Annotated in this window: 54 protein-coding genes and 2 tRNA genes (2 of these 56 cut by a window edge); 27 read left to right on the top strand and 29 right to left on the bottom strand. The window is 61.9% G+C overall.

Features of this window, described 5'->3' with window-relative positions; translation table 11 throughout:
• Positions 1-223, top strand: the end of a protein-coding gene (locus PAF12_RS06050) for a cell wall metabolism sensor histidine kinase WalK (RefSeq protein ID WP_271109190.1). Its footprint begins 872 nt before the window's first position; 223 of the gene's 1,095 nt are visible here — the last part of the coding sequence; the start codon falls outside the window, past its left edge; the stop codon is at positions 221-223.
• 54 nt (positions 224-277) lie between these two features.
• Positions 278-1,405: a flavodoxin-dependent (E)-4-hydroxy-3-methylbut-2-enyl-diphosphate synthase gene (ispG, locus tag PAF12_RS06045; RefSeq protein WP_271109188.1), complete on the top strand. Its 1,128-nt coding sequence runs from the start codon at positions 278-280 to the stop codon at positions 1,403-1,405.
• Between the two features lie 21 nt (positions 1,406-1,426).
• On the opposite strand, the gene PAF12_RS06040 is transcribed toward ispG, so the two are convergent.
• Positions 1,427-2,176, bottom strand: coding sequence for a DsbA family protein (locus tag PAF12_RS06040; protein ID WP_271109187.1), 750 nt, complete (start codon positions 2,174-2,176; stop codon positions 1,427-1,429).
• A 132-nt stretch (positions 2,177-2,308) separates the two neighbouring features.
• Here PAF12_RS06040 and PAF12_RS06035 point away from each other — a divergent pair, with 132 nt between their 5' ends.
• From PAF12_RS06035 to PAF12_RS06015, 5 genes are all read left to right on the top strand, one after another.
• Entirely contained in the window at positions 2,309-3,445 is a 1,137-nt protein-coding gene (locus PAF12_RS06035) for a pyridoxal phosphate-dependent aminotransferase (protein ID WP_271109186.1), read from the top strand.
• A complete protein-coding gene (locus PAF12_RS06030) occupies positions 3,445-4,632 on the top strand; it encodes an N-acetylmuramoyl-L-alanine amidase (RefSeq protein WP_271109184.1) in 1,188 nt (395 codons plus the stop codon). Before PAF12_RS06035 ends, PAF12_RS06030 begins: the two co-directional genes overlap by 1 nt.
• Positions 4,633-4,757: 125 nt before the next feature.
• A complete protein-coding gene (locus PAF12_RS06025) occupies positions 4,758-7,346 on the top strand; it encodes a penicillin-binding protein 1A (protein WP_271109183.1) in 2,589 nt (862 codons plus the stop codon).
• 98 nt (positions 7,347-7,444) lie between these two features.
• Positions 7,445-8,572: a peptide chain release factor 2 gene (prfB, locus tag PAF12_RS06020; RefSeq protein ID WP_271109181.1), complete on the top strand. Its 1,128-nt coding sequence runs from the start codon at positions 7,445-7,447 to the stop codon at positions 8,570-8,572.
• Between the two features lie 497 nt (positions 8,573-9,069).
• Entirely contained in the window at positions 9,070-10,647 is a 1,578-nt protein-coding gene (locus tag PAF12_RS06015) for a hypothetical protein (protein ID WP_271109179.1), read from the top strand.
• Positions 10,648-11,062: 415 nt separating this feature from the next.
• On the opposite strand, the gene PAF12_RS06010 is transcribed toward PAF12_RS06015, so the two are convergent.
• The 5 genes from PAF12_RS06010 to PAF12_RS05990 form a co-directional block, all read right to left on the bottom strand.
• Positions 11,063-12,103 carry an oligopeptide/dipeptide ABC transporter ATP-binding protein gene (locus PAF12_RS06010; RefSeq protein ID WP_271109178.1) on the bottom strand — a complete coding sequence of 347 codons (1,041 nt, stop codon included), beginning with the start codon at positions 12,101-12,103 and terminating at the stop codon, positions 11,063-11,065.
• Positions 12,093-13,214 (bottom strand): oligopeptide/dipeptide ABC transporter ATP-binding protein, encoded by a 1,122-nt coding sequence (locus PAF12_RS06005; RefSeq protein WP_271109177.1) that lies wholly within the window; start codon positions 13,212-13,214, stop codon positions 12,093-12,095. The genes PAF12_RS06010 and PAF12_RS06005 overlap by 11 nt, the downstream gene beginning before the upstream one ends.
• Before the next feature lies 1 nt (position 13,215).
• The gene (locus tag PAF12_RS06000; RefSeq protein WP_271109176.1) at positions 13,216-14,139 is read right to left on the bottom strand and encodes an ABC transporter permease subunit; all 924 of its coding nucleotides are present in this window, start codon (positions 14,137-14,139) and stop codon (positions 13,216-13,218) included.
• Positions 14,140-14,149: 10 nt separating this feature from the next.
• Positions 14,150-15,073, bottom strand: coding sequence for an oligopeptide ABC transporter permease OppB (gene oppB / locus PAF12_RS05995; protein WP_271109175.1), 924 nt, complete (start codon positions 15,071-15,073; stop codon positions 14,150-14,152).
• Between the two features lie 98 nt (positions 15,074-15,171).
• Complete coding sequence (locus PAF12_RS05990) at positions 15,172-16,776, bottom strand: peptide ABC transporter substrate-binding protein (RefSeq protein WP_271109173.1); 1,605 nt, start codon at positions 16,774-16,776, stop codon at positions 15,172-15,174.
• Positions 16,777-17,020: 244 nt separating this feature from the next.
• Between PAF12_RS05990 and PAF12_RS05985 the strand changes: the two genes are divergently transcribed.
• From PAF12_RS05985 to PAF12_RS05975, 3 genes are all read left to right on the top strand, one after another.
• On the top strand, positions 17,021-17,680 hold the full coding sequence (locus PAF12_RS05985) for a TRAP transporter small permease subunit (RefSeq protein ID WP_271109171.1): 660 nt from the start codon (positions 17,021-17,023) through the stop codon (positions 17,678-17,680).
• On the top strand, positions 17,677-19,755 hold the full coding sequence (locus PAF12_RS05980) for a TRAP transporter large permease subunit (RefSeq protein ID WP_271109169.1): 2,079 nt from the start codon (positions 17,677-17,679) through the stop codon (positions 19,753-19,755). The genes PAF12_RS05985 and PAF12_RS05980 overlap by 4 nt, the downstream gene beginning before the upstream one ends.
• A 146-nt stretch (positions 19,756-19,901) precedes the next feature.
• Positions 19,902-20,387, top strand: coding sequence for a nuclear transport factor 2 family protein (locus PAF12_RS05975; protein WP_271109167.1), 486 nt, complete (start codon positions 19,902-19,904; stop codon positions 20,385-20,387).
• On the opposite strand, the gene PAF12_RS05970 is transcribed toward PAF12_RS05975, so the two are convergent.
• From PAF12_RS05970 to PAF12_RS05960, 3 genes are all read right to left on the bottom strand, one after another.
• Positions 20,384-20,734 carry a hypothetical protein gene (locus PAF12_RS05970; RefSeq protein WP_271109166.1) on the bottom strand — a complete coding sequence of 117 codons (351 nt, stop codon included), beginning with the start codon at positions 20,732-20,734 and terminating at the stop codon, positions 20,384-20,386. The genes PAF12_RS05975 and PAF12_RS05970 overlap by 4 nt on opposite strands.
• A gap of 24 nt (positions 20,735-20,758) precedes the next feature.
• Positions 20,759-20,842, bottom strand: a tRNA-Leu gene (locus PAF12_RS05965).
• A 68-nt stretch (positions 20,843-20,910) separates the two neighbouring features.
• Positions 20,911-21,501, bottom strand: coding sequence for a flavodoxin family protein (locus PAF12_RS05960; RefSeq protein WP_271109164.1), 591 nt, complete (start codon positions 21,499-21,501; stop codon positions 20,911-20,913).
• A 103-nt stretch (positions 21,502-21,604) separates the two neighbouring features.
• On the opposite strand from PAF12_RS05960, the gene PAF12_RS05955 reads away from it, so the two are divergent.
• Complete coding sequence (locus PAF12_RS05955; protein WP_271109162.1) at positions 21,605-21,964, top strand: helix-turn-helix domain-containing protein; 360 nt, start codon at positions 21,605-21,607, stop codon at positions 21,962-21,964.
• A gap of 9 nt (positions 21,965-21,973) precedes the next feature.
• Here PAF12_RS05955 and lipA read toward each other — a convergent pair whose 3' ends face one another.
• Positions 21,974-22,942 (bottom strand): lipoyl synthase, encoded by a 969-nt coding sequence (gene lipA / locus PAF12_RS05950; protein WP_271109160.1) that lies wholly within the window; start codon positions 22,940-22,942, stop codon positions 21,974-21,976.
• Positions 22,943-23,046: 104 nt separating this feature from the next.
• Entirely contained in the window at positions 23,047-24,159 is a 1,113-nt protein-coding gene (locus tag PAF12_RS05945) for a DUF6456 domain-containing protein (RefSeq protein ID WP_271109159.1), read from the bottom strand.
• Between the two features lie 218 nt (positions 24,160-24,377).
• On the opposite strand from PAF12_RS05945, the gene PAF12_RS05940 reads away from it, so the two are divergent.
• Entirely contained in the window at positions 24,378-24,752 is a 375-nt protein-coding gene (locus PAF12_RS05940) for a DUF6477 family protein (RefSeq protein WP_271109156.1), read from the top strand.
• On the opposite strand, the gene PAF12_RS05935 is transcribed toward PAF12_RS05940, so the two are convergent.
• Positions 24,712-26,310, bottom strand: a complete 1,599-nt coding sequence (locus tag PAF12_RS05935; protein WP_271109155.1) for a helicase HerA-like domain-containing protein — start codon at positions 26,308-26,310, stop codon at positions 24,712-24,714. The genes PAF12_RS05940 and PAF12_RS05935 overlap by 41 nt on opposite strands.
• A 407-nt stretch (positions 26,311-26,717) precedes the next feature.
• Between PAF12_RS05935 and PAF12_RS05930 the strand changes: the two genes are divergently transcribed.
• Positions 26,718-27,743: an invasion associated locus B family protein gene (locus PAF12_RS05930; RefSeq protein ID WP_271109154.1), complete on the top strand. Its 1,026-nt coding sequence runs from the start codon at positions 26,718-26,720 to the stop codon at positions 27,741-27,743.
• Positions 27,744-27,809: 66 nt separating this feature from the next.
• Here the strand turns inward: PAF12_RS05930 and PAF12_RS05925 are convergent, their stop codons facing one another.
• Positions 27,810-28,709 carry a lysophospholipid acyltransferase family protein gene (locus tag PAF12_RS05925; protein WP_271109153.1) on the bottom strand — a complete coding sequence of 300 codons (900 nt, stop codon included), beginning with the start codon at positions 28,707-28,709 and terminating at the stop codon, positions 27,810-27,812.
• Between the two features lie 59 nt (positions 28,710-28,768).
• The gene (gene pepN / locus PAF12_RS05920) at positions 28,769-31,333 is read right to left on the bottom strand and encodes an aminopeptidase N (RefSeq protein WP_271109151.1); all 2,565 of its coding nucleotides are present in this window, start codon (positions 31,331-31,333) and stop codon (positions 28,769-28,771) included.
• Between the two features lie 148 nt (positions 31,334-31,481).
• Here pepN and PAF12_RS05915 point away from each other — a divergent pair, with 148 nt between their 5' ends.
• The 3 genes from PAF12_RS05915 to PAF12_RS05905 all read left to right on the top strand — a co-directional run bounded on the left by PAF12_RS05915 (position 31,482) and on the right by PAF12_RS05905 (position 35,613).
• Positions 31,482-32,327: a hypothetical protein gene (locus PAF12_RS05915; protein ID WP_271109149.1), complete on the top strand. Its 846-nt coding sequence runs from the start codon at positions 31,482-31,484 to the stop codon at positions 32,325-32,327.
• A gap of 204 nt (positions 32,328-32,531) precedes the next feature.
• On the top strand, positions 32,532-34,106 hold the full coding sequence (locus PAF12_RS05910) for a Re/Si-specific NAD(P)(+) transhydrogenase subunit alpha (protein WP_271109147.1): 1,575 nt from the start codon (positions 32,532-32,534) through the stop codon (positions 34,104-34,106).
• 13 nt (positions 34,107-34,119) lie between these two features.
• Entirely contained in the window at positions 34,120-35,613 is a 1,494-nt protein-coding gene (locus tag PAF12_RS05905; protein ID WP_271109145.1) for an NAD(P)(+) transhydrogenase (Re/Si-specific) subunit beta, read from the top strand.
• Between the two features lie 72 nt (positions 35,614-35,685).
• Here PAF12_RS05905 and PAF12_RS05900 read toward each other — a convergent pair whose 3' ends face one another.
• Entirely contained in the window at positions 35,686-36,063 is a 378-nt protein-coding gene (locus tag PAF12_RS05900) for a hypothetical protein (protein ID WP_271109143.1), read from the bottom strand.
• 41 nt (positions 36,064-36,104) lie between these two features.
• Between PAF12_RS05900 and PAF12_RS05895 the strand changes: the two genes are divergently transcribed.
• The 4 genes from PAF12_RS05895 (at position 36,105) to PAF12_RS05880 (ending at position 38,758) form a co-directional block, all read left to right on the top strand.
• A complete protein-coding gene (locus PAF12_RS05895) occupies positions 36,105-36,509 on the top strand; it encodes a MerR family transcriptional regulator (RefSeq protein WP_271109141.1) in 405 nt (134 codons plus the stop codon).
• Positions 36,460-36,861, top strand: coding sequence for a carboxymuconolactone decarboxylase family protein (locus tag PAF12_RS05890; protein ID WP_271109140.1), 402 nt, complete (start codon positions 36,460-36,462; stop codon positions 36,859-36,861). Before PAF12_RS05895 ends, PAF12_RS05890 begins: the two co-directional genes overlap by 50 nt.
• 134 nt (positions 36,862-36,995) lie before the next feature.
• Positions 36,996-38,279 (top strand): DUF3422 family protein, encoded by a 1,284-nt coding sequence (locus PAF12_RS05885; protein ID WP_271109138.1) that lies wholly within the window; start codon positions 36,996-36,998, stop codon positions 38,277-38,279.
• A gap of 134 nt (positions 38,280-38,413) precedes the next feature.
• On the top strand, positions 38,414-38,758 hold the full coding sequence (locus PAF12_RS05880) for an arsenate reductase family protein (protein ID WP_271109137.1): 345 nt from the start codon (positions 38,414-38,416) through the stop codon (positions 38,756-38,758).
• A gap of 3 nt (positions 38,759-38,761) precedes the next feature.
• Here the strand turns inward: PAF12_RS05880 and PAF12_RS05875 are convergent, their stop codons facing one another.
• Positions 38,762-39,316, bottom strand: coding sequence for a thioredoxin family protein (locus PAF12_RS05875; RefSeq protein ID WP_271109135.1), 555 nt, complete (start codon positions 39,314-39,316; stop codon positions 38,762-38,764).
• A 242-nt stretch (positions 39,317-39,558) separates the two neighbouring features.
• Between PAF12_RS05875 and PAF12_RS05870 the strand changes: the two genes are divergently transcribed.
• The 6 genes from PAF12_RS05870 (at position 39,559) to PAF12_RS05845 (ending at position 45,316) form a co-directional block, all read left to right on the top strand.
• Entirely contained in the window at positions 39,559-41,145 is a 1,587-nt protein-coding gene (locus PAF12_RS05870) for a hypothetical protein (RefSeq protein WP_271109133.1), read from the top strand.
• On the top strand, positions 41,112-41,354 hold the full coding sequence (locus tag PAF12_RS05865; protein WP_271109131.1) for a BolA/IbaG family iron-sulfur metabolism protein: 243 nt from the start codon (positions 41,112-41,114) through the stop codon (positions 41,352-41,354). The genes PAF12_RS05870 and PAF12_RS05865 overlap by 34 nt, the downstream gene beginning before the upstream one ends.
• A gap of 10 nt (positions 41,355-41,364) precedes the next feature.
• Positions 41,365-41,727 (top strand): Grx4 family monothiol glutaredoxin, encoded by a 363-nt coding sequence (grxD, locus tag PAF12_RS05860; protein WP_271109130.1) that lies wholly within the window; start codon positions 41,365-41,367, stop codon positions 41,725-41,727.
• Between the two features lie 126 nt (positions 41,728-41,853).
• Positions 41,854-42,804, top strand: a complete 951-nt coding sequence (locus PAF12_RS05855; protein ID WP_271109128.1) for a TAXI family TRAP transporter solute-binding subunit — start codon at positions 41,854-41,856, stop codon at positions 42,802-42,804.
• Between the two features lie 62 nt (positions 42,805-42,866).
• Complete coding sequence (locus PAF12_RS05850; protein ID WP_271109126.1) at positions 42,867-44,957, top strand: TRAP transporter permease; 2,091 nt, start codon at positions 42,867-42,869, stop codon at positions 44,955-44,957.
• Positions 44,954-45,316, top strand: coding sequence for a DUF1850 domain-containing protein (locus tag PAF12_RS05845; RefSeq protein ID WP_271109123.1), 363 nt, complete (start codon positions 44,954-44,956; stop codon positions 45,314-45,316). Before PAF12_RS05850 ends, PAF12_RS05845 begins: the two co-directional genes overlap by 4 nt.
• A 40-nt stretch (positions 45,317-45,356) precedes the next feature.
• Here PAF12_RS05845 and PAF12_RS05840 read toward each other — a convergent pair whose 3' ends face one another.
• From PAF12_RS05840 to PAF12_RS05830, 3 genes are all read right to left on the bottom strand, one after another.
• Positions 45,357-46,058: a phage holin family protein gene (locus tag PAF12_RS05840; RefSeq protein ID WP_271109122.1), complete on the bottom strand. Its 702-nt coding sequence runs from the start codon at positions 46,056-46,058 to the stop codon at positions 45,357-45,359.
• 4 nt (positions 46,059-46,062) lie between these two features.
• On the bottom strand, positions 46,063-46,458 hold the full coding sequence (locus PAF12_RS05835) for a YqjD family protein (protein ID WP_271109121.1): 396 nt from the start codon (positions 46,456-46,458) through the stop codon (positions 46,063-46,065).
• 115 nt (positions 46,459-46,573) lie between these two features.
• Positions 46,574-46,650 (bottom strand) — tRNA-His (locus PAF12_RS05830).
• Between the two features lie 96 nt (positions 46,651-46,746).
• Between PAF12_RS05830 and PAF12_RS05825 the strand changes: the two genes are divergently transcribed.
• A complete protein-coding gene (locus tag PAF12_RS05825) occupies positions 46,747-46,965 on the top strand; it encodes a DUF6324 family protein (protein ID WP_271109120.1) in 219 nt (72 codons plus the stop codon).
• A gap of 3 nt (positions 46,966-46,968) precedes the next feature.
• On the opposite strand, the gene PAF12_RS05820 is transcribed toward PAF12_RS05825, so the two are convergent.
• The 10 genes from PAF12_RS05820 to cysS form a co-directional block, all read right to left on the bottom strand.
• Positions 46,969-47,433, bottom strand: a complete 465-nt coding sequence (locus PAF12_RS05820) for an MmcB family DNA repair protein (RefSeq protein WP_271109119.1) — start codon at positions 47,431-47,433, stop codon at positions 46,969-46,971.
• A gap of 351 nt (positions 47,434-47,784) precedes the next feature.
• Positions 47,785-48,711 (bottom strand): YdiY family protein, encoded by a 927-nt coding sequence (locus tag PAF12_RS05815; RefSeq protein ID WP_271109118.1) that lies wholly within the window; start codon positions 48,709-48,711, stop codon positions 47,785-47,787.
• Positions 48,712-49,093: 382 nt separating this feature from the next.
• On the bottom strand, positions 49,094-49,417 hold the full coding sequence (locus PAF12_RS05810; protein WP_271109117.1) for a hypothetical protein: 324 nt from the start codon (positions 49,415-49,417) through the stop codon (positions 49,094-49,096).
• Between the two features lie 117 nt (positions 49,418-49,534).
• Positions 49,535-50,014, bottom strand: a complete 480-nt coding sequence (gene nusB, locus PAF12_RS05805) for a transcription antitermination factor NusB (protein WP_271109114.1) — start codon at positions 50,012-50,014, stop codon at positions 49,535-49,537.
• Positions 50,011-50,562 carry a 6,7-dimethyl-8-ribityllumazine synthase gene (locus PAF12_RS05800; protein WP_271109113.1) on the bottom strand — a complete coding sequence of 184 codons (552 nt, stop codon included), beginning with the start codon at positions 50,560-50,562 and terminating at the stop codon, positions 50,011-50,013. Before PAF12_RS05800 ends, nusB begins: the two co-directional genes overlap by 4 nt.
• A gap of 2 nt (positions 50,563-50,564) precedes the next feature.
• Positions 50,565-51,680 (bottom strand): 3,4-dihydroxy-2-butanone-4-phosphate synthase, encoded by a 1,116-nt coding sequence (gene ribB / locus PAF12_RS05795; protein WP_271109111.1) that lies wholly within the window; start codon positions 51,678-51,680, stop codon positions 50,565-50,567.
• 184 nt (positions 51,681-51,864) lie between these two features.
• Positions 51,865-52,911, bottom strand: coding sequence for a chemotaxis-specific protein-glutamate methyltransferase CheB (gene cheB, locus PAF12_RS05790; RefSeq protein ID WP_271109109.1), 1,047 nt, complete (start codon positions 52,909-52,911; stop codon positions 51,865-51,867).
• A 108-nt stretch (positions 52,912-53,019) separates the two neighbouring features.
• Positions 53,020-53,769: a squalene/phytoene synthase family protein gene (locus tag PAF12_RS05785; RefSeq protein WP_271109108.1), complete on the bottom strand. Its 750-nt coding sequence runs from the start codon at positions 53,767-53,769 to the stop codon at positions 53,020-53,022.
• The gene (gene cimA, locus PAF12_RS05780) at positions 53,766-55,382 is read right to left on the bottom strand and encodes a citramalate synthase (protein WP_271109106.1); all 1,617 of its coding nucleotides are present in this window, start codon (positions 55,380-55,382) and stop codon (positions 53,766-53,768) included. Before cimA ends, PAF12_RS05785 begins: the two co-directional genes overlap by 4 nt.
• A protein-coding gene (gene cysS, locus PAF12_RS05775) for a cysteine--tRNA ligase (protein WP_271109104.1) crosses the window boundary here: on the bottom strand, positions 55,382-55,996 show its end. Its footprint extends 768 nt past the window's final position; the window shows 615 of its 1,383 coding nt (coding positions 769-1,383); the start codon falls outside the window, past its right edge; the stop codon is at positions 55,382-55,384. The genes cimA and cysS overlap by 1 nt, the downstream gene beginning before the upstream one ends.

Here is a 55,996-nt window from a genome sequence, read left to right as displayed (position 1 = left end):
CGACCGGGGCGAAGGTATCGACGAGATGCATCTGCCAAGGCTGACGGAACGGTTTTACCGCGTCGATAATCACCGTTCGCGCCAGCAGGGCGGCACCGGGCTGGGCCTTGCCATCGTCAAGCATATCATCGGGCGGCACCGTGGCCGTCTGCGGATCGAATCGGTAAAAGGGCAGGGATCGCGTTTCACCGTCATCCTGCCCGCAAAGCGTGATCGCCGCTGACCTTGCCCGAGGCGCGGCAAACCACTATCTGAGGCGCAGGCAAAGGGGGCCCCGATGAGCCATAATCCGATCCGGCCGTGGCGCGATATCGAACGGCGCAAATCCCGCAAGATCATGGTCGGCAACGTGCCGGTCGGGGGCGATGCGCCGATCAGCGTCCAGACCATGACCAACACCGACGGTCATGACGTCAAGGCGACACTCGATCAGGTGATCCGCGCCGCCGATGCCGGTGCCGACATCGTGCGGATTTCGGCCCCCGATCAGGAAACCACCAAGGCGCTGAAGGAAATCTGCCGCGAAAGCCCTGTCCCGATCGTGGCCGACATCCATTTCCACTACAAGCGCGCGCTTGAAGCGGCGGATGCCGGGGTGGCCTGTCTGCGGATCAATCCCGGCAATATCGGCAGTTCCGACCGTGTGGCGGAGGTGGTGCGGGCGGCAAGGGATCACGGCTGCTCCATCCGCATCGGCGTGAATGCGGGCAGTCTGGAAAAACACCTGCTGGAGAAATATGGCGAGCCATGCCCCGACGCCATGGTCGAAAGCGGTATGGATCACATCAAGATCCTTCAGGACCACGATTTCCACGAATTCAAGATCAGCGTGAAGGCCTCGGACGTGTTCCTCGCCGCCGCTGCCTATCAGCAACTGGCCGAACTGACCGACGCCCCGATCCATCTCGGCATCACCGAGGCGGGCGGTCTGCGCGGCGGCACGGTGAAATCGGCCATCGGTCTGGGCAATCTGCTCTGGTCCGGGATCGGGGATACGATCCGCGTCAGCCTCTCCGCCGATCCGGTGGAGGAGGTGAAGGTCGGTTTCGAATTGCTGAAATCACTGGGCTTGCGGACGCGCGGCGTGCAGATCATCTCCTGCCCGTCCTGCGCGCGTCAGGGCTTCGACGTGATCAAAACGGTCGAGGCGCTTGAGGAACGTCTGGAACATATCAAGACGCCGATGAGCCTGTCGATTATCGGCTGCGTGGTGAACGGTCCGGGCGAGGCGCTGATGACCGATATCGGTTTCACCGGCGGCGGTGCCGGTTCCGGCATGGTCTATATGGCCGGGCGGCAGGACCATAAGATGAACAACGATCAGATGATCGACCACATCGTCGAACTGGTCGAAGAACGCGCCGAGAAGATCGAGGCCGCAAAGACCGCCGAAGCGGCGGAATAACCGCCGCCCCGTCTTCCGGTCTTATCCTTCTGCGGCGGCTTTCTCACGCACGTCGCGGATCGCAGGCGGCAGGCCGGTACGCGGCATCCCGCGCAGCAGCGTGTCGCCCAGGATAAAGCTCGGTGTACCGCCAATGCCGAGCGTCTGCGCCAGTTCGGCATTTTTGCGGATCACCTCGCTGACCTCGTCGGAATTCATCGCTTCCATGATGGCGTCGGCGTCAAACCCCATCTCCTCGGCGGTGCTGCGCAGCCAGTCGGGCGTGACATTGCCGCGCATGGTGTAGAAATTATCATGCACCTGCTTATAGGCATCGTCGCCCTCGATCTGCTTGGCCGCGATGGCGAAGCGCGAGGCAAGCTCGCTTTCGGGGCCGAGAATCGGAAAATCTTTCAGGATCAGCCTTATATTTCCGTCGCTTGCCAGCGTTTCCTCGACATGCGGGAAGGCCTGACGGCAGACGCCGCAGCGGAAGTCGATGAACTCGACCAGCGTCACATCGCCGTCAGGATTGCCGCCGACCCAGCTATAGCCGTCATTGAAGATCTCGTCGCTATACTGCGCGATCAGCGCCGCGTCATTGGTGGCTTCCTCGGCCATGCGGCGCTCTTCCAGGGCACCCATGGCGTCGATCAGCACTTCGGGATTTTCCATCAGATATTCGCGAACGGCCTCGCCAAAGGCCGCTTTTTCGCCGTCATTCATCGCCGCGAGATCGAGGGCGGCGGCGGGGCTTGCGCTCAGCAGCAATGCGGCCAGCAGCTTTTTCATCGGGAGGCTCCTTTCAGAATTTGGCAAGACACTGGACCCAATCGCGCGATATGACAAGCAAATCCTCCGTGATCTTCTTGACCCGTGACCCGGACGGCGGGCATAGACCGGGGAAAACCAACCGAGGCAAAGATGCGGCAGTCAGAACGGGGTCAGGTCGATCCGTTTATCGTCATGGATGTGATGGAGCAGGCCCGCCGGGCAGAGGCAGCGGGGCGCTCGATCATCCATATGGAGGTCGGCCAGCCCTCGACCGGCGCGCCACAGGCGGCACGTACGGGGCTGCAATCGCGGCTCGGCGAACCGCTGGGTTACACGGTCGCGCTTGGTCTGCCGGAGTTGCGGGCCGGGATCGCCGCCCTCTATCGCCGCTGGTATAACGTGGACCTGAACCCGGATCGCGTGGTGGTGACCTGCGGATCGTCGGGGGCGTTCATGCTCGCCTTCTCGGCGCTGTTCGATGCCGGTGACAAGGTCGCATTGGGGGAGCCGGGCTATCCCAGCTATCGCCAGATCATGCGCGCCATGTCGCTTGAACCCGTCGGCATCCAGACCGCGCCGGAAAACCGCTATCAACCGCGCGCTGACGAAATCCCGGCAGGTGTCCAAGGGCTGATGCTGGCCTCCCCCGGCAATCCCTCCGGCACGATGCTCGGGCTGGAAGATTACCGGGCGCTTTTGTCGCGGGCGGGAGAGTTGGGTATCTCCGTCATCTCCGACGAGATTTATCACGGTCTCAGCTATGGCGGGCGCTGCCATACGGCGCTGGAGGTCAGTGAAGACGTTTATGTAATCAACTCCTTTTCGAAATATTTCTCGATGACCGGCTGGCGGATCGGCTGGATGATCGTCCCTGAGGATCATATCCGCACGGTGGAGCGTATCGCGCAGAACATGTTCATCTGCCCGCCACATGCCAGTCAGGTCGCGGCGCTCGGTGCGCTTGATGCGACAGCGGAATGCGACGCAAATCTGGCGGTCTATGCCGAAAACCGCCGTTTGCTGCTGGAGGCGCTGCCCAAAATGGGTTTCGACCGCATCGCACCGCCGGACGGGGCGTTTTATATCTATGCCGACATCTCCGATCTGACCGATGACAGCCTCGCCTTCGCGGCGGAGATACTGGAGAAAGCCGGGGTCGCGGTCACGCCGGGGCTGGATTTCGACCCGGTCCGGGGGGCGACGACGCTGCGCTTTTCCTATGCCCGCAGCACGGCGGATATTACCGAGGCCATCACCCGGCTGTCGCGCTTCATGGACGCGCGCTGATGCGGCTTCTGGCGCTTCTGCTCTGGCTGCTGCTGCCGCTGGCGGCGTTTGCACAAGGCCCGGTGGTCCGGCTGGATGTCCCGTCCTCCTCCGTTGTGGCGGATGGCGACGATCTGGCGCTCAGCCTCAGCCTGTCGACCGCGACGCCGTACCGGCTGCATCTGCTGGACGCGCCGAAACGGCTGGTGATCGATGTGCAGGGGCTGAACCTTGCCGATACCGACCTGACCGGCCTGCCGGGTGCCGCGCTGCTGGACGGTGTCCGGGGCGGGGCGTTCCGGCGCGGCTGGTCTCGGCTGGTCTTCGATCTGCGCGGTCCCTATGCGATCACGGAGGCAGTGCAACGCGGCGACGGTGCCCGCGCCATGCTGATGCTGCGCCTGACGCCGGTCGCAGCAGAGGATTATGCAGGCGCCACCAATGCCATGTCAGCGCTTTGGGACCTGCCGCAACCCACCATCCCTGTGGTCGATGAAAATCGCCTGGCACCGCTGCGCGTGGCCATAGATCCGGGACATGGCGGGGCCGATTCCGGGGCCGTGGTCGCGGGGCTTAGCGAGGCAGACCTGATGCTGGAATTTTCGCGCGAGCTGACCGAAAAACTGATCCGGGGCGGGTTCGAGGTGGTCCTGACCCGCCGCAAGGATGTGTTCGTCGGGCTGGAATCGCGCATGACGGAGGCACGGGCGTCGAATGCCGACATCCTGATCTCGCTTCACGCAGATGCGCTGCCGGAGGGGCAGGCGACCGGGGCCACCATCTTCACCTGGAACCCGCAGGCCGATGACCGCGCCTCGCGACAGCTTGCCGCGCGCCACGACCGCGCCGATCTTGTGGCAGGCGTCGATCTGCACGGCACCGACGATCAGATCGCGGATACGCTGATGGATATGGCCCGCTCCGACACGCAGCCGCGCTCCGAGGGGTTGGCGAAGCAGCTTTCCGCGCAATTTTCTCAGGCCGGGCTGGCGCTGCATTCGCGCCCGGTGAAAGGCGCGGCCTTCAGCGTTCTGAAATCGCCGGATATTCCCTCGGTCCTTCTCGAACTTGGGTTTCTGACCGATCCCGGCGACCGCGCCAACCTGACCGATCCGGCCTGGCGGGCAAGGATGGCCGGGGCCATAACCGAAGCCGTGACCGGCTGGGCCAGGGACGATGCGGTACGCGCCGCACTTCGCCGCCACTGAAGCGCCGCCGCTTATGAAAAAATGCACCATTTGCAAGACCGCAGGCGGCATTCTCACCCAAGCTTGTTTTGACGCCGCGCGCCGCCGCGTCTAAGAAGCGACGTAAATTTCCAAGAGGCAGGTCTGTGGTCAGATTCATTCTCTCTTTCTTCGGCTCGATCTTCGCGCTTCTGGTAACCGGGCTGATCTTCGGCATCCTGATGCTCGGCGGGGTGTTCTGGACCTTTTCGCGCGATCTTCCCAGCCATGAGCAGCTCAGCCAGTATTCGCCCAAGACCATCAGCCGGGTCTATTCCGGCGAGGGTCAGCTGATTGACGAGTTCGCGCAGGAAAGACGGATATTTGTGCCGGGTGAAGAAATTCCCGATCTGGTGAAACAGGCTTTCGTTTCCGCCGAGGACAAGAATTTCTACGAACATAGCGGCTATGATCCGCGCGGCATCATGGCCGCTGCCCGTGACGCCGTGGTTTCGCGCGGTCAGAATGTACGCGGCGCCTCGACCATCACCCAGCAGGTGATGAAGAACTTCCTGCTGTCATCGGACCGCAGTGTCGAACGCAAGGTGAAGGAGCTGATTCTGGCCACCCGGCTGGAGGAATCGCTGACCAAGGATCAGATCCTTGAGCTTTATCTGAACGAGATTTTCCTCGGTCAGAACAGCTACGGCGTGGCCGCTGCCGCCCAGACCTATTTCAACAAGACCCTGTCGGAGCTTGAACCGCACGAGGCCGCGACGCTCGCAGCCATGCCGCAGGCTCCGGGCCGCTACCATCCGGTGCGCGAGAAAGAGCGGGTGACAGAGCGGCGCAATTACGTCCTGCGCGAAATGTGGCAGAACGGCTATATCGACGAAGCCACGATGCGCGCGGAATCCGCGAAGCCGCTGCGCTCCGTCCAGAATGGCGATTTCGAGCCGTTCGCCGACAAGATGCCGCCTCGCGACTACTTCACCGATGAAATCCGCCGCCAGTTGTCGCAGGATTTCGGCGAGGACGAATTTTTCGGCGGCGGCCTGACCATACGCGCCACGATCGAGCCGAATATGCAGCAGGTCGCGGCGGATGCACTTCAGGACGCGCTTGAAAGTTACGACCGGGGGCAGGGGATCTGGCACGGCGTGATCGCGACGATCCCGGAAGATCAGCTTGGCTCCGAAGCCGATTGGCGTGCGGCCCTGTTCGAGACCCGCGATGCCCCCCGCGATGTGCTCGGCTGGATGCCCGCCGTGATCCTTGAGGTCGCCGATAACGGCAGCGCCAGAATCGGCATCGAGGGGATCGAGGAAGACGCTGACGGTCACTGGCTGCCCGCCCGCGACGCGCAATGGGCAAGGCCACGGCGTGAGGACGGCTCGCTTGGCCCGCGCGCACAGGGCGTCGGCGATCTGGCGCAGCGCGGCGATGTGGTCATGGTCCGCGCGATGACCGAGGATGGCAGCGGCAAATTCCTCCGCTGGACACTTCGCCAGATCCCTGAAATCGAGGGCGGTTTCATGGCGATGGACGTGAACACGGGCCGGGTGATCGCCATGCAGGGCGGGTTCTCCTACCAGTCCTCGGTCTTCAACCGGGCCACCCAGGCGATGCGCCAGCCGGGGTCGAGCTTCAAGCCCTTCGTCTATGCCGCCGCGCTGGATAACGGTTATACCCCGGCCACCATCGTCGTGGACGAGGAAATCGCCATCAATACGCCTGACGGGATGTGGCGGCCCAAGAACTCCTCCAACCGCACCTATGGCCCGACGCCACTGCGCACCGGGATCGAGCAATCGCGGAACCTGATGACCATTCGTGTGGCACAGGATATCGGGATGGATACCGTCGCCAATTACGCCGAGCGTTTCGGGGTCTATGACGACATGAACCCGTTCCTTGCCAACTCGCTGGGCGCGCAGGAAACCACGCTGTTCAAGATGGTCGCGGCCTACGCCATGTTCGCCAATGGCGGCGAGCGGGTGGAACCGACGCTGGTCGACCGGGTGCAGGACCGTCGTGGCCGCACCGTCTACCGCCACGACCAGCGCGATTGTGTCGGCTGTTCGCAGAATGCGCTGCCCGCCGGCACCTCGCCCGAGATCGACACCAATCGCGAGCGGGTGATGGACGCCGTGACCGCCTATCAGATCACCTCGATGATGGAAGGGGTGGTCAAGCGCGGCTCCGGCAAGGGCGTCAATCTGCCGGTGCCGATCGCGGGTAAGACCGGGACAACCAACGACGCGAAAGATGTGTGGTTTGTCGGATTTTCGTCGAATATCGTCGCGGGCTGCTATCTGGGCTATGACCAGCCGCGCACATTGGGCAGCAACGCCTTTGGCGGCACGCTTTGCGTTCCGGTGTTCAACGCCTTCATGCGGCAGGCCATCGCCGAATATGGCGGCAGCCGCTTCCGCGTGCCCGATGGCGGCTATTTCCAGAAGATCGACCGTTTCACCGGCGCGCGGCTGTCCGCCGACGCAACCGGCGATAACGTGATCTCCGAATTCTTCCGCAATGGCACGGAACCGGATGAAACCGGCATGGACATCATCGACGGCGGCTTCGAGGCGAAGATCATGCCGAAAGTCGAAGGCATCCCGCTGACCCTCAAGGAACTGCCCAAATCCAATGCGAGTTCGGGCGGGGCGAAGGCCATTACCACCTCAACCGGCCAGAAGCGGGTCATCCCGAAAAAGGCCGATTTCGGGACGATCTCGTCAGGCGGGCTTTACTGACATCTTCCTGCCGCGATCAACAGATCGCCCGGCCGCCCTTGTGAGGGCGGCCATCTCGCGTTATCTCACCATCCACCCGTTACGGAAGGACCGAACTCATGCGTGCCGAAACCGCTGCCACCGTTGAAGCGATCCGCAAATCCCTGCGGCTGCTGGCGCAGCGCATGGATTGGGAAACCGCGCCGCACCGGCTGGAGGAACTCAACGCCATGATCGAAGATGGCGATCTGTGGAACGACCCGGCCCGCGCGCAGAAACTGATGCGCGACCGTCAGGCACTGTCCGATGCCGTGGAAGGCTACCGCCGGATCGAGGGCGATCTGGAGGCCAATGCCGAGATGGTCGAACTGGCCGAAGCCGAGGACGACGCCGATCTGGTCGCGGAGGCCGAGGGCAATCTGAAGCAACTGGCCGAGGAGGCCGCGCAGAAGGAACTCGAAGCCCTGCTGAACGGCGAGGCGGACGGCAATGACACCTTCCTCGAAATCAACGCCGGGGCCGGGGGGACGGAGAGCTGCGACTGGGCGTCGATGCTGGCGCGGATGTATGTCCGTTGGGCGGAGAAGAAGGGCTATGACGTCGAACTTATCTCGGAATCGGCCGGGGAAGAGGCCGGGATCCGCTCTGCCGCGTATCGGATTTCCGGGCATAACGCCTATGGCTGGCTGAAGACGGAATCGGGCGTGCATCGTCTGGTGCGAATCTCGCCCTACGACAGTTCCGCCCGCCGGCATACCTCGTTTTCGTCGGTCTGGGTCTATCCGGTGGTCGATGACAATATCGAAATCACCGTGCCGGACAGCGATATCCGCATCGACACTTATCGTTCGTCAGGCGCGGGCGGGCAGCACGTCAACACGACGGATTCGGCGGTGCGGATCACCCACCTGCCGACCGGGATCGTCGTGACCAGTTCGATGAAATCGCAGCACCAGAACCGCGAAGCGGCGATGAATGCTTTGAAAGCAAGGCTTTATCAGCAAGAACTCGACCGCCGTAATGCCGAGATCAACGCCCAGCACGACGCCAAGGGCGATGCGGGCTGGGGCAATCAGATCCGGTCCTATGTGCTGCATCCCTACCAGATGGTGAAGGATCTGCGCACCTCGCACGAGACCTCCGACACGCAGGGCGTGCTTGACGGAGACCTCGACGCGTTCATGGCGGCGACCCTGGCGCTCGACGTCTCCGGCAAGAGCCGGGCGGAGGCGACGGCGGAAGACTGACGCCTTGCGCGGCGTATCTTTCGCGTATCCCGCGCGTATATCTCCTGTCCATACAAATGAGATTGTGCCGGTTCGGGCGGCGGCTGCTGAGGCGCGCCGCTCGGGTTGGGGGGGTGCGCTGCAATGAATAGGTGGAAGTTATGGCGCTTGGCGGTGATTGAGGCTGCACAGCGCGTACACAGGTTGTACACCGGGTGTACACAGATGGTGCACAGGGTGGGTGTGCGCGGGATTTTATTCGCGGGTTGGTTACTCTTGCCGCTCACCGAAACAATCGCCTGATTGCCGGGAGAGTCGTGAGAGCGATCATGGGCGGAAGCCAGCAGTTCGCTGCAGGTAAAAAAGCAATGGGAAAACGCAAAGAAAGTTTAGCAGTGCTCAGGTATGTTGCGAAAGATTCTTTGCCTTAGTAGGTTTAACTATACGGTCTGCAGCTTGGTTAGGTTGTGTAATTTTGTGCACGATGAAGATCATAATTCGGATTAAGGGGAAGGCGCGTGTCAAGACAAGGTCGCCACGGGGAATCTCTGTTTTCAACTCTATGCCAAGATCCTGATGCAAAAACTGAAGCAGTTGTAAACAAGGCAGGGGATGATGAGCATGGTTGGGATCATGTTGTTGACTTAACGCCTCAAACAGATGCGTCTCTGCCCGCAGATTTACAAGATCATCTTATACAGTCGTTTGCTCAAATTAAGACAACTAAAGGCTTGCGTCCTGCGACGCGAGTTAAGTTAAGTAACGCACTCAAATCTGCCAAATCTCCCAATCCAAGTTTTATCTTCCTCTTTCATCACGATAGCGAAAATGAAGCGCCTACATTATATGGCAAGCACATTTGGCGTAACGAAATTGAAAAATTTCTGATGCGTGGGCGTAAAGCTTCGGTCGAAAGCCAGACGAAGGCCCTTTATGATGTCACTCTCACAATATCCTTCAGCACAGAAGACCAGATTAAAGGTCACCCAAGTGACTGGATGTTGGAGAAAATCAAGGAGCAAGGGGGCGGAAACTATGCAGCTAACAAGCTGAATTTGGTGCGTTCAGTAGGCTATGGGGAATTTACACACGAAGTGAAACTCTCAATCCCAACGAGTGCCTCCGTAAAAGACATCGTGCTTCATGAGCTTGGCTTGATCAAAGATCTACCGGTCACAGACTTTACGATGCTTGATAAACGCTTTGGAATGAATACGACGGTATCGAAACCGCAGGTTGGAGAGGGGCGATTGGAGGTTTCTTCAGAAGGCAGACCCGTACTTGTCAAGTTGATTTCATACGACCTTTCAGAATTCGATATTTCCGCTAAACTCAAGATGTCCCAAATGGTTCCCCCTGATCATGAGGAGTTTCGATTTAGAATAGACGCTGGTTGCTTTGACATCATCGTGCACCCTAAAGGCGAAGTTCAGACAATACGATTCTCGATGGATCTCGAAGAAAAAGGAAAGCTTGATCAAAAAATCGGCCTATTAACATATCTGTCGTGGTCAAGTTCCGGGCAAACCACCTTTGAGTTGCACGGTGAAGAGGGAAAGTTTTTTACTGGCTTATTTGACAACTCGACGAATGCTAAACCATGGATGGACGAACTTTCGGTTGTTGGACGTCATATTGTCGATCTACTTGGACCTGAAAAGTCGAAAGCGATTGAGGTTAGTTTCCGTGATTTTGAGCGGAGTGCGAAAGATATGTACCTTGCATCCGCCATCTCAGAAGCAGGCTCTTTGCGATTGCAGGCCAATTTTTCGAAAGATTTAGAGGGGTTCAGTCACTTGATCGGCTTCGCCTTTACTCAGGTCGACAACTGGTGTGTGGGTGCTCTATATCAAATAGAGCATAAAGCCAGAGGTCATGATGACGATATGGCCAACCTCTACTTCAGTTATCCGCGCATTGTAAAAAGCTTTGCGTTCAAAAAGGCTAAGGGTGATTTTGCCAATTTCATTAAATCAGAGTTTAACGAGTTTCGTCGACGTTTCAATACTCCAACTGCTGTGGTGATGGATGGTGATCTTACAGAGTGGTCAAAAGCTATAAACGAAAACACAGCCATAACAATGGATATTTCTTAGTTTTTTGGTCTTATTTGATATGTCTTTCGAAGCCACCGGCAAGCTGAAGACGGCGGTGTGGACGCACTAATTTTTTAAAGAACTGTCGGCTTAAGTTTATCTTGATCGCACTTTCCCAGAACGGCCTATTTGGAAAAGCTGCGCTGCAGCGCCCGATGATGCTACCAAGGCCTGCTTTGGGCCGTTCTTGGCCGCGCATTACCTACTGCGCCCGCTCTCGTCACCCATCTGGAAACCTCTAAGAAAAACCCCAAGCCTAGACCCCGGCCCGCCCGGACGGGCTGGCGCTTTGGGGACGGCAGCTTTGCTGTGCCGCCAGAAGACCCGGGTTGCGCCATAAAGCGCGTCGTGTCGTTCTCGGCGGCGGCATCCCGCGGGCCGGCGCTTGCCCTCTGGTGGTGAGGCGGACGCCCGTTCAGGCCGGTTCCGCCTCGGTCATTGTTGCCTGCGCGATTTCTGCCTCGGTCAGTGCGCCCGGGAAATGGCAGGCGGTCAGGTGGGTGGGCGGGCCGGTCAGGGCGGGGACGGTGGCAGCGCAGGCCGGGGCCGCGCGGGGGCAGCGGGTGCGGAAGACGCAGCCGGAGGGGGGGGACATGGGCGAGGGGAGTTCGCCGGAGAGCGGGATGATGGTTTTGGTCCGCTCCATCTTCGGATCGGGGACGGGGACCGCCGACAGCAGCGCCTGCGTGTAGGGGTGCTGGGGGCTGGCGTAGAGGGCGCCGGCTTCCGCCAGTTCCATGACCCGGCCCAGATACATCACCAGTACCCGGTCGGAGATGTGTTTCACCACCGAGAGGTCATGGGCGATGAAGATCAGCGACAGGCCGAGATCGCGCTGCAGATCGGCCAGCAGGTTGATGACCTGCGCCTGGATCGAGACGTCGAGTGCGGAGACGGGTTCGTCGCAGATGATCAGCTTCGGCTCCACGATCAGGGCGCGGGCGATGCCGATGCGCTGACACTGGCCGCCGGAGAACTCATGCGGGTAGCGGTTGATCTGGTTGGGCAGGAGGCCGACGCGCTCCATGTTTTCCTTGACGCGGCGCTTGATTTCGTCGCGTTTGAGGCCGGGGTGATGGGTGCGCAGCGGCTCGGCGATGATCTGGCCGACGGTCATGCGCGGGTTGAGCGAGGCGAGCGGGTCCTGAAACACCATCTGGATGTCGCTGCGATAGCGCATCATCTGACGCGGCGAGAGGCCGATCAGGTCGGTGCCGTCCTGCCAGCGCGCGGTGCCGGTGGCGGGGACGAGGCCGATCAGCGCGCGGGCGAGGGTGGATTTGCCGGAGCCGGATTCGCCGACGATGCCCAATGTCTCACCGGGGTGCAGGGTGAAGTTCACCCCGCCCACGGCATGCAGCAGACGGGGCGCGGTCCAGGGCAGATCGCCCTCCCGCCGGATGTCGAAGGTGACGCGGAGATCTTGCACGTCGAGCAGGGGCATATCACTTGTCATCGGGCAGCTCCTGCGGGGTTCCGGCGGTCACGGGGCCGATTGTGAGGGCGTCGGTGATCTGCGGATCGGGCTCGGCTATGTGCTGCGCGCCGATTTCATCCGCGGCGGGTTCGGGGGGCAGGTCGTCATGGGCTGGGCTACCTGCCCGGACCAGCGCGATATCGGCATGGCAGGCGCGGGCGCGGCCTTCCGCAAAGGGGGTGAGTTCGGGGCGGTCGCTGCGGCATTTTTCCATGACGAAATCGCAGCGCGGGGCGAAGGCGCAGCCTTGCGGCGGGTTCGACATATTGGGCGGGCTGCCGGGAATGGCCGACAGCTTGTCGCCCTTCTGATCGACACGCGGGATCGCGGCGAGCAGCCCCTTGGTATACGGATGGGTCGGGTCGGCGAAGATCGGATCGGTCGCGGCTTCCTCCCGAATGCGGCCGCCATACATGACCACCACCCGCTCGCAAGCCCCCGCCACGACGCCGAGGTCATGGGTGATCAGCATCATCGCCATGCCGAATTCGTCGCGCAGATCGGCCAGCAGCGCCATGATCTGGGCCTGCACCGTCACGTCGAGCGCCGTGGTCGGCTCATCCGCGATCAGCACATCCGGCTTGCACAGCAGCGCCATTGCGATCATCACCCGCTGGCGCATCCCGCCGGAGAATTCATGCGGGTAAAGCCGGGCGCGGCCTCTGGCGTCAGGAATGCGCACGGCGTCCAACATCTGCACGGATTCCTTCACGGCGGCGGTTTTGGAAAGCCCGTGATGCAGTATCAGCACCTCCGCCATCTGGTCGGAGACCCGCATATAGGGGTTCAGAGAGGTCATCGGGTCCTGAAAGATCATCGCGATATGCTCGGCCCGGATCTTGTTCAGCAGCTTCGGCTTGGCGTTCAGGATCTCCTGCCCGTCGAACGTCACGCTGCCGGTGGCGCGGCCATTTTTCGCCAAGAGGCCCATGATGGAGAACGCAAGCTGCGATTTGCCGGAGCCGGATTCGCCGACGATGCCCAGCGTTTCGCCCCGGTTCAGCGACAGGTTGATGCCGTTGACGGCGTGCACCTCCCCATCATTGGTGCGGAAGGTGACGTTCAGATCGTTGATGTCCAGCAGCGCCATCTCAGCGGTCCTTCGGGTCGAGGGCGTCGCGCAGACCGTCGCCGATGAAGAACAGCGCGAAAAGCGTGATGCAGAAGAAGCCCAGCGGGAAGCCCAGCTGCCAGATCGTGCCGTAGCGCATGGTTCCCGCCCCTTCGGAGATCAGCGCGCCCCATGAGGTCAAGGGTTCCTGCACGCCGAGGCCGAGGAAGGAGATAAAGCTCTCCGTCAGGATCATCAGCGGCACCAGAAGCGTTGCATAAACCGCAACCACGCCAAGCAGGTTCGGCACGATATGGCGCAGGATGATCTTCGGGCTGGAGACGCCGGTGGCCCGCGCGGCTTCGATAAATTCGCGGTTCTTCAGGGTCAGGGTCTGGCCGCGCACGATGCGCGACATCTCCAGCCATGAAATCAGCCCGATGCCGAGAAACAGCATCTCCAGCCGCCGGCCGAAAATGACCAGCAGCAGGATGAGGACGAACATATAGGGGATCGACAGCAGGATATCGACGATCCGCATCATCACCTGATCGGTGCGCCCGCCGATATAGCCGGAGGTCGCGCCGTAAAGCGTGCCGACGATGACCGCGACCAATGCGCCGACCGTGCCGACCATCAGCGAGATCCGGGTGCCCATGACGGTGCGGGCGAAGATATCGCGGCCCAGATCGTCGGTGCCGAAATAATGCCCGTTCTCAAGCGAGGGCATGCCTTGCGTGGCGGCGGAGCCCATCACCATGAAGTCGATGGATTCGTAGTCCCATTGCGCGAATGCCTGCCCGAAGATCGCGAACAGCACCACCAGCACCAGCACGATCAGTGCGACCATGGCCGCGCGGTTCTTAAAGAAACGCTTGCGGGCATCGGCCCAGGGGCTGCGGCCCCTGACCTCTTCCGCCGCCATGCGTTCGGACATGGTTTTGATTTTATCGTGTTCGATCATGGTCATGTCATCAATACCTGATCTTCGGGTCGATCCACGCATAGAGGATATCGACAATAAGGCTGAACAATATGGTCAGCGCACCGACAAGGATCGTGACGCCCATCATCACGGCGTAATCCCGGTTCAGCGCGGAATCGACGAAGCTTTTGCCGATCCCGCCTGTGGAGAAATACATGTCGATCACAACCGATCCGGTAATCATCGAGACGAAAGCCGGGCCGAGATAGGAGATCACCGGCAACAGTGCGGGTTTCAGCGCGTGTTTGCGGATCACGCGCCCCTCCGGCAGGCCCTTGGCGCGGGCGGTGCGGATGTGGTTCGAACTCAGCACCTCCAGCATCGAGGAGCGGGTGATCCGCGCGATCGAGGCCATGTAGGACGTGCCAAGCGCGATCACCGGCATGATCCAGTACAGCGGATCGTTGAAATTCCACCCCCCGCCGGGCAACCAGCCGAGGCTGAGCGTGAAGATCAGCACCAGAATCGGCGCCATGACGAAATTCGGCAGCACCTGCGCGCCGATGGAGATGCCGACGGCCAGATAATCCAGCCATGTGTTCTGCCGGATCGCGGCGGCGGCACCAAGCGAGACACCGACCACCACGGCGAGGATGAAGGACAGCAAGCCATAAGTCAGCGTGACCGGGAAACCGGCCGCGATGATCTCGTTCACCGTGCGGTCGGGATAGACGAAGCTGGGGCCGAAATCGAAATGCCGGACGATCCCCCAGACATAGTCGACGATCTGCTTCCACAACGGATCATCGAGCCCGTATTTTTCCTGAAGATTGGCCAGCACCTGTGCCGGGACTTCACGTTCCTGGGTGAATGGCCCGCCGGGGGCGGCATGCATCAGCATGAATGAAAAAACGATCAGCAACAGCAGCGTCGGAATCGCCACTGCCAGCCGTCTGAGGATAAATCCGAACATACTCTGGTTCCGGTGAGGTGCCGTGAGGATGACAGGGGCGGCGCGATACCGCCCGGCTGCCGGAACGGAAACCCGCCCCGGCAGATGAGGTTACGGCATCAATGCGCGGTGATATACATATCCTTGCCGTACCAGCTGTTCATCACGTTCTCCAACGCGACGCCCTTCACATAGGGTTTGATGAGGTCGACATTGGCATAGTGATAGATCGGGATCAGCGGCAGTTCCGCGGCCAGGATCTGTTCGGCGGCGGTGTATTGCTCGTTCGGGTTGTCCGAGGTCACGGCCTCGTCCAGCAGCGCGTCATATTCCGCATTGTTGAACTCGCCATAATTCGAGCCGGTGGAGCGGAAGTAATCGAGGAAGGTCGAGGCCTCGTTATAATCGGCGCACCACGCATAGCGGGCCAGTTCGAAATCCTGGTTCTGCATGCGGTCGGTGTGAACCTTCCATTCCATATTGTTCAGCGTCAGATTGACGCCGAGCGGTTTCCAAAGCTGCTGCGCCACGACCGCAATCTTCTTGTGATCTTCGGAGGTGTTGTAGTTCAGCGTCAGTTCCAGCGGGTTGTCCGGGGTATATCCGGCCTCTTCCAGCAGGCGCTTGGCCTCTGCCGTGCGGTCCTCCTGCGTCATGCCGGCCATTTCGATCTCCGGCATCTCGAAGCCTTCGATGGCCCACTGGGTCCAGTTATAGGACGGGCGCTGACCGCCCTGCAAAACCTGATCGACGATAATGTCGCGGTTCAGCCCAAGGGCGAGGGCGCGGCGGATATTCGGATCCTTCAGCTCCTCGCGGCCCTTGTCGGACATATTGATCAGATAGGTGTAGGAGCAGGAATAGGGGATCGAGATCGCCTCGTCCGGGCGCTCTTCCTTCAGCCGCGGATACTGGCCTGCGGGAATATCCATCCGGTCAAGCTCGCCCGCCTCGTACCGGGTCAGGGCGATGTTCTGGTCGTTCACGGTGATGCCGGTCAGCTTCTCCATGATGACATTATCGGCGTCCCAGTATTCGGGGTTCTTCTCCATCGTGATGTCCACGCCGAGATTGTGGCTGGTCAGCACGAAGGCACCGTTGCTGACCAGATTGCCCGGCTCCGTCCAGTTGTCGCCATGTTCCTCGACCACGGATTTCAGCACCGGGAAGGTGGTCGGATGGCTGAGCATCTTGACAAAATAGGGCGTCGGCTTGGTCAGTTTGACCTCAAGCGTGTTGTCGTCGATGGCGGTCGCGCCAAGCTGATCCGGGGGCACATCGCCCGCCACGATTTCAGAGGCGTTGACCACATTCATCAGCTCGATGAACCACGCATATTGCGACGCCGTCGCCGGGTCCGCCGCGCGCTGCCAGCCATAGACGAAATCCGCCGCCGTCACCGGCGCACCATTCGACCATTTGGCCTCCGGGCGCAGGTTGAACGTGTAGGTCAGCCCGTCGTCGGACACGGTGTAATCGGTCGCCACGCCCGGCACCATTGCGCCGGTGCCATCCTCATTCATCAGCCCTTCGAAGATCTGACGCAGAATATCTGAACCCTCGACATCGGTGTTCTTCTGCGGATCGGTGGTCTTGATCGCGTCCAGAAGCCAGAAACGATATTCCTGATTCTCCGCCAGCTCATCCCCGTCGGCGACCGTCACGGCAATGGCCGGGGCGCTCAGGATAAGTGCGAAAGCACTGGTCATAAGGAGTTTTTTCATGGTTTCTCCATTGATTTCAAGGCATCAGACACGACGCCGGAATGTAACAAGGTTATTGCAATTTGATCCTCTGGCAAGGGTTTTCACCTGCCCTTGACCCAGCGTCAGATGCGCGCAGCGAAATCCACGCAAGTATAAGCTATTCGCACGAAGTGGGGTTGAACGGCCCCCGGCGCACGCTACAAGGCAATACTGTCAATCTTTGCGTCCATACCAACGAGGCGCGAAGCAGGGAGGTGTGAGTATGGGTGGCCTGCTGGCCCTTGCGCGCGGCATAGACCGCATCAATACCGGGATCGGCAAGGCCGTGTCCTGGCTGATCCTTCTGGCGGTTCTGGTCAGCGCGGGCAATGCGATTGTCCGCAAGGTGTTCAGCACCTCGTCGAATATGTGGCTGGAGCTGCAATGGTATCTCTACGGGGCGGCGTTTCTGGGGGCTGCGGCCTATACGCTGCTGGAGAACGAACATATCCGCATCGACCTGATTTATGGGATGTGGTCGCGCAGGCGGCAGCACTGGATCGACCTGATCGGACATGTGTTCTTCCTGCTGCCATTTACGCTGGTGATGCTGTATTTCCTGTTCCCCTACGCCATCAAATCCTTTGAACGCGGCGAGGGCTCGGCCAGTGCCGGCGGGCTGATCCTGTGGCCGGCCAAGGCGCTGCTGCTCTTCGGGTTCATCCTGCTGTTCTTTCAGGCGATTTCGGAGATCATCAAGAAAATCGCCGTTATGCGCGGGCTGATCGACGATCCCCACAAGCTCGGCAGCGCGCATGCGCCGCTGGAAATCGACCCCGATCTGCAGGCCGGGGCGGGATTTGCCAACCCGGATCATGCGATCACCGATCTGACTATCGACGAGCCCGACGACCATAACCGCGACCGGGGGAGCCGCGCATGATGGAGCTTATTGCGCAGAACATGGCGCCGATCATGTTCGCCTCGCTGATCCTGTTTCTGCTGTTCGGTTATCCGGTGGCCTTTGCGCTGGCCGCAAACGGGCTGTTGTTCTTCGTCATCGGCGTCGAACTCGCGCCGCTTTCGTCGTCGATCTATCTCGACTGGAACCTGCTCGGCACCATGCCGGACAGGTTGTGGGGGGTGTTGTCGAACGAGACATTACTGGCAATTCCATTCTTCACCTTCATGGGGATTTTGCTGGAGAAATCCGGCATGGCCGAAGATCTGCTGGACACGATCGGCCAGCTTTTCGGGCCGGTGCGCGGCGGCCTCGCCTATGCGGTGATCATCGTCGGCGCGCTGCTGGCCGCGACCACGGGCGTCGTCGCGGCATCGGTTATCGCCATGGGGCTGATCTCACTGCCGATCATGCTGCGATACGGCTATGACCGGCGCGTGGCGACCGGCGTGATTGCCGCCTCCGGCACGCTGGCCCAGATCATTCCGCCGTCGCTGGTGCTGATCGTCATGGCCGACCAGCTCGGCCGTTCGGTCGGTGACATGTATAAGGGCGCGCTGATCCCCGGTCTGGTGCTGACCGGCATTTATCTCAGCTATGTCTTCGTGATGTCGATCATCCGCCCGCAATCCGTCCCGGCGCTTCCGAAGGAGGCGCGGACGCTCGGCTCCGGTGTTCTGTCGCTGCTGGTCGTGGTGGCAATCGCGGTCGGGGTGGCCTTCGCGGCGCATTACTTCCTCTATCCGACGCAGGGCAATAATGCCGATATCCTCGGCGCGGCGGCGGCGGTCGGGTTCCTGTTCCTCGTCGCGATGTTCGACAAGGAGGGCTGGCGTTTTCTGGTCAAGGTCGCGGCAGCACTGGTCGCGGCGGCGATTGCCTGGCTGGGGATGAATGTCATCATCAATTCCAGCTTTGTCACCAGCCTCAGCACGAACCCGCGCGTGGGGGTTCTGATCATTGCGATCTTTGCCGCCGCCGTGGTGGCGTTCCTGATCTTCTCCGCCTTCATGCGCGTCCTTGGCCGCGTGATCGACTTCACCCCACGGGAGGAGCATCATGTCGGGCTGCTGTCGAAACTGACCCAGAAGGTCATTATCGTGCTGGTCCCGCCGCTGGCGCTGGTCTTCTTCGTGCTGGGGACGATCTTCCTCGGCTGGGCCACCCCGACAGAGGGGGGCGCAATGGGCGCTGTCGGCGCGCTCGTGCTGTCGGCGATGAAAGGGCGGCTGAACTATGACGTGATCCGGCAGGCTCTCGCCTCCACCACCCGGCTCGCCAGCTTCGTGATGTTCATCCTGATCGGGGCGCGGGTGTTTTCGCTGACCTTCTACGGGGTCAACGGGCATATCTGGGTCGAACATCTGCTGACCTCGCTGCCCGGTGGCGAATACGGATTCCTGATCGTGGTCTCGATCATGGTGTTTTTCCTCGCCTTCTTCCTCGATTTCTTCGAACTGGCCTTCATCATCGTGCCGCTGCTGGCGCCTGCGGCGGAAAGCCTCGGGATCGATCTGATCTGGTTCGGGGTCATTCTGGGCGTGAACATGCAGACCAGCTTCATGCACCCGCCCTTCGGCTTCGCGCTGTTCTATCTGCGCAGCGTCGCGCCGCGCGAGGCGTATCAGGACCGGATCACCGGCAAACCCATTGCCGGGATCACCTCCGGCCAGATCTACTGGGGCGCGGTGCCCTTCGTGTTCATCCAGATCCTGATGATCGGGATCGTGATCCTGTTCCCGGGGCTGGTCATGCACTACAAGGGCGCGCCGGTGAATGTCGAGAATGTCGATTTCACCGTCCCGATGGGTACGGGCGGCGATCAGGGCGGCTTCGGCTCCCTCGGCGGGTTCGGCAGCTTGGGCGGCGCACCATTCGGCACCGATGCGGCACCGGGGGGCGAGGCGCCTGCGGCGGATAACGGTCTCGGCGGCCTCGGTGACCTTGGCGGCCCGCCGGATTTCGGTGCACCTGCTGGCGGGGACGCAGCGGTCGAGCCGTCCCCAAGCGGTTCTCTTGACCCGCTCAGCGGACCGCCGCCGGGGCTTGCCAACTAAGATCAGGACGGGGGCCAGCGCCCCCGTTTCTTTTTGCCAGACAAGGGAAAACCGGCGCAAATCCGCCGTCGCAACAGGCGGTTCTTACGCCGGTCATCCTTTGGGGTCAGTCTGGGAATGAGCTTGGTTCTTTTAACAGGTGCATCATGTATCATGGCTTTGTCCGCCGCCGTATCCGCGATCTTTTCGCAGCCATCAACAAGGGGGACGCCGCACCGTTTCTGGCCGGGCTCGCGCCGGAATTCGAGCATGTGTTCATCGGCGATCATGCGCTGGCAGGCCGCCGGATCAGTCCTGAGCAGACCGCCGAATGGTATGCGCGGCTGTTCCGGTTGCTGCCGAGGCTGGAATTCGACCCGCAGCGCATCGACGTCGCTGGCGGGCCGTGGAACACGATTGCCGTGGTTGAATGGTTTGAGAGCAACCGGGCGTCGGATGATGTCGAAACGACAACCGCCGGTGTTCATGTCGTGACCATCAAATGGGGCAAGGTCACGCGGCTTCTGATCCTGTCCGACACCGCGAAACTGCAGGAGATGCTGCTGCGGACGACAGGTTCAAGCGGCGGCGAAAGCTTGGCTCCGGCGCTGGATGAAGCACCCGGCTGGCCGGCACCCGTCCGGCGGGGCTAGCAGCCCGGTGCGTCGGGCAGATCGGCACAGGCGGTCGCGGCACGGCGCAACGCCGCAGCCCGTTGTCGCAGCGTTTCTGCGCGGGAGTTCAATGCAGCATCCGCGACGGGCGTATTCGCTGTGACCTCCGCCGAAGACACCGCAAGCGCGGCACCCGCCGTTTCCAGATCGGCAACCACCTGATCGGGGCTGTTCGCGGCAATCTGCGCATGTCCGGGGATGGAGGGTTCGGCAAGCACCTGATCGGTCGGCAGCAGCGCGGGATAATCGCCGCTGCGGTCGCCACAGCCAAGCAGCGGCAATGTCGCTATCAGCGCCACGATGCCCGTTCCTGCGCGTCTCGTCATGCTTCATCCCTCAACGCGCCGCGCTGGTACCCGAGGCCGGACTCGAACCGGCATGGATTGCTCCGGCGGATTTTGAATCCGCTGCGTCTACCATTCCGCCACTCGGGCAACAGAGCGGAGATAGCGGGGTTTGCGCCCGGCGGCAAGGGCTTGTCGCCGGGCGCGGACGGCGGCGATCAGGCGGCCTCGCGCGCCGCCCCGGCGTGACGCGCGGCGATCCGGGCGATCCGCTGCCCATATTGCCGCCCGGCCTCCAGATCGCCCGGGTAGGGGCCTTCATCCGGGGTGGAGTCAGAACGCGCGATTCCCATCAGCCCGGTCGAAAACCCGGTCCAGTTCACATCGGCGGGCGTGTTGGCCAGCGTATTGCTGGGCATCTGGCCGGGGCCGACCCAAAGCTGGCCATGCTGCTGCGCGAAAGTGATCAGCCAGGACATCGTCTCACCCTTGTCGCCGACCGTGCTGGCCGAGACGGTGAACCCGCCCGCGACCCGCCCCGCCAGCGCCTGCTGCGCCCACAGCTTCGAGCTGGCATCGGCGAAGCGCTTAAACTGCCACGCCACATTGCCCATATAGGTCGGGCTGCCGTAGATCAGCGCATCGGCGGCCTCGATAACCGTCCAGTCGGCGTCGGTGATGACACCGTCCTCCGGAATGCGGATGACGACCGGGCTGGCACCGCTGGCGCGTACGCCCTCGGTCACGGCATCGGCGAGTTTCGCGGTATGGCCGTAGCCGCTGTAATAGATGATTGCGATAGTGGTCATGTCAGGTTCCTCATGCTGTCGATGGTGGCAAGCTGAGGTCTTTACTTTCAAAAGAAAAGCAGGCACCTTTTGGTAAGTAACTTACCCGAGCGAGAGATTTGCTGTGAAAGCTGATCTGGCCCTGCGCGAAAAAAATATGCCTGCCTGTCCGGTGGACCGGCTGCTCAGGGTGATTTCCGGGCAATGGACCAGCTATCTGCTTTGGGTGCTGTCGCAGAACGGGCCGCAGCGATTCGGCGCGCTGCAGAAACTGGTGCCGGGGATTTCGACCAAGGTGCTGACGGAGCGGTTGCGGATGCTGGAAACCGCCGGGCTGATCCTGCGCGAACAGGCTGCGACGATCCCGCCGCAGGTGACTTATTCCCTGACCCCGCGCGGGCTGGAATTGCGCGGGCTCATGGATGATCTGAGCGTCGTCGCGCGCCGCTGGGATACCGAAGGCTGGCGTCCGCCGCCGCGCTGACCGGGCGCTTTACGCCCGGCCCAGCTTCGCCAGCCGCGCATCGCGCAGACGGGCGAAATCGTCGCCGGCATGATAGCTTGACCGGGTCAGCGGCGTGGCGGAGACCATGAGGAAGCCTTTGCCATAGGCGGATTTTTCGTAGCCCTTGAACTCGTCCGGGGTCACGAAACGGTCGACGCGGTGATGTTTCGGCGTCGGTTGCAGATATTGCCCGATGGTCATGAAATCCACATCCGCCGCGCGCATGTCGTCCATCACCTGCAACACGCCCTGACGATCCTCGCCCAGGCCCACCATGATGCCGGATTTGGTGAACATGGCCGGGTCAAGCTCCTTCACCCGCTGCAACAACCGCAGCGAGTGGAAATAGCGCGCACCGGGCCGCACCGTCGGATAGAGGCCGGGCACGGTTTCGAGGTTGTGGTTGAACACGTCAGGCCGCGCCTCCACCACGATCTCAAGTGCCTCCGGTCCGCATTTCAGGAAATCCGGTGTCAGCACCTCGATGGTCGAACCCGGAGAGCGGTGGCGGATCGCGCGGATCACCTGCGCGAAATGCTCCGCCCCGCCATCGGCCAGATCGTCGCGGTCGACCGATGTGATCACAACATGGTTCAGCCCCAGCTTCTGAACCGCATGGGCCACCCGCCCCGGCTCGAACGGGTCGAGCGCGTCGGGCTTGCCTGTGATCACATTGCAGAAGGAACAGCCGCGCGTGCAGATTTCCCCCATGATCATCATCGTCGCGTGACCCTGCGACCAGCATTCGCCGACATTCGGACAGCCCGCCTCTTCGCAGACGGTGGACAGCTTGTTCTCCCGCAGGATCTCGCGCGTGTCCTTGTAGCCTTGCGAGGTCGGTGCCTTCACCCGGATCCAGTCCGGTTTCTTCGGCTGCGCCTGATCGGGGCGATGCGCCTTTTCCGGGTGGCGCGCACGGGCGGCAAGGGCGCGAAGGGCAGGGGGCTGTTCGGTCATGGCGGCCTCTTGTGGGAGTTCGGATGAAGGTAATGCCTTTCCGCTGCGCGATCAACGGGCTGTGCGGCAGGGCTGATATGCAATGCGTTCAGGGGGTGGCCGTATCACCCAATCATCGGGCCGCCATTGCCATAGCGGGTCTGGTAATGCTCCGCCAGCCGCTGCAACGCCAGTTTCAGCACCACCTTGCCGGAACGTGCCGACCAGCCCAGTCGCCGCTCGGTCATTTCCAGCCCCTCCAGAAAGCAGCAGACCCGCAGGACGAGGTCATCCATGCCGGGACCAAGCTCGCGCAGCGCCGCCGAGACGCGTTTGCGCGCCCCGTCGGAGCCGCCGCTGTGGAAACCGGCGGCGCTGCTTTCGTCGATCCCGGCGGTCAGGAAACGGTCCCAGTTCTGGGTCACGCGCGGCCCCATATGGGCCAGTTCGAAATCCTCGCGCAGGCGTTCGGCAGCGGCGATCAGATCCGGCGTCAGCAGGGGTTTGCCATTGCCATCCTTGCGGCGGGCGAGCAGCAGCAGCGGGCTTTCGGCGAGGTTGACCCGCATGTTCCTGACCTCGCCATTCTCCGGGTCGCTGAGCTTGCGGGTGCCCCAGATGCGATGCTGGTCGGCATGATCGTCCGACGCGGCACGCGGCCCATCAACGGAGTGTGCATCAACCGGGGCGGCATCCGCAAAATCCCCGCTCTGCGGCAGACCGCGATTGCGTGAGGACAGACGCCGCAGCGCCGCCCGGCCTGTGCCGGATAGTTTATAGCGCTGCATTTTCTGGCCGGAGGAGATCGGCTCAACCCATCCGTTCACGGCGAATTCTTCGGCCATCTGCCGGGGCAGGACGCCGGTGCGAATATCGTCGCGGGTGATGATCGCCTTGTCCATCCCTGTCGCGACGATCAGTTCCGCGCCCCGCTCCGCCAGACGGCGCAGCATGGTTCGGGTCTGGTCCTTGCCGGATTCGTCGCGACGCCGGGGCAGGGGATCCGCGCCAATCCGGCGCAGCGCCTCGTCAATCAGGGGATCGTCGCGGCGGTTTTCGAATCTGCGGATACGGCGCAGCATGGTCGAGGCATGGCATCCGGCTTCGCGCGCCAGCGAGCGGATCGACTCTCCGTGTTCCACATGGCGCAGATACAGGCGGGCATCCGCGCTCAGCCGTTCGGCGTCACCCGTTTCATGCTGGCCGGACACAGAAAACGCGGAGGTCTGGATGGTCATGGATATGTGTTCCCCATAATTGGCCGGGCCGCATGGCAGCGCGCGCCCGCGAGTGACTGAACCTGTCCGCTCGGACGGTTTTTGCGTTAAGCAGGCCTGCATTTTTTCTAACAAAAGCTAAAATTTTACTGATCTTCCGGGCGTTGCACGGGCGGTTTCCGCAACACCCAAGAAAGCCGGGTAAAATCGCGTCAGAACTCGCAAAAGGAGATGACGCGATGAGCTTTGTTGGCAATCAGAAGATGTTCCGCGCCGCGATGGCGGAGGCACCGCTTTACCGGCCCGCATGTCTGGTCAGGGCGGCGCGGGCGGGGCAGGCGGCATGGCGCAGGCAGCGCGATTTGCCGCGCCTGCTGCGGCGCGAGACGGTGCCGGCGAACGCCGCCGCGATCCGCATCCTGCGCGCGGCAGAGGCGGAGGCGAATTGCGCCCGGTTGGAGAAGCGACCGCGATACGACCTGCACCGCCATGTCACGCTGCTGATTGCGCTTCTGGCAGAGCTTCAGCTTGCGCGGCGGAATGCGGATCGCCCCCGCACCCGCCCGCGCCGGATCAGCGGCCCCGGAACATCCCGCCCAGCACCCCGCGCATGATCTCTCGTGTGCCGGAGCGGCCCAATTCGCGGGCGATGGATTTGCCGAAGGTCTCCAGCACGGAATCGCCGCGCGATCCGCTGCTGCTGCGCCGGGTTGTGGTTTTCCGGCCCGATGCGGGGATCGTCAGCTTCGGGTTATAGCGCCGCGCGCGGTTCAGCTTTTCATCCGGCTTGCCCCGCACCACCCACAGATCGTCGTCATCGACCCCCTCAACTGTTTCCTGCGCCTCGGCGGCGGCTTCCTCGGCCCGTTTGGTCAGTGTCTCATGGGCGGAATCGCGGTCGAGCGGGGTGTCGTATTTCACCGACATGGGCGAGGCCGCCATGATGTCCGCGCGTTCTTCATCCGAGATCGGACCAAGCTGGGAGAAGGGCGGGCGGATCAGTGTCCGCTGGACGATGCCGGGGACGCCCTTGTCCTCCAGAAACGATGTCACGGCCTCGCCGGTGCCGACCTCGGTGATCGCGTCCGCCGTGTCGAATGCCGGGTTCGGGCGGTAGTTCTGCGCCGCCAGACGCAGCGCCTTCTGGTCCTTCGCGGTGAAGGCGCGCAGCGCGTGCTGGACCCGGTTGCCAAGCTGGCCCAGAATATCCTCCGGCACATCGGCGGGGTTCTGGCTGATGAACCAGACGCTGACCCCTTTCGACCGGATCAGCCGCGCGACCTGTTCGACCTTGTCGGTCAGCACGCGTGGCGCGTCGTCGAACAGCAGATGCGCCTCGTCGAAGAAGAAGGCACAGACCGGCTTGTCGGGATCGCCGACCTCGGGCAATTGCTCGAACAATTCCGACAGCAGCCAGAGCAGGAAGGTGGAATAGAGCCGGGGCGCGTTCATCAGCTTGTCGGCGGCAAGGATATTTATCATCCCCTTGCCGTCCTCCCCCTGCCGCATGATGTCGGATAGCGCTAGCGCCGGTTCACCGAACAGCGATGCCCCGCCCTCATTCTCCAGCGTCAGCAGGGATCGCTGGATTGCGCCGACAGAGGCGGTGCTGACATTGCCATAGGTCAGCGACAGATCCGGTGCGTTCTGCCCGACCCAGACCAGCATGGATTGCAGATCCTTCAGGTCGAGCAGCGCCAGACCCTGCTCATCCGCGACGCGGAACGCAATGTTGAGTACCCCTTCCTGCACGTCGGTCAGATCCAGCAGGCGGGACAGGAGCAGCGGCCCCATCTCCGCCGGGGTGGTGCGTACGGGATGGCCCTTTTCGCCGAACACATCCCAGAACGTGACCGGATATTGCTGGTAGTCGAGATCCAGCCCGATCTTTTCCGCCCTGCTGGTGAAGGCATCATGCAGCTTCGCCTCCGCCGAGCCGGATTTCGCGAGCCCCGACAGATCGCCTTTCACATCGGCCAGAAACACCGGCACCCCGGCCTCCGACAGTGATTCGGCAAGCGTCTGGAGGGTCACGGTTTTGCCGGTCCCGGTCGCGCCGGCGATCATGCCGTGGCGGTTGGCATATTTCATCCGCAGAAATTGCGGCGCGCCATAGGCGTCGCCACCCCCGCCAACGAAGATTCTGCCGGCGTCCAGATCGAGTGCTTTCATTCCAATCCCTCGTTGCGTGGTCTTGCTTTCGTGCAACATTCCTTCGGCAAAACAATACCCACTTCGCGCATTTGTACCAGTGCGCCCTTGTTCCTTGCGTGGATTAGTCCCATCCTTGAGGTTCCTCCCTGTTGGACTGCCGCGCCTTCGGGCGCGGCCCTTTTACGTCAAAGGACTGTTGACGGCTCCGATTGTGCGCATTAGCGTGAGCACAATTATGAAGACCGGCAAGTCCGGCAGGGAGAGAAAGGGTCGCCACAAGCGCGGCCCTTTTTTAATATTTATATATTAAAAACAATATATTACGCTTTTCGTGACAGAAGCGTGAAGCGCGATTTACCCTTATACGCTGACATTTCCGCTGGCCGGTGGTAACGCTCTGCCAATGAATTATTTATGGAGGCAGCATGTCACCGATTAAAACCTCAACCGCCCTCGCAGTGATTCTCGCACTCGGCGCGTCCCCGATTCTGGCGCAGACCGCGCAGGATGCGGCTGATTCTGCGACGGAAATGGCGGATCAGGCGACGGAGAACGCTCAGCAAATGGCCGATGACGCCGTTCAGGCGGCAGAGGATGCCGTGAACGCCGCCACCGAGGAGGCACAGGGCACGGTCGATCAGCTGACGCAGGATGCCCAGAACGCCGTCAGCGAGGCGCTTGGCCAGTCCGAAGACGAAGCTGCCACCGATGACAGCGCGGCAGAAGCTGACGCCACCGAAGCGGCGGCACCGGCTGCGGACGCGGCCAAGACCGACACCTCAGCGACGGAAGCGCCTGCCGAGGAGGCCGCAGCAACCGAGGAGCCAGCGACCGAGGCACCGGCAACCGAGGACGCAACGACCGAAGAAGCGGCACCTGATGCAGCGGCGACCGAGGAAACTGCCACGGAAGAAGCCGCCGCCCCGGCGGAACCGCAAATCGGCGCTTATTATGTCCGCTCGACCCATGATGCCTGGACGCTGCGCTGCATCCGCACCGAAAGCGGGGCCGATCCTTGCGAGCTGTACCAGCTTCTGCGCGACGGGCAGGGCACATCCGTGGCCGAAGTCACGCTGATCCCGCTGGAGAATGGCGGTCAGGCCGTCGCCGGTGCGACCATCGTGGCGCCGCTGGAAACCGATCTGGTCAGCGGTCTGGCGCTGCGCATCGATTCGGGCGAGAGGAACGGTTATCCGTTCAACTTCTGCGCCCCGGTCGGTTGTATCTCGCGCATCGGTCTGACGCAGAGCGAGCTTGACCGCTTCAAACGCGGCAATGTCGCCACGGTCAGCCTGCTGCCCTACGGCGCGCCGCGGGAAGAGGTGTTTAACCTTGAAATGTCGCTGGCCGGGTTCACTGCCGGTTATGAGGCGCTGAACACCGCCCTGACCGAGATGCGCAATCAGGCTGCCGCACCCGCAGGTGATGCCGAAGCCGCGCCTGCCGAATAAGCAGACTCGACGGATCAGAAAAGAAAGGGGCCTCAGCGGCCCCTTTTTTCATGATATTTCAGTATCTCAGACGTGTTTTATGATGCGCCGCTTGACCAGACGGGAGGTCGATACCGGTCGGGTATCCGCAGGTTCGGGCAGCGACAGAACGAGGTCACGCAGCATCTCGATCGCTTCCTCGCTCTTCGGCGGCAGCGATTTCGCGGTCACCGGCGCGCCGATGGAGACCTGATATTGCTGCCCGGCCTTGTTCAGCACTTCATGGAACAGGGTCACGTCGCGCAGAGTCGGGTGTATCGCATCGAACAGATAAAACAGCATGGAATTGCGCGCCCGGATGCGCAGCGGGATCACCGGCACATCCATCTTGCGCGCGATCATCGCCGCTGACGCCATCCACGGCCGTTCCTGCAAGGTCAGCCCGCGTCGCTTCGCCAGACGGCCCGAAGGGAAGATCAGCCCGATCCGGTCCTCCGCCAGCCAGGCGCGGGTCTGCTGCATGGTCGCGCGGGTCTTGCCGTGGCTGCGCTTTTCCATCCGCCATTCCACCGGCACGATCATATTGTCGAGCTGCGGCAGGACGCGCAGGATGTCCTGATTGGTGTAAATGAAAAGATCGCGCCGCACGCGCCCGATCAGCGAATAGAGCACGATCCCGTCAGCGATTCCCGTCGGATGATTCGCCACGATCAGGGCAGGGCCGTCTTTCGGGATGTTTTCCAGCCCGGTGACCTCCAGATCGCGGATAATCATCTGCTCCATATGGGCGAATATGTCTTCGGTCGGGCTGTCGCGGAACTCCGCCCCCAGATCGAGCGTGCGCGGATAGCCCAGCATCTGCATCAGCAACCGTCGCGCCATGCGATGATGCCAGCGACCGGAAGCGACCCAAGGCGCCCGCTCTTCTATGAGCGGGTCAAGCCTTCGTTGCATCTCGTCGCGTGGACTGTCGGCCGGATCTGTCATGACGCAGATTATCCCCTCACGCGCCTACGCCCGCAAGGGGTGTTGTGACGCCGCGCCCGTCACGCGGCATTACGGATGCGAGAGGCCATCTCGCGCAGGTTTTTCGACAGGCCGGGTGCCGCAAGTATACGGTCCAGCGCCGCCTTTGCGCGGGCCTGACGCTCGCCGTCATAGCGCGCCCAGCTTTCGAAGGCCGACGACATGCGGGCCGCGATCTGCGGATTTACCTCATCCATTTTCAGCAGCCAGTCGGCCAGAAATTCATAACCTGAACCGTCTTTGGCGTGGAAGCCCGCATGGTTCGCGGTCAACCCGCCGATCAGCGCTCGGAAACGGTTCGGGTTCTTCCAGTCAAAGTCCGGATGTTGGGAGAGCCCATGGGCCACCGCGACTGCCCTTTCAGGCTTTGCGGCTATAGTCTGCAAGGAGAACCACTTGTCAACAACAAGCCTTATATGACTGAATTCAGTGAAAAAATCAAGAACTTCTTTTTCATATTTTTGAGCAGCGATAAGTGCAGACAATGCCGCCGCGCGCTCTGTCATGTTTCCGGCGCTTCTGTAAAGCTCGGCTGCGCGCGCGCCGTTGTCGATCCGGTTCAGCAGGGCCAGCGCAGCAAGGCGCAGCGCGCGTTTCCCCGCAGATTCCGCGTCCGGGCGGTAGGGTCCGGGGACCTCGTTTTCGCGATAAGCTGAATTTAGCGCGCGTTCGTGACGGCTGGCGATCTCCGCCGCCAGCGCCTCGCGCGCCGCGTGGATTGCGTCGGGGTCGGGGGTCTGTCCGGCCTCCGACAGGGCGACGGCGATCTCCTCCTCCGACGGCAGGCGCAGGCACAGGGCGAGCAGCGCCGGATCGGCGTCGGCATCGGCAAGAAGTCGCCCAATCGCGTCCAGATATTCGGGATCGGCAGCAGCGCCATTCACCATTGCCAGCAGGGTGTCCCGCGCGAGTTGCCGTCCGGCCTCCCATCGGGCGAAGGGGTCGGTGTCATGCGACAGCAGGAAGGCCCGCTCGGCAGCGGTCTGATCGCGTCTGAGAATCACCGGGGCGGAGAAGCCTCGCAGGGCCGAAACGACCGGCCGGGCCGACAATCCGTCGATGCTGAATTCCTGCGCGGATTCGGTCATTTCCAGAATCTGCGTCGGGACGACCTCATCGCCATTGGGCGAAAGCAACCCGACAGCAATCGGGATCACGCGCGGGGGCTTTTCAGACTGACCGGGCGTCGGCGGGGTGATCTGAGTGAAACGCAGCGTCAGCTTGCCGGCGTCGTCCCAGTCTTCTTCCATCTTCAGGATCGGGGTGCCTGCATCACTGTACCAGCGTTTGAACTGACCCAGATCGCGGCCGGTCGCGTCCTCGAACACCTTCAGCCAGTCCTCGATGGTGGCAGCGTCGCCGTCATGGCGTTCGAAATAGAGGTCCAGCGCCTTCTTATATCCGTCATCACCGACCAGCCGTTTCAACATGCCGATGACTTCGGCGCCTTTTTCGTAGACCGTCGCGGTGTAGAAATTGTTGATCTCCACATAGGATTCGGGCCGGACCGGATGGGCGAGCGGGCCCTGATCCTCGCGGAACTGCCGCGCACGCAGGGCCAGCACATCCTCGATCCGCTTCACGGCGGCGCTGCGCAGATCGGTGGTGAATTGCTGGTCGCGGAACACGGTCAGCCCTTCCTTCAGGCAAAGCTGGAACCAGTCGCGGCAGGTGATGCGGTTGCCGGTCCAGTTGTGGAAATATTCATGCGCGATCACGCTCTCGATCCGCTCGTAATCGGCATCGGTCGCGGTTTCAGGTGAGGCGAGGACCAGCTTGGAGTTGAAGATGTTCAGCCCCTTATTTTCCATCGCGCCCATGTTGAAATCGTCGACGGCGACGATGTTGAACACCTCGAGGTCATATTCGCGGCCATACACCTCCTCATCCCATTTCATCGACTTGATGAGGCTTTCCATCGCGAAACCGGCCCGGTCTTCGTCGCCGGGACGCACCCAGACATTCAGATCGACATGGTTGCCCGACATGGTGGTGAAACTGTCCGACACAGCACGCAGATCGCCCGCGACCAGCGCGAACAGATAGGCGGGTTTCGGCCACGGGTCGGTCCAGACCGCCAGCCCTTCCTCCTGCCGGGCCGGATTGCCGTTCGACAGCAGCACCGGCAGATCGGAATGGATAGTTACCTCGAACGGGGCCATGACATCGGGCCGGTCGGGATAGGGGGTGATGTGGCGAAACCCCTCCGCCTCGCACTGGGTGCAGAACATGCCGCCCGACAGATACAGCCCCTCGCAGGTGGTATTGGCGGATGGATCGATCACCGATTGCGTCGTCAGCGTAAAACTGCCCGCCGGGGCAGGGATGGTCAGCGTCTCGCCCGTGCGGGTCCAGGCGTCATCGGCCAGTTCCTGTCCGTCAATCGCCACATGACGCAGATCGACGCCCGCGCCGATATCCAGCACCAGATCGCCGTCGCCCTGCCGGGTCATCTCCAGATCGCTGCGAATCTTTGTCGCAGAGGGATCGAGGGTAAAGGCGAGCCGTGTCCGGTTAATAACAAACGGATACGGGCGGTAATCTGAAAGCAGCGTGGGTTGCTGGACTGGCCGGGTATCGCTCATATTCTTTCACTTTCGGAAAAAAGCTTCTAATGCGGGAACTTGTGTGTTGTGCCTGAGTTAAGCGCAGGATAGCCGCATCGCAAGCCGGGACGCTGAAACGCCCGGTTCAGCCATGTGGCACAGAACGATACGTTTTAAGGAGACCTAGATGGCCAATTACGATCCGAACGATCCGAACAAGACGGAAGTGCGCGAAACCTATGTTGAGCCGGTTGAGAAGCGTTCTTCGCCCCTGCCGCTGATCATCGGGATCCTGCTGGCGCTGGCCTTGGCCTATTTCGTTCTGACCCGCTTCATGGGCAATGACGAAGCCGAGATGACCGAAGAACCGGCAGCGGAAGCGACCGAGGAAGCGGCTGACGACGCGGCTGCGAATATGGAAGAAGCGGCTGCGGAAACCGAGGCTGCGGCCGAGGAAGCAGCGGCTGAAGAAGCGGCTGCAGAGGACGCTGCCGCCGACGCCGAAGCGGCCGCAGAAGATGCCGCCGCCGCAACCGAAGAAGCCGCGGAAGATGCCGCCGCCGATGCAGAAGCTGCTGCGGAAGACGCTGCTGCCGATGCTGAAGCCGCCGTGGAAGAGGCCGCTGCTGACGACGCTGCTGCGGCAACCGAAGAAGCGGCTGACGACGCCGCTGCCGCTGCGGAAGACGCGGTCGACGATGCTGCCGCCGCGACCGAGGAAGCCGCTGACGATGCCGCGACCGCAGCCGATGAGGCTGTCGACGATGCCGCTGCTGCGGCCAATGATGCCGCCGATGCGACCGCAGACGCAGTTTCTGACGCGGTTGACGCTGCGACCGAGACCGCAAACGACGCCGCTGATGCTGCCGCCAACGCAGCCGATGCCGCAACCGAGGCTGCGAGCGAAGCTGCTGCGAATGTCGCTGACGCTGTCGAGGAAGCTGCGACCGATGCCGCGAATGCCGTCACCGACGCTGTTAATGACGCCGCAAACGCCATCGTTGTCGAGGACGCTCCGGCAACCAACAACTGATGGTTGTTCGGATCGGCGGAAAACCTCCGCCGTGACGATGAAATGCGCCGCTGCACCTGCAGGTGTGGCGGCGTTTTTGCATATAGCGGGTTACGTATGCGGATGGGCTGCGATATTTAACGCAAATAACTTAGCCTCACTTGCTTGTGAAACTTTCTTGCGCGGTGCTACAGATTGCGCAACCGATATCTAAGGGGGACGGCGATGAAGATTGGCGCTTTAAAGGAAACCCATGACGGCGAGGCGCGTGTCGCGATCACGCCGAACTCTGCCGGTTTCTTGCAGAAGCTTGGTCACGAGGTTCACATTGAAGCCGGGGCAGGCGTGCAGGCAGGTTTTTCCGATGCCGATTATCAGGCTGCGGGCGTCACGGTAGATCCATCGGCGGAAGCCTTGACCGACACGGTCGATTTCGTCGCCAAGGTCCGCCCGCCGCAGGAGGATGAGATCCGGCGGATGCGTTCGGGTCAGACGCTGATCTCGCATTTCTGGCCGGCCCAGAACGAGGATCTGCTGAACCTCGCCAAGGATCAGGGCATCACGGCGATTGCCATGGACATGGTGCCGCGCATCAGCCGGGCGCAGAAGATGGACGCGCTGTCCTCGATGGCGAATATCGCCGGGTATCGCGCCGTGATCGAGGCGGCGAACAATTTCGGGCGCTTCTTCACCGGGCAGGTGACGGCAGCGGGAAAGGTGCCGCCGGCGAAAATTCTGGTGGTCGGCGCGGGCGTGGCCGGTCTGGCGGCAATCGGTGCCGCGACCAGCCTTGGCGCGCAGGTTTATGCCTTCGACGTACGCCCGGAAGTGGCCGAACAGATCGAGTCGATGGGCGCCGAATTCGTCTATCTCGATTTCGAAGAACAGCAGACCGACGGCGCGGCAACGGGCGGCTATGCAGCGCCCTCCAGCCCGGAATTCCGCGAAGCGCAGCTCAAGAAATTCCGCGAACTCGCGCCGGATATGGACATCGTCATCACCACGGCGCTGATTCCGGGCCGCGACGCGCCGGTGCTGTGGACGAAAGACATGGTCGAGGCGATGAAGACCGGCAGCGTCATCGTCGATCTCGCGGCAGAAAAGGGCGGCAACTGCGAGTTGACCGTCGCGGATCAGCGGATCGTCAGCGATAACGGCGTGGTCATCATCGGCTACACCGATTTCCCGTCGCGCATGGCCACGCAGGCATCCGAGCTTTACGGCAACAATATCCGCCATTTCATGACCGATCTGACGCCGGATAAGGACGGTGTCGTCAATCACGATATGGATGACGACGTGATCCGTGGCGCGACCGTGGCCCATGCGGGCGAGGTCACATATCCGCCGCCCAAACCAAAGGTTGCGGCGATTGCGGCGCAGAAGCCGAAGGAGAAGAAGAAGGAACTGACCCCGGAAGAGCGCCGCGCCGCAGAGGTTGCCGCGTTCAAGGCCGAAACCAAAAGCCAGATCCAGCTTCTCGGTGGCGGTGCCATCCTGGTCCTGCTGGTCGGGCTGGTGGCACCTGCCAGCTTCATGTCGCATTTCATCGTCTTCGTGCTGGCCTGTTTCGTGGGCTTCCGGGTGATCTGGAACGTGGCGCATTCGCTGCACACGCCGCTGATGGCGATCACGAACGCAATTTCCTCGATCATCATCCTTGGCGCGCTGATGCAGATCGGCTCCGGCTCTTGGCTGGTGGTGATCCTTGCCGCGCTTGCCGTGCTTATGGCGAGCATCAATATCTTCGGTGGCTTCCTCGTCACCCGCCGCATGCTGGCGATGTTCCAGAAATCGTAAGGGGAGAGGACGCATGGATTACGGATTTACCACTGCCGCCTATGTTGTCGCGGCAATTCTGTTCATCCTCTCGCTCGGGGGGTTGTCGGGTCAGGAAAGCGCCAAGCGCGCGATCTGGTACGGTATCGTCGGCATGGCGCTGGCGGTGCTGGCGACGCTGTTCGGCCCCGGTGCGGGTAACTGGTGGCTGTCGGTCATCCTGATCGCGATCGGCGGCGGGATCGGCTATGTCATCGCCAAGCGCGTGCAGATGACGGAGATGCCGCAGCTTGTCGCAGCGATGCACAGCCTTGTCGGTCTGGCGGCTGTCTTTGTCGGCTTCAACGCCCAGCTTGAGCTGAGCCGGGTGCTGCGCGCCAAGGCAGCGGGTCTGCCCGATGCGGTCGGCGTTGTGACCGACAGCGGTGCCGCGATTATCCCGCTGTCGCAGATGTTCCGCGGGTTCGCCGCCGTGCTGACCACCAAGACCCCGGCAGAGCTGAACATGCTTCAGATCGAGGTCTTCCTCGGCGTGTTCATCGGTGCCGTGACCTTCACCGGCTCCATCGTCGCGTTCGGCAAGCTGGCGGGCAAGATCGGCGGCAAGCCGAAGAAACTGCCCGGCGGGCATATGCTGAATGCGGCAGCAGCGATCATCTCGCTGGTCCTCGGCATCCTCTATATCGGGGATATCGGTCCGGCGATGTTCTGGCTGCTGCTGATCGCGCTACTCGCCTGCTTCATCGGCTGGCATCTCATCATGGGGATCGGCGGCGCGGATATGCCGGTCGTGGTCTCGATGCTGAACAGCTATTCCGGCTGGGCTGCGGCGGCCATCGGCTTCACGCTGTCGAACGATCTGCTGATCGTGACCGGCGCGCTTGTCGGCTCCTCCGGTGCGATCCTGTCCTACATCATGTGTAAGGCGATGAACCGGAACTTCGTCAGCGTGATCCTTGGCGGCTTCGGCGGCGAGACCGGACCCGCGCAGGAGATCGAGGGCGAGCAGGTGGCGATCGACGCCGACGGCGTGGCGCAGGCGCTCAACGATGCCGACAGCGTCATTATCGTGCCGGGCTACGGCATGGCCGTGGCGCAGGCCCAGCAGGCGGTCAGCGAACTGACCCGCAAGCTGCGCGCACAGGGCAAGGAAGTCCGCTTCGCCATCCACCCGGTCGCGGGACGTCTGCCCGGTCACATGAACGTGCTGCTGGCGGAGGCCAAGGTGCCTTACGACATCGTGCTGGAGATGGAGGAGATCAACGACGATTTCCCCTCGACCGACGTGGTCATCGTCATCGGCTCGAACGACATCGTGAACCCGGCTGCACAGGACGATCCGAACAGCCCGATTGCCGGGATGCCGGTGCTAGAGGTCTGGAAAGCCAAGGATGTGTTCGTGTCGAAACGCGGGCAGGGCGCAGGCTATTCCGGCATCGAAAATCCGCTGTTCTACAAGGAGAACACGCGGATGTTCTATGGCGACGCCAAGGATTCGATCAACGCGCTGCTGCCGCTGATCGACTGACCTTCCGGTCAATGAAAACGGAAAGCCCCGCCGGAAATGGCGGGGCTTTTTTCTTGATGTTTTGATGCCAGACTAAAGATTTCGAGCTTTGGCGGGGCGTAAATCGTGCTTGTCGATTGCAACCTTCGTAGCCCAGATGCTGACGGGTATGCCGACGACCGTTCCGGCAATACCGCCCCAGAAACCTCCGGCTTCAGGATATCCCAGCAATCCGGCAGCGAAACCGGCGAAAAATCCGGCAATCGTCCCGAGAATAGTCCCGACCAGAAAACCGCGCCAACACATGCTCCACCAGATTGGTAACACATCTCGATAGGTCATATCTTTCCATCCCGATTGAATCGAAAAAAAATTGCACGAATATCTAAACCAGGCAAGTTTTTGTAAAATAATAATAATTGTAGATATTTTCGTGATGTTATCCTGTGATTTCCGCTTGATCTGGACCACACTCCAGCCCCTACAAACCCTGTCGGCAAGGAGATTCGGGGATGAAGATCGGAGAACTCGCCCGCCGTACGGGCCTCAGCATCGACACGCTGCGCTTCTACGAAAAGATCGGTCTGATCGACCACCCGGCCCGTGACGGGGCAGGGCGGCGCGATTACGGGCCCGATATGCTGGAATGGGTCGGGTTCCTCGCCCGGCTGAACGCCACCGGCATGAAACAGGCCGACCGCATCCGCTACGCGGCGCTGCGCCGTCAGGGTGACGCCACGCTGGCCGAGCGCCGGGAGATGATCGAGGCGCATCGCCAGCAGGTCGTCGACCGGATCGCGATGCTCACCGGATCACTGGATTTCCTCGATGCCAAGATCGAAACCTATCGAGAGATGGAACGAGACCATGACCGACATACATCTTCAGCAGGGGCGCAACGTCGCCGCCAGGCTTAACCCGGAACTGCGCGATACGTTGGCCGCCAGATATGACGGCACCGTCCCCGGAATGGCCGACAGCCTGATCGAATGGGCCTATGGCCATCACTATGCGCGCGAAGGGGTGGACCTGAAAACCCGCCAGCTCTGCACCGTTGCCGCGCTGACCGCTATGGGTGGCCAGAGCGGCCCGCAATTGCGGGTGAATATCGAACACAGCCTCGCCGCGGGGGTTTCCCCACGCGAAATCACCGAGATCATCTGGCAGATGTCCGTCTATGGCGGCATGCCAGCGGCGATCAATGGGCTGAACGCCGCCCTGGAGGTCTTCGCCGAGCGCGGCATCGCGCCCGCTCAGGAACCGTCTTGACCGGCGTCCCGTCTTTCACCCTGGCCTAAATATCCACCTCCAGACGGCTGGAAACCGCAAATAAACCAGCCGTCTGCATGCCAAAATGGCAGGTTTCCTATTGCGCCGATGAAGCTGCGCGTTAGCATCCGCGCATGGACCGCAATCTTGATCATTTTCTGCGTACGAGACTGGTGAACGAGTTGCATGCGCGGCCCTCGCCGCGTGTGGCAGCGCCGTGTCACGCGGTCTATCTTGCCTTCAAACAGGTCGGCGACGCGGCTGCGCGTGATCGCGGTCATGACATCGCCCATCTGACCGACCTGACGGAGCGGCATGGCGCGCCGAAACCCTCTGCCGATGACGGGCATTATTCGGCTCAGCTTGGCCGTCACCGGCTGATCTGGGAAAGCCACACGGAGTTCGTCAGCTACACCGCCATAGCCGAAGGCGTGCCGCCGCAGGCTTTCGATCCGACGGCCGGGGCGTTCTTCTCTGCCGATTGGCAAAGTGCGGCGCCCGGTCGGCGGGTCACGGCGGCGATGATCCGGGTCGAGCTGATGCCGGAGGATGAGCGCGAAATCGACGAATCGTTGTCCGCATGGTTCAGCCGCGACAGTCTTGCGGCGTTCCGGGTGCTGGATAACTCCGCTGTGGTCGCATCGGATTTCCGTATCGACCCGGATGGCTGGATGCGCTTCGCCGTGTTTGTGCGCGACGGCACCCGGATGAGCCGTATCGGCCGGATCATCCAGCGGCTCTGCGAGATCGAGACATATCGCGCCATGTCGATGCTCGGGCTGGACCGGGCGCGGCGGCTGACCGCGCGGCTGAACGAGCTTGAGCCGGAACTGACCGCAATGGTCGACGAAATGGATCGCGGCGCGTCGGAGGCGAAGCTGCACAAGCTCTTATCCGTTGCCTCGCAGCTAGAATCGCTGGCGACACAGATCGCGTTCCGCTTCGGCGCGACGAGCGCATATGAGGCGATTGTGACCGATCGGGTCCGGGCCTTGCGCGAAGAACGCTATTACGACCGGCAATTGCTGGAAGAATTCATGACCCGGCGCTACGACCCGGCGATGCGGACCGTCCGGTCGACAGAAGCGCGGCTGAACCGGATGCTGGAACGCACGGGCAGGGCGGGCGAATTGCTGCGCACGCGCGTCGAGGTCGACCGGAGCGCGCAGAACCAGCAATTGCTGGAAAGTATGGACCGGCGCGCGGAATTGCAGCTTCGCCTGCAACATACCGTCGAAGGGCTTTCCGTCGTCGCGATCAGCTATTACGCGGTCGGTCTGGTCGGCTACATGGCCGCGCCGCTGGCCGGTGTCGTCGGGCTGAGCAAGCCGGTGCTTATGGCGCTGGCGACCCCGGTCGTGGTCGGTCTGGTCTGGCTGGCGCTGCGCCGGCTGAAGGCGGCAATCCATCAATCGTGACTGGACCTGACCGGGCAGGGCGGCGATAAACCGGAAAATCACAGGAGTTTTCCAATGAGAATCGCGTTTGCCATCGCCGCCGTTCTGGCGCTGTCCGCCTGCAATATTCCCTTCGTTCCGCTGGTCTGAGATCGATGTCCAAGTCATTGAAAATGTATGGCCTAGATTATTGTTCGACGGTGCAGAAAGCCCGCGCCGAACTCGAATCCGCGGGCTGGCAGATCGAGTTTCACGATGTGAAGGAAAACACCCCCAGCAAGGCCGAATGGACGGAAATGCTGGAAGCGTTTGGTGAAAAACTGGTGAACCGGGCCAGCCTGACCTGGCGTGGCATGTCCGACGCAGAACGCGCCGCCGCGCCGGAGGATATGTTGTCAGCGAAGCCGCCTTTGATGAAGCGGCCCGCGATCGAGGCGGATGGCGCGTATTATCTCGGCTGGACGAAGAACGTCAAACGCGCGCTTGGCGTCGAGGTCTGAGCCTCAGCTTTTCCACTTGATCGAACAGCCCATTGACGCGGTCTGTTCGCGCGGGCCTTCGCCGGTCTCGGCAATCTGAACCATCGCCTCGAATAATTCGCGCTTTGCATCCGCCGGACCGGGATTGCGGCCTGACGCGTCGAGGCGTCCGCGATACTGCAATTCGCCCTTGGCGTTGTAGCCGAAGAAATCCGGTGTGCATTCGGCGCCGTAAGCCTTCGCAACCGCCTGGGTTTCGTCATAGAGATACGGGAAGGTGAAGCCGTGTTTCTCTGCCTCGGCCTTCATATGCTCCGGGGCGTCCCGCGGATAATCCGCGACATCATTGGCGGAAATCGCGACGACACCGATCCCGTGATCGCGCTGAAGCTCTGACGCGTCGCGGACCAGACGGTCCATGATCGCCTGGACATAGGGGCAGTGATTGCAGATGAACATCACGAGCGTGCCGTTGCCGCCGCGCAGATCCTCCAGCTTGTGACGCGCGCCATTTGGGTCCGGCAGTTCAAACTCCGGCATCTTCGCGCCAAAATCGCATACGGGGGGTGAAACAGCCATCTGAACCTCGTTGATTTATGCGGTGTCGGGGCGATCCTAAACCGATATGGTTGCTGAGGTCGATATGTTGGGCGGGTTTCGGCTTTCCGAGCATATTGTCTCGTGTTATCAGCCGTATCGGTCCATATACGGCCTGTTTCTGTATCGCGATATAGTTACATAATACAGATTATTAATCTTTTATTAACCTGCGAGCGGGTCTGCCCGACCCGCCAAATCTGAAATCCATTTTCGGAGCCCACATGCCGGATTATCGGCTGACCATCATCATCGCGCCCTCCATGCCCGTTTTCACCCCCGAGGTGACGCGAGCGCTGCGTCACAGCGGCGCAGAGATCGTCGTCAATCCGCTGGCTGGCTGCGATGACATCAAGGAACGGCGCGAGAAGCTGATCGCGCTCGCAGCGGAAGATGCCCGGCGTATCGTGTTGTTGCCCGCATCCTCGGTCTGGCGGCTTGGTGCATTGCAATTCCTGCTTCCTCAGGCGCGCTATGTGCGGCTGGACACCGATGATCTGGTGCGCCCCGTGCTGCGCGCGTTGCGGGCTGAGGCGTGGATTTCGGCTGGTCAGGCAGATGGCAGCACGCGAAGCCTGCCGATCCCGCAGGATGTCAGCTTTCGGCCCCGCCTTAACCGCGCGCGTTTTGAGAACATGATTTACGCGATTTATGTGGGTCGGGCGATGATGAACGCAGCTTTGGATGGCTGCTCTGCAATTCGGATGGCGGCGAACGCCACAGACGTCGGAAAGCTGTTTCAGAATTTCGAAGAAAATGAAGTCTCTTCAATATCCTATGAGCCGCTTGAAGAACTTGTCAGGGATGCCGATGAATTGCGGTCGCTGATCCGGGATCAGCGCATACCCTGCCCTGATGTACTGCCGCCCGCCCTGCCCGCGCTGCACCCTGGCGCGCCGAGGCTGATGGCGTTCATGTGCGGGCGCAATGTGGCGGATTACCTGCCTGTGCTGGCGGCGCGGATGCAGGATGAAGATGTTAAGCTGGTCTATATCGACAATGAATCCGGCGATGGTTCGCATGAGATCGCAAGCGATCTGTGCGGTCGCGGCATCACTGCGGTCGAGCGGCTTTCATTTGATGGAGAATTCTCCCTTATCAATCAATTAAACTACAAATCTGAACTGATTTCTCGCTACGGTCCCAGATGGGTTCTGAACATTGATGCGGATGAGATCATCGAGCACCGGGAACCCCGCGGCACCCTGATTTCGGCTATCGAAGATGCCGAATGTAATGATTTCAACGCATTGACATTGAATGAATTTGTGTTCTTGCCGCTGAATGGTTCCGACCATTCCGGCGCAGACTACACCTCGACCATGCGGCATTACTATTTCTACGAACCTACCCCTTTCCGCCTCTTGCGGATCTGGCGCAATGGTGAGGGGCTGAGCAATCTGCATCGTGGCGGGCATTACCTCTCCGGCCCGCTGCGCCTGTCGCCGGTCGCGCATAATCTGCGCCACTACATCGCCCTCAGCGAAGACGCGGCGCGCGAAAAATATGTGGGGCGCAAATTTTCGCAGGCGGAACTGGCGCAGAACTGGCACCGCAATCGCACCGGCATTGACGAACAGATGATCCGCATGCCCGACCCGAATTCGGCGCTGATCAGGACGCTGTCGCCGGACGCCATGCGGGGTTTTGATCGCAGCACGCCGCTCAGCCAGCACTGGTGGCAATGGACGCCGGATCAGCGCGCCGCAGAAACACCTGCCCTTGCGGCCCGGCGGCGGCTCCCCTACATCTTCGGGGAACGAGGAAGGAAAGCTGCATGGCCATGGAAGCCCACGAAATCGAAGCCCTGATCCGCGCCGCCTTCCCGGATGCGCAGATCAACATCACCGACATGGCCGGCGACGGAAACCATTTCGCGGCCGAAGTGATCGACGAATCTTTTCGCGGCAAGAACCGTGTTCAGCAGCAACGCGCCGTTTATGCGGCGCTGGATGGCAAGATGGACGGGCCGTCCGGGCAGCTTCACGCGCTCGCCCTGACCACCAAAGCCCCCGACTGAGGAAACTGACATGACTGAAGCTCGTACCCAGATCCAGGAAGCGCTCGACGAAAACGACGTGGTGCTGTTCATGAAAGGCACCAAGGAAATGCCGCAATGCGGATTTTCCAGCCGTGTCGCGGGTGTTCTGAACTATATGGGCGTCGCTTACCGTGACGTGAATGTGCTGGCCGATGAGGGCATCCGGCAGGGCATCAAGGATTACTCCGACTGGCCGACCATCCCGCAGCTTTACGTCAAGGGGGAGTTCATCGGCGGTTGTGACATCGTGACGGAGATGACGCTGTCGGGCGAGCTGGACCAGCTTTTCGACCAGAAAGAGGTCCCCTACAACAAGGAAGCCGCCGATAAGATTCGTGAGGCGAATGCCTGAAACGCAGGCTGCTTTCCGGATTGTATATTAGCCCCGCCCTTCGGCGGGGCTTTCCTTTTGACGCCCGCCAAAATCGCCCCTAACTTGGCGCTACAGATAACGGAACAACTTTCTGGGAGGAAAGATATGACCATCCGCAAATCGCTTGCTGCCGCCGTTGTGGCACTGTCGGCCAGCGCCGCCCCGTTGGCCGCGCAGGATTTTGTGAACATTCTGACCGGCGGCACCTCGGGCGTGTATTATCCGATGGGTGTGGCGATCTCGAAACTCTATTCGGAGGCGATGCCGGACGCCCGCGTGCAGGTGCAGTCGACGAAAGCCAGCGTCGAAAACCTGAACCTGCTGCAACAGGGCCGGGGCGAGCTGGGCTTTTCGCTGGGCGATTCCGTCAAGGCCGCGGCCGAAGGCGATGAAGAAGCAGGCTTCCCTGCCCCGCTGGACAAGCTGCGCGGTCTTGCAGCCTTCTACCCGAACTATATCCAGATCGTCGCCAGCGAGGAATCCGGCATCACCACGCTGGAAGACCTTAAGGGCAAGGCGGTTTCGGTCGGCGCGCCGAAATCGGGCACCGAGCTTAACGCCCGCAAGATTTTCGAGGCGGCAGGGATGAGCTATGACGATCTCGGCAAGGTCGAATATCTGCCCTTCGCGGAATCGGTCGAACTGATGAAAAACCGCCAGCTCGACGCGACGCTGCAATCGGCCGGTCTGGGTGTGGCATCGCTGAAAGACCTGTCCACCTCGATCCCGATCACGGTCGTTTCGGTCCCGTCCGAGGTCGTCGATACCCTGGGCGCGCCCTATGTCGCGGGCGAAATCCCCGCCGGCACCTATGAAGGACAGGATGAGGCGGTCGGCACCGTCGCGATCATCAACTATCTGGTCACCTCGGACGCGGTCAGCGACGATACCGCCTATCTGATGACCAAGTCGATCTTCGAAAATCTCGACGATCTGCGCGCCGCGCATTCCGCTGCCGAGGCGGTCGATGTGCAGAAGGCCCTGCAAGGCATGACCGTTCCGGTCCATCCCGGTGCGCAGCGTTACTATGACGAAGTCGGCGTTTCCGCCGAGTAATCTGTCACCTCTCCGGGCCGGGGCGCAAATGTCCCGGCCCTGTTTTATGCCGGACAAACGACATGACCGAACCACAGCAGAACCACGCCGATGACGGGGCAGTGGCAGAGCTTCACGATCCGCTGGCCGACAGCTTTCCCGACAATATTCAGGGCCGCATGCTGTTCTGGATCGCGGTTCTGTTCTCGCTTTACCAGGTCGCCACGGCGGCGCATCTGATCAGCCTGAACAGCCAGATCCAGCGGGCGGTCCATCTGGGCTTCCTTCTGCTGCTGGGTTTTCCGCTGCTGGCGCTGCTGCGTCATCACAGCCGGGCGATGCAGGCAGCCGCTTGGGCGATGGCCGGTCTTGGCGTTGTCATCGCCGCCTATCAATGGATCAACTACACCCCGCTGATGCTGCGGGCGGGCGATATCAACGGGCTCGATACGGTGATCGGGATTCTGACGCTCGTCACGGTCTTTGCCGCCGCCTGGGTGGTGATGGGCCCGGCCCTGCCGCTCGTCGCCGGGTTCTTCCTGATCTACGCGCTGTTCGGGGAGTATTTCCCCGGTGCGATGCAGACCCGCGGTTATGATCTGGAACAGGTGGTTGAACAGATGTCCTTCGGGACAGAAGGCATCTACGGCACGCCGCTTTATGTCAGCGCGACCTATATTTTCCTGTTCATCCTGTTCGGTTCCTTCATGGAAAAAGCCGGGATGATCCGGCTGTTCACCGATGTCTCGCTGGGCATGGTCGGGCACCGGATGGGCGGGGCGGCCAAGGTCAGCGTCGTCAGCTCCGGTCTGATGGGCACCATCTCCGGCTCAGGCGTTGCCAATGTCGTGACGACAGGGCAGTTCACCATCCCGCTGATGAAAAGCTTCGGCTACCGCCCCGCTTTCGCGGGCGGCGTGGAAGCGACGGCGTCCATGGGCGGGCAGATCATGCCGCCGGTGATGGGCGCGGTTGCCTTCATCATGGCCGAAACCCTCGGCGTGGAATATATCGAGGTCGTCCGGGCCGCGATCATTCCGGCCATCCTCTATTTCTCCTCCGCATTCTGGATGGTGCATCTGGAGGCCGGACGGCGATCGCTGCGCGGGATGGAGAAATCCGAACTCCCCTCGGCCCGGAAAGCGCTGAGGGATGGCTGGTTCCTGATCCTGCCGCTGGCGGTTCTGGTGTTCCTGCTGTTCTCCGGCTTCACCCCGCTTTTCGCGGGCGCGGTCGGGCTGGCACTGACGATCATGCTGATCCTCGGGGCCTCGCTGATGCTGGGCCTGCCCTCGCCGGTGATCCGGGTGATCTTCTGGATCGGCATCGCAATGGCGGTCGGCTTCGTGCTGCAACAGCGGCAGGAGGTGATGCTGTGGGGCGTTGTCGCGGCCCTGCTGGCGCTGAGCGCCTTCACCCAGGGCGGGCGGGAGACCATCCGGCAGGTGATCGAAAGCCTGGCCGAAGGGGCCAAGACCGCCCTGCCCGTCGGCATCGCCTGTGCGCTTGTCGGCGTCATTATCGGCACCATGACGCTGACGGGGGCTGCGAACACATTCGGGATTTTCATCGTGAATGTCGGGGAAAACTCGCTGCTGCTGTCGCTGGTTCTGACGATGCTGACCTGTATCGTGCTGGGCATGGGTATCCCCACCATCCCGAACTACATCATCACCTCGTCCATCGCAGCACCTGCGCTGCTGGAACTGGGCGTGCCGCTGATCGTCAGCCATATGTTCGTTTTCTATTTCGGCATTCTGGCTGACCTCACGCCGCCTGTGGCGCTTGCCTGCTTTGCTGCCGCACCAATTGCGAAGGAAAGCGGCTTCAAGATCAGTCTGGAGGCGATCAAGGTCTCTGCCGCGGGCTTCGTGATCCCTTACATGGCGGTCTACACCCCGGCCCTGATGATGCAGGCGGGCGGTCCGCTGGCAGAGTCCGTGGGCTTCCCGCTGGCCGTGGCCTATATCCTGCTGAAATGCGTGATTGCCATCGGGCTTTGGGGGACGACCGTGACCGGCTGGCTCGGGCATCGGCTGTCCGTGGTTGAAAGGCTGCTCGCCGCCGTCGCGGCTTTGGTCCTGATCGCGGCCATGCCGATGACGGATGAGATCGGCTTCGCCCTGTTTGCCGGGTTCATCGCGCTCTGGTGGTTCATGGGCCGCCGGGGATGAGCTGCCTTCTGGCCGGTGCTGTCGCGCTGACACTGTCGGGCGATGCGTTCTCGCTGTCATGGACCCACTCCGTCGAGCGGGTCGAATGGCGCGAGGACTGGCGGATCGAGGGCGATGCGTTGCGCCTGACCCGTGCCGCGATCAAGGGTTCCGGCGCGGGAATGGAACCGGGGGAGAATGCGGTCTTGCAGGGTGGCTGGTGGATCTGGTCGCCGGATCTGCCGCCGCAGCCGCAATTGCTGCTGGCCGCCTCCGGTCTGACACCGTCTGCATGGCAAATCTGCGACGGCGATGCCTGTCAGCAGATCGGGGCCGATCCGGGCACGGCCATCGCCCTGAAACCCTGCCCAGCCGAATAAGAAAACCCGCCCAAGGGGGGCGGGTTTTCAGATCAGCGCGTCAACCGCGATACCAGTCATCCGGTCCGTTGCGGTCGTAATAGTCATAGTCAGCATAGTAATCGTCAGGCTGGCGTCTGCGGCGGCGTTTTCTGAGCGTCCCCGCAACGGCCATGCCAACAGCAAAAGCCCCGGCGAGGCCCAGCCCCGGTGCCGCGCGCGACTCCGTCACCTGCTCGACCTTCTCACGCGCCGCATCGACATTTTCGCGGGTCAGACCGGCCTTCTGCGCCGTGCCCGATGCAATTCCCGACACACCAGAAGCGGCGCTGTGGACGGTCGCCTCTGCCTTGTCGACGACGCCGCGTGCGCGGCTTTCGACACCGTTGATCAGCGACGACACCCGTGCCTGCGCATTGTCCATCGTCTCCTCAGCCTTGAAGCGCGCCTTGTTCAGCGCCGCATCGGCAGCAAGACCCAGACGCGCCTCGACCTCGTTTTTCAGATCGTCGGAGCTGGGCATGGGATGCTGCGGCGCTCCGGCCATCAGCCAGATAATCAGCGCCATGAACAAAAACAGCCCGCCGACGATCAGCGACGCAACCGTCGCGCCGAGGCCGAGCCCCCATGTCAGCCAGCTCCACAAAGCGGCGACCAGAAAACCGGCCCCGATCGAGGCCACCCCGCCCGCCGCCGCCTTGAGCGAGCTGCGCCGCGCCTTTTCGGCCAGCGCAAGCTGCATGTTGTTGATATAGTCGAACATTGGATCAGCGGCGCGCGATCATCAGCCCGACAAGGAACCCGATCCCGGCGGCAATGCCCAGGGCCTGCGCCGGATTGCGGCGCACCATATCCGACACGTCGTCGTAATAATCCTCTGCCTGGGCTGCGACATCAGCGGCCCGGCGTTCGCCCTCATGATACAGGCGGCGCGCCTCGTCACGGGCGACATCGGCATATTCACGGCCAAGCTCGCGGGCGCTATCGGCGTATTCGCCGGCCTTCTCGCGGGCGTTCTGGGCCACCTGCTGGGCACGACCTGCCAGCTCCTCGCCGCGCTGCCGCGCCGTGTCGAGCGTCTCACGCGCCTCGTAACCCACATCGCGGGCCGCCTCTTTCGCGTCGGCTTTCAGGTCGTTCGCAGAATATTCATTACTGGCCATGTCGGCTCTCCTTGTAAGTGCCAAACTTCACAGGGATAAACGCGGGCCGAAAGCCGCGCGTTCCTCACCCGCTGCTGATAAATGCTAAAACACACAAATATTGATTTCCAGGTGATGGTACCGCCTCCCCGGCTTGAACGGGGGACCTCTGGATCCACAATCCAGCGCTCTAACCAACTGAGCTAAGGCGGCACAGTGGGCGTCGTTTAACGACAACCGCGCGCCGATGCAAGGCCGGACTTGCCGCAAAATTGCGATCGGGATAGGACGGTAAAAAAGGAACGCAGCATGGGCATCAACAGCGAAAGCGATATCGCGGCCAATCTTCAGATCGGGCCAACGGATCAGGGCATGGTCCGCATTTATGTCGAGGGCGAAGGCGTCGAATTGCCGCTGGATTTCGACCCGGACGAGGCCACCGAAATCGCTGAGGAACTGATGGCCGCGGTCGAGGTCGCCCGTTCCATGGCGGCCCCTAAGGGCAAAAAGGGCAAGCCCCGGCGCTGAGCCTTAACCCGGCTGCGCCGCGCCGGGATCGGTCAGCGCCTGAAGCCGGATCGCGGCGATGCGGGCAATGTCGCGTGTCAGCCGCGTCCGCCGCGCCCCCGCCATCTTCGTCAGCGGCGCATCGCGCAGGATCTCCGCCCCATAGGCATCGGCGCGGATCAGCCCGGTGTCTTCGGGCAGCAGCGTGTCGGGGAAATCGCAATCGACCGCCCAGAAGAACCTGTCGCTCCATTCCAGATAGGATTGCCATTTCCGGTCGCTGGTGAAATCGGCCCGGCTGCTTTTGCATTCCACGATCCAGATTTCGCCCGCCGGAGAGATCGAGATCACATCCAGCCGCAGCCCGCGCACCGGCACAAACTCGCAGATCGCCGCGTGATCAAGGCTACGCAGCATCCGCGCCACGCCGCGCGCCAGCCGGAAGCCGGGTTGATCTGGCAATGTCGGATCTGTGGGCTGATGGTCCATACGCGCATCATGAACAAAACGAAAACAAACCGCAATCCCCCGCCCCTGCCCTTGAAACGCGGTGCGGCTGCTTCTATCTGCTGTTTCCGGCGAGCTTCTGCTCTTCGCGTGAGGGCCACTTTTTCCACTGGCCTATAATTTCTCGATGGGAGCTGGCTCTGTCATGGCCCTGGTCATGTTACCCGGCGCCCACCTGGTGCTCCAGGCTTTCGGGAAAACCTGCGCACCCACGGTCGCTGCGGTTCTCGCCACACGCCGCCCCTGTCAGGGGCGGTTTTTTGTTACCGCCAATGAAAAAGGGGCGGCCCAAAGACCGCCCCTCCGAGAGACTTATGATCCGAGGGAACAGGATCAGAAGCCATACACGAGCGAAACGCCCAGCGTATTGTCCGTGCGGATCTCACGGTTTTCCTGATATTCGGTCGCGTAGGAAACGCGGGTCGAAAGCTGGTCCGACATGCGGAAGTTCACACCGAATTCGTTGACGATCTCGTCACCGGCCGAATCCGACGAGATATAGTCGGTGTCATTGGTGATGAAGATATTGTCGTTGAAGCGATGGTACAGACGCGACGAGGCGATGTAGCCGGTTTCGGTGTCCGAAGCCAGATTGTCGCTTTCGGTGAAGTCGACCGCCTGGGTGTAACGCACGCCCAGACCCGCCTGAACGCGCCAGGTGGTGTCGGCAGTGTTGATGATGCGGTAACCCGGACCGAAGCCGAGGAAGGCATCACGCTTTTTCGCGCCGTTCAGCTCGGCAATTTCGTCGAGCGTCAGTTCGCCGTCATTCATCCGGTCGAGATTTTCTTCGACCATGCCGTCCTGATTGATCCGGCCCAGAGCGAAGGCATAGAAACGGTCGTTGAAGTAATACTGCGCGTCATAGATCGCGTAGGTTTCTTCAGCGTCCTTGTCACCGTCGGAGTCCTCGCCGAACTCGATGCCCAGACCGACGGACTGTGCGAACGGGCCCTGGTTATAGGACATGCGACCGGCCAGTGCGAAATCCTGGCTTTCGTCGTTCCCGGTGGAGCCGGCATAGGTCATCGAGATGCCGCCGAACAGGCCCTGACGGCGGTCCTGCGGGCCGAAACGCTCAGCGTCGTTGGAGCGGTCGAAATTATCCTCAACGGCGTCCTCGATGTCGTCCAGACGATCATTCACTGCCGTGATGCCGGTGACATCGGCGCCAGTGGAGATTTCGCTCTGAGCGAAAGCCGGGACCGAAAATACGGTTGCGATGGCCGTCGCGCTCGCGAGAAGGGCAACTGCTTTCATGGTTTCAATCCTCATTCTTGATATGAGCGCTTTCTGGTGCGCGTCATTTCCGAGGAAAGAGCTAGTGTCGATCCGGGGCGGTTTCCATTGCCGCCGTGACGATTGGACTGTTACCGAAAATGTGAAGATTTGACATGAAACTTCCGGCGAGTTTCCCGAAGCCGCAACCAAAAGTTGCTCAAGCGTTTTACTTTCAACGGGTTGCGTGCATGTGGCAGTTCCGCATCACGGTAAACATTTGATAGCTTCCGGCCACGTTCCGTTACATTTCTGTAATACAATTCTGCAAACCGTGATGGCCGCGTTGCGCGAATACAACAAGCGCGCCGAAATCGACCTGTCGATTTGGACAGTTTTTGTGCAGTTCTCGGCGGTTTTTGGCTCAGTTCCGGCGGGATTGACCTTGCGCAGGCACGGTCGCGACCTGGCGCTGCGCGGCTGGTTTCCAGATACGGACCCTGCGTCCGCCGCTTTTGCCGCCGCCATCCTCGGCCATGCTCATCACCGCAATCGCGAATTGCACACCCGCAAACAGCACTGTGTGGAACACGATCAGCATCAGCACCGCGACCCAGCCGCCCGCGACGGAGGTAATCAGATGCCGAAGCTGGACAATATCGAACGCAATCAGCCCGGCGACGAAAATCACCGCCAGAACGAAGCCGATGGCGATATTGACGATATAAAGCCGGATGAGCTTGGGCATCGCTTTCTCCTCGTGAAGCGGGCCAAGCCTAACAGCGATTCGGCAGAAAGAAAGCGGCGATTTGCCGCAGCGCGAAAATTGTGAACGGCAGGTCCGCGCCCGCCGAACAGGATCGGGCTATTGTCCGAACGCCCCCGGCGTCGCTTCGCGCGCCATATGGTCAAGCACGGCATTGACGAATTTCGTCTCGTTCCCCTCGGTAAAGAACGCGGCGGCGACGGAGACATATTCGCTGATAATCACCCGCGGCGGCGCCTTGGCGGCAACCAGTTCAGCCCCGGCGGCGCGGAATACGGCACGCAGAACCGGGTCGATGCGGTCGATGGGCCAGCGCGCGACAAGCGCCCGGTCGGTCATCTGGTCGATCCGGCCCTGCCATGTCACCGCATCATCCAGAATGCGCCCGAACAGCGCTTCATCCGCGTCCGGCGCGACCTCACCCTCAACCTCGGCCCCGATGCGCCAATCCTCGAACTCGCGGCGGACGCGGTCGGAGGATTGTCCTGCGGCTTCCATCTGGAACAGCGCCTGAACGGCGTAGAGCCGCGCCGCGCCGCTGCGGCGGCGGCGTTCGTCCTGTCGTGTCTGGCTGCTCATGCGCCGGTCGGTCCTTCCAGTCGTCCTGCCAGCCGGATCGGATCGCGATCCTCCAGATCGGAGGAAGGCTGCCGGCGAATGGGCGCGTATTTGCGCGACAAATGAACCAGATGCAAGGCCGCAGCCGCCGCTCCGCCGCCTTTATTCTGACCGTTGGGATCGGCACGGACCGCAGCCTGATCCATATTTTCAACCGTCAGGATACCATTGCCGATGGCGTATCCCTCCAGCCCCAGCAAGGTGAGCCCGCGCGAGCTGTCATTGCAGACCGTGTCGTAATGCGTCGTCTCCCCCCGGATCACGCAGCCAAGCGCCACGAAACCGTCAAACCGCCCGCTGCGCGCCGCCATGCCGATGGCCGTCGGGATCTCAAGCGCACCCGGCACCTCGACCAGATCGACGACAGCGCCCGCCTGCGCGGCAACCGCCCGTGCGCCCGCGACCAGATCATCGGCGATGTCGCGGTAATACGGCGCGACAACGATCAGCAGCCGGGGGGCGGTTTCGAAAGCCGGCAGCGGCACTTCGTAATGAGAGCTTCCGGCCATGCTCAGTCCTTTCCGGCAATCGGGCGGGTTTCGACAATCGACAACCCATAAGCCTCCAGCCCGACCACTTTCACCGGGGCGGAGTTGGTTAGCAGGATCAATTCATGCAAGCCAAGCGCCGACAGGATCTGAGCGCCCAGCCCATATTGGCGCAGCGTGTGCGGGCTTGCAGCACCTTCCATCTGGACGGTCTGGGTCAGGTCACGGATCAGCACGACCACGCCGCGCCCCTCTGCCGCGATCTGCGCCATCGCGCCGGGCAACTCGCCGCCATCACCAATGCCCAGCACATCCTGCAACGGATCGAGCGCGTGCATCCGCACCATCACAGGTGCTGGCGTCGACAGATCGCCCTTCGACAGAACGATATGCTCCGCGCCCTGGGTTTCATCGGCAAAGACCCGCATCATCCAGTCGCCGCCGTGGATCGAATGAACCTGCCGCTGCGCCCGTTCCGCGATCAGATTGTCGTGGCGGCGGCGATAGGCGATCAGGTCGCTGATCGTGCCGATCTTCAGCCCGTGTTTCTGCGCGAACGCCACCAGATCCGGCAGCCGCGCCATCGAACCATCCTCGTTCATGATCTCGCAGATAACGCCTGACGGGTTCAGCCCGGCCAGCCGCGCGACATCGACGGCAGCTTCGGTATGCCCGGCGCGGACCAGCACCCCGCCATCGCGGGCGCGCAGCGGAAACACATGGCCCGGCGTGGCGATATCCGTGGCCCCCTTGGTCGGATCAATCGCCACGGCAATGGTGCGCGCCCGGTCATGGGCGGAGATGCCCGTGGTCACGCCCTCCCGCGCCTCGATCGACGCCGTGAAGGCGGTTTCGTGGCGGCTGGAGTTCTTCGGCGACATCAGTGTCAGCCCAAGCGCGTCGATCCGCGATTTCGGCAGCGACAGGCAGATCAGCCCGCGCCCATGCGTGGCCATGAAATTGATCGCATCCGGTGTTGCCATCTGTGCGGGGATAACCAGATCGCCCTCATTCTCCCGGTCCTCATGATCGACGAGGATGAACATGCGCCCATTGCGCGCGTCCTCGATGATCTCCTCAATCCCGGAGATGGCGTCCGACCAGTCGCGCTCGACAGGGCCCGGTTTTTCATACTGCATTTATGGCTTCTTTCTCATCGGCTTCCGATTCGGTGGCGCAAGGATATATGACCCCCGGCAGGCTGGCGAGCAATGCCGGGCGGGCAACACCCGGAACGGCACGTCACGTCCTCATCTGCGCCGGTCTGTCGCAGCATCTGCGCTGGTCAGTCGCAGCGTCGGCCCCCGGCGGTCGCGGCCCGGATCAGACCGCCACGCCGCCGCTTGCAGCCCGTCCGGTTTCGGCCAGAAGCACAGGCCCGATCCCGGCCAGCGGCACCAGCCGTTCCGCGCCGCCATTTTCCCACGCCATACGCGGCATGCCCCAGATGACCGAACTCGCCCGATCCTGCGCCAGACAGACCGCCCCTGCCCGTCTGAGCGCCAGCATACCGGCCGCACCGTCCTCCCCCATCCCAGTCAGCAGCGCGGCCACGACGCGGCGCGCCATCGGCGTCGCAGAGTTGAACATCATATCGACCGAGGGCCGATGGCTTTTGACACGCGGCAGATCGTTGAACCGGCAGCTTGCGGGCGAACCCGCCGTCAGCGTCACATGCAGGTCGCGATCCGGCGCGAACAGGATGCGGCCCTGTGCCAAGGGCTCACGATTGGCGGCGACGCGGATTTCGGGCGCATATCGTTCGTTCATCCGCTTCGCGAAACTATCGATAAAGCCGCCGGACATATGCTGGACCACCAGCATCGGCGGGCAGTTTTCCGGCATCGTCGCGATGACCCGCTCAAGCGCGTCGATCCCGCCGGTCGATGCCCCGATCAGCACGATCTTGCGGTTCCAGCGGAAGGGGGGCGCATCCGGTGGCGGCTGGTCCGCTTTCTGCGGCAAGGTGGCACGGAAATTCGATTTCGCCGCGGCGAGCACAAGCGGCGGCAGTTCCGCGAATGCCGCTGCCGCATCACCGGGTCGCGGCTTGCCGAAACACTCGATGGCACCGGCAGACAAGGCCTCGACGGCGGCGGCGCTGCCGCTGCGGGTTTCTGACGACACCATGATGACCGGCATCGGTCGGCGCTGCATCAGATCGCGCAGGAAGGCCAGCCCCGACTGGCCGGGCATTTCCACATCCAGCGTCAGCACATCGGGCGAAAGCCGTTCAATCGCCTCCGCCGCTTCGCTGGCATTGGCGGCCTCTCCGACGATCTCGATCCGGGCCTCAAGCGCCAGCCGCTGACGGATCAGCCGCCGCATGGTCTGGGAATCGTCAATAATCAGAACGCGCACTGGTTTCATGGGTCAGGCGCGCGGTTTGTGTCGTCGTGGGTCTGCTGCATATGGCCGTCCTATCTGCCTTGTGACGGCAATGGCAGGAAGCCATGAACAGGCGTTTAACGGGATCGCTCAGCCCTGCCAGCGGCCCAGCAAAGCCAGCGAAAGCCGCGAGAAATTCTGCCTAAAAATCGAAATATCGGCAGATTTCCCATCCCGCACCGCCATCAGCCGTGCCCGCGCCCCGGCCCCTGCATAAAGCGCCGGAGCAACCCGCCGCCCGACCCCGGACCGAAGCCCGCGAACAGCGTCGAACGCCGCCAGCCCGGTTTCGGCCAAAGCCGCCAGCCTTGCGGGGCTTTCCGGGAACAGCCCCATATTCATCGCCCGTATCCGGTCATAGACCCCCAGCCACGCGGCCAGCCCCGCCCCGCGTGCCTGCAACCGGATCAACTCCGCATCGCCGTCATATCCGCAACCCAGTGCCGCCAGCGACATCAGATTGCCGGTGCAGCCGTCGATATGGTCCAGCAACTCCGCGTCATCCCTGAACGGCTCGCGCAGCGCATCCCGCCTGCGCGCATCCACCAAAGCGGAAAGCGGCGCGATCTCGCTGCCCCAAGCCTCATAAAGCGGCGTCGCCACCTCATGCGCGGCGGGCGCTTCGCCCTTCACCATCCCGGCGATCTGATCGGCCCAGAATTGCAACCGCATCTCGTTTATCAGCGGCTCCTTGGAGGCGACCGCCGCCCGCGCAATCTCCAGATTGGCCGCGTAGAGCGTTGCAAGCCGGGGCCGGTCCCGCGCCTCCGCCGCCATGACGCTGGCGAAACGGTCGGGATCGGCCTCGCGCAGCATGGCAGCGCAGTGATCGGGTGTCACGGGCGCTCACCGTCGCGGATCAGCTTCCAGACAATCGCGTCATGCAGCGCCTCGAAACTTGCATCGACGATGTTCGGGGAAACGCCGACGGTCGACCAGCGCTGCCCCTGCCCGTCCTCGCTGTCGATGGTGACCCGCGTGACGGCTTCCGTCCCGCCCTGCGTAATCCGCACCCGGAAATCGACCAGGCGCATATCGTCAATGGTCTCCTGATACGGCCCCAGATCCTTCGCCAGGGCCCGCCACAGCGCGTTGACCGGGCCGCGATCATCGGCGTCGCCTTCACCATGCGACTCGCTCACCGACATGAAACGCTGCCCGCGAAGCTGGACGACCACGACCGCCTCCGACACCGATATCTGCTGGCCCACGGCATTGCGCCGCCGCTCGACAATGACCCGGTAACGCTCCACCTCGAAGAAATTCGGCAAAAGGCCCAGATGCCTGCGCGCCAGCAATTCGAAACTCGCCTGCGCCACGTCATAGGCATAGCCCTGATCCTCGCGCAGCTTGATCTCCGTCAGGATCGCGGCGAGATCGGCGCTTTCCGGCAGCTCCATCCCCGCCTCCGCCAGCCGCGCGCGCAGATTCGACTGCCCGGCCTGATTGGACATCGGGATGATGCGGGCATTGCCGACCGCCTCCGGCGCGACATGTTCGTAGGTGGCGGGGTTCTTGACGATGGCGCTCGCATGCAGCCCGGCCTTGTGGGCGAAGGCCGACGGGCCGACATAGGGCGCACCGGGCGCAGGCGCGCGGTTCAGGATCTCATCCAGCCGCCGAGAGGTTTTCAGCAGCGATTTCAGCGCGTCCCGGCTGATCTGCGGCACCAGCGGGGCGAATTCCTCCCTCAGCGCCAATGTCGCGATCAGCGTGGTCAGATTGGCATTGCCGCAACGCTCGCCCAGCCCGTTCAGCGTGCCCTGCACCTGCCGCGCCCCGGCCCGGATCGCCGCGAGGCTGCATGCCACCGCATTGCCTGTGTCGTCATGGGTGTGAATGCCGAGCCGGTCGCCGGGGATGCCCGCCGCAATCACCTCCGCCGTGATCGCGCCGACCTCATGGGGCAGCGTGCCGCCATTCGTATCGCACAGCACGATCCACCGCGCCCCGGCATCGCGCGCTGCCAGCAGGCATTGCAGCGCATAATCCCGGTTCGCCTTGAAGCCGTCAAAGAAATGTTCAGCGTCAAAAAGCGCCTCCCGCCCCAGCCCGACAATATGAGAAAGCGAGGCACGGATATTCTCGACATTCTCGTCCAGCGTGATGCCAAGCGCCTCATGCACATGGAAATCATGGGTCTTGCCGACCAGACAGACGCTGCCGGTCCCGGCGTTCAGCACCGCCGCAAGCACCTCATCATTGGCGGCAGAGCGACCTGCCCGCTTGGTCATCCCGAAGGCTGTCAGCGTGGCCTTCGTCGCGGGCGGGTTCTCGAAAAACTCGCTGTCGGTCGGGTTCGCACCGGGCCAGCCACCCTCGATATAGTCCAACCCGAGCGCATCGAGCATCCGCGCAATCTCGGTCTTCTCGCTGGCAGAGAACTGCACGCCCTGTGTCTGCTGGCCGTCGCGAAGGGTGGTGTCGTAGAGGTAGAGGCGGTCAGTCTGCATCATATTTCTCGAAGCTTCGTGGGAGAAAAATTCGGCGTTGGACACCAAGATGTGCCATCCGCCTCGTCGGTGAGGGATACTCCTGCCGCTTCAAAGCCATTTCTGATTGCATCAGCCCGCTCAAAGTTGCGAGCACTGCGAGCGGCTGCCCTTTCTTCGAGAAGATTCTCTATCAAGTCTTCAATCTCATCATCAATGGACGCGTTTACATCCGAGTAAATCCAGTCGGCTGATTCAACGTCCAAAAGCCCAACCAATTGAGCCGAAGCCGCCAACTCTGATGCTGCTCCACGCCTCGCTAGTTCATGCATTGCAGCAAGCGCTGCAGCCGTGTTTAGATCGTCAGACAGCGCACGGACAACTGTTTCGGCCGGAAACTGTGCTGGCTCGACACACGCCACCATGTCATGCCACTTGCGCAAGGTTGCCTCGGCCTCCCGCAGCTTCTCCGCCGTCCAGTCCATCGGCTTTCGGTAATGCGTCATCAGCAGCACAAACCGGATCACCTCGCCCGGTATTCCCTGATCCAGCAGGTCGCGGACGGTGAAGAAATTGCCCAAAGATTTGGACATCTTCTTACCCTCAACCTGCAGCATCTCATTATGCAGCCAATA

The sequence above is a fragment of the Paracoccus sp. SCSIO 75233 genome (assembly GCF_027912675.1).
Taxonomy (GTDB): Bacteria; Pseudomonadota; Alphaproteobacteria; order Rhodobacterales; family Rhodobacteraceae; genus Paracoccus.
This window is presented reverse-complemented; position numbering and strand designations above follow the sequence as displayed.

Bases quoted from the DNA above. Each gene is read 5' to 3' on its own strand.
- ispG (WP_271109188.1), top strand. From the start codon at position 278: ATGAGCCATAATCCGATCCGGCCGTGGCGCGATATCGAACGGCGCAAA.
- PAF12_RS06040 (WP_271109187.1), bottom strand. From the start codon at position 2,176: ATGAAAAAGCTGCTGGCCGCATTGCTGCTGAGCGCAAGCCCCGCCGCC.
- PAF12_RS06035 (WP_271109186.1), top strand. From the start codon at position 2,309: ATGCGGCAGTCAGAACGGGGTCAGGTCGATCCGTTTATCGTCATGGAT.
- PAF12_RS06030 (WP_271109184.1), top strand. From the start codon at position 3,445: ATGCGGCTTCTGGCGCTTCTGCTCTGGCTGCTGCTGCCGCTGGCGGCG.
- prfB (WP_271109181.1), top strand. From the start codon at position 7,445: ATGCGTGCCGAAACCGCTGCCACCGTTGAAGCGATCCGCAAATCCCTG.
- PAF12_RS06010 (WP_271109178.1), bottom strand. From the start codon at position 12,103: ATGACAAGTGATATGCCCCTGCTCGACGTGCAAGATCTCCGCGTCACC.
- PAF12_RS06005 (WP_271109177.1), bottom strand. From the start codon at position 13,214: ATGGCGCTGCTGGACATCAACGATCTGAACGTCACCTTCCGCACCAAT.
- PAF12_RS06000 (WP_271109176.1), bottom strand. From the start codon at position 14,139: ATGATCGAACACGATAAAATCAAAACCATGTCCGAACGCATGGCGGCG.
- oppB (WP_271109175.1), bottom strand. From the start codon at position 15,073: ATGTTCGGATTTATCCTCAGACGGCTGGCAGTGGCGATTCCGACGCTG.
- PAF12_RS05990 (WP_271109173.1), bottom strand. From the start codon at position 16,776: ATGAAAAAACTCCTTATGACCAGTGCTTTCGCACTTATCCTGAGCGCC.
- PAF12_RS05985 (WP_271109171.1), top strand. From the start codon at position 17,021: ATGGGTGGCCTGCTGGCCCTTGCGCGCGGCATAGACCGCATCAATACC.
- PAF12_RS05980 (WP_271109169.1), top strand. From the start codon at position 17,677: ATGATGGAGCTTATTGCGCAGAACATGGCGCCGATCATGTTCGCCTCG.
- PAF12_RS05975 (WP_271109167.1), top strand. From the start codon at position 19,902: ATGTATCATGGCTTTGTCCGCCGCCGTATCCGCGATCTTTTCGCAGCC.
- PAF12_RS05970 (WP_271109166.1), bottom strand. From the start codon at position 20,734: ATGACGAGACGCGCAGGAACGGGCATCGTGGCGCTGATAGCGACATTG.
- PAF12_RS05960 (WP_271109164.1), bottom strand. From the start codon at position 21,501: ATGACCACTATCGCAATCATCTATTACAGCGGCTACGGCCATACCGCG.
- lipA (WP_271109160.1), bottom strand. From the start codon at position 22,942: ATGACCGAACAGCCCCCTGCCCTTCGCGCCCTTGCCGCCCGTGCGCGC.
- PAF12_RS05945 (WP_271109159.1), bottom strand. From the start codon at position 24,159: ATGACCATCCAGACCTCCGCGTTTTCTGTGTCCGGCCAGCATGAAACG.
- PAF12_RS05940 (WP_271109156.1), top strand. From the start codon at position 24,378: ATGAGCTTTGTTGGCAATCAGAAGATGTTCCGCGCCGCGATGGCGGAG.
- PAF12_RS05935 (WP_271109155.1), bottom strand. From the start codon at position 26,310: ATGAAAGCACTCGATCTGGACGCCGGCAGAATCTTCGTTGGCGGGGGT.
- PAF12_RS05930 (WP_271109154.1), top strand. From the start codon at position 26,718: ATGTCACCGATTAAAACCTCAACCGCCCTCGCAGTGATTCTCGCACTC.
- PAF12_RS05925 (WP_271109153.1), bottom strand. From the start codon at position 28,709: ATGACAGATCCGGCCGACAGTCCACGCGACGAGATGCAACGAAGGCTT.
- pepN (WP_271109151.1), bottom strand. From the start codon at position 31,333: ATGAGCGATACCCGGCCAGTCCAGCAACCCACGCTGCTTTCAGATTAC.
- PAF12_RS05915 (WP_271109149.1), top strand. From the start codon at position 31,482: ATGGCCAATTACGATCCGAACGATCCGAACAAGACGGAAGTGCGCGAA.
- PAF12_RS05910 (WP_271109147.1), top strand. From the start codon at position 32,532: ATGAAGATTGGCGCTTTAAAGGAAACCCATGACGGCGAGGCGCGTGTC.
- PAF12_RS05905 (WP_271109145.1), top strand. From the start codon at position 34,120: ATGGATTACGGATTTACCACTGCCGCCTATGTTGTCGCGGCAATTCTG.
- PAF12_RS05895 (WP_271109141.1), top strand. From the start codon at position 36,105: ATGAAGATCGGAGAACTCGCCCGCCGTACGGGCCTCAGCATCGACACG.
- PAF12_RS05890 (WP_271109140.1), top strand. From the start codon at position 36,460: ATGACCGACATACATCTTCAGCAGGGGCGCAACGTCGCCGCCAGGCTT.
- PAF12_RS05885 (WP_271109138.1), top strand. From the start codon at position 36,996: ATGGACCGCAATCTTGATCATTTTCTGCGTACGAGACTGGTGAACGAG.
- PAF12_RS05880 (WP_271109137.1), top strand. From the start codon at position 38,414: ATGTCCAAGTCATTGAAAATGTATGGCCTAGATTATTGTTCGACGGTG.
- PAF12_RS05875 (WP_271109135.1), bottom strand. From the start codon at position 39,316: ATGGCTGTTTCACCCCCCGTATGCGATTTTGGCGCGAAGATGCCGGAG.
- PAF12_RS05870 (WP_271109133.1), top strand. From the start codon at position 39,559: ATGCCGGATTATCGGCTGACCATCATCATCGCGCCCTCCATGCCCGTT.
- PAF12_RS05865 (WP_271109131.1), top strand. From the start codon at position 41,112: ATGGCCATGGAAGCCCACGAAATCGAAGCCCTGATCCGCGCCGCCTTC.
- grxD (WP_271109130.1), top strand. From the start codon at position 41,365: ATGACTGAAGCTCGTACCCAGATCCAGGAAGCGCTCGACGAAAACGAC.
- PAF12_RS05855 (WP_271109128.1), top strand. From the start codon at position 41,854: ATGACCATCCGCAAATCGCTTGCTGCCGCCGTTGTGGCACTGTCGGCC.
- PAF12_RS05850 (WP_271109126.1), top strand. From the start codon at position 42,867: ATGACCGAACCACAGCAGAACCACGCCGATGACGGGGCAGTGGCAGAG.
- PAF12_RS05845 (WP_271109123.1), top strand. From the start codon at position 44,954: ATGAGCTGCCTTCTGGCCGGTGCTGTCGCGCTGACACTGTCGGGCGAT.
- PAF12_RS05840 (WP_271109122.1), bottom strand. From the start codon at position 46,058: ATGTTCGACTATATCAACAACATGCAGCTTGCGCTGGCCGAAAAGGCG.
- PAF12_RS05835 (WP_271109121.1), bottom strand. From the start codon at position 46,458: ATGGCCAGTAATGAATATTCTGCGAACGACCTGAAAGCCGACGCGAAA.
- PAF12_RS05825 (WP_271109120.1), top strand. From the start codon at position 46,747: ATGGGCATCAACAGCGAAAGCGATATCGCGGCCAATCTTCAGATCGGG.
- PAF12_RS05820 (WP_271109119.1), bottom strand. From the start codon at position 47,433: ATGGACCATCAGCCCACAGATCCGACATTGCCAGATCAACCCGGCTTC.
- PAF12_RS05815 (WP_271109118.1), bottom strand. From the start codon at position 48,711: ATGAAAGCAGTTGCCCTTCTCGCGAGCGCGACGGCCATCGCAACCGTA.
- PAF12_RS05810 (WP_271109117.1), bottom strand. From the start codon at position 49,417: ATGCCCAAGCTCATCCGGCTTTATATCGTCAATATCGCCATCGGCTTC.
- nusB (WP_271109114.1), bottom strand. From the start codon at position 50,014: ATGAGCAGCCAGACACGACAGGACGAACGCCGCCGCCGCAGCGGCGCG.
- PAF12_RS05800 (WP_271109113.1), bottom strand. From the start codon at position 50,562: ATGGCCGGAAGCTCTCATTACGAAGTGCCGCTGCCGGCTTTCGAAACC.
- ribB (WP_271109111.1), bottom strand. From the start codon at position 51,680: ATGCAGTATGAAAAACCGGGCCCTGTCGAGCGCGACTGGTCGGACGCC.
- cheB (WP_271109109.1), bottom strand. From the start codon at position 52,911: ATGAAACCAGTGCGCGTTCTGATTATTGACGATTCCCAGACCATGCGG.
- cimA (WP_271109106.1), bottom strand. From the start codon at position 55,382: ATGCAGACTGACCGCCTCTACCTCTACGACACCACCCTTCGCGACGGC.